The following is a 56,216-nucleotide window of genomic DNA, read 5'->3' on the forward strand; positions in this document are numbered from 1 at the left end:
AAAAAAATCAACAGATAAAATAGCAGAAAAAAATACTTCAACTCGATTCGATGCTCCTCCCCAAACTGACATACCAGCTAAACCAATTGCAACACCTAAAAACAAAAATCGATATGTTATAGGACTATTTCTAGCTATCAATAAAAAAGATAACGTTATCCAAACCCAGGTGGGTGAAGACGCAACAGATTGGCTTGAATTATCAAACACAATAAACAACAAACTTAATACAAATAGTATTATTCCAATGACTCTGTCGCTAATAATAAAATTCACCATTCTTTCCACAACTCTTTCTTTCAACTACATATCAGTAATATTTATGCAATTGCTGCATTCGATGCAGCTAAAGAACCTGCACCAGCTAGTGCGGCACCTCCTGTAAACAACCCTGCACTTTCACTTCCAACAACCACTGTAGCAGCTGTTCCTGCACCGAGGGCTGCCGCAGCTCCTCCAGTAAGAGCAACAGCGAGCACACCGATCGAAACTAGGATAATTCCTTCAACAACTTCTCCTGTATCCAGTGATGAAAAAATAGAGTGCCCACTATCCTTAAAAGTATGGATTTGGGTAGGAAGCTGACCAATAATATGCTTGCAAAGTGCATCTAATGCTGTTGGCTCCAAATGTGCATCTACATCTACAGCAAGCTCTACACCGATTTGGCCTTTAAAACCATAATGGATTTTATCGAGCAAATACTTCACAACCTCCTCTTTGGGGGTGAGCAAACCATAGATACCATTTAAGCTTACAGTCACCCCACCCTTGTCATTCAGTTTGGACTCAAAGCTATATGTCCACTGTCCAAGCTTTAGTTCTTTTGCTGATGCTAATTCCAACGCCTTTAGTGGCTGAGAGCTAACTTTGTATTCTGCACTATTACTAAAGCCATGCTCTAGCTGCTTTTCTAAACCCATGCTGAACTTCTTCTCAAAATTTTTCCCCTCAGCACTTTCTAAGGCAGTTTTCAAGTTAATACTTTTTGCAGCCCCTGATTTTTTATCAAATTTACCAATCAAAGTACCATTAGCTGTAACCTCAAAGTTAATAGTCTGGTGCTTAAAACCCTTAGCAGCAATACCTACACCTAAATTAACTCCACCACCCCATTTACTCTTTAAAAAATCAACTTTCAATGTTGCAGAGGGTGATATTTCATCAAGAGCGCTTTCAATAAGGTGGATATTCTCATTACGCCATTTAATAACCGACTGCATCATAGGAGCAGAGTAATGCTGATAAACTCGAGTATAGGCAAAATCACTGGGGCCTGAAACTAGTGTTCGGGCTAAACTGACATATTGAGCCTTATGCTCTTTGAGGTAGATCGAAGCGGCTTGCCATGCATGTGCTGCTTGTGTCACAGTAGAGTTAAAACCCTCTACAACTGAATGTGTTACTTCTTGCAATTTACCTTCGATCTTTTCCCACAAAGAGCGTGTGTCGGGGGCATCAGTCAATAGCCGAACTGCGGGAATTTTACGTTGGCCTGCAGCAATTACATGGCAAGAACCCAAATTATCGTGCCTACTCACTTTAGGGTCATGTGATTTTAAATACTCGGGTATCCAGCTCGGTATATTTTCAGGTTGGAATTTAGTTGACTGTTGCAATTTTTGATAAAAACTTGCCGCCGTAATTCCTTTGGCAACAAAGTAACAAGTGCCTACAACCTGCTTATCATGCTGCATTTTATCTTCAGGCTTAATCGGCTCCATGTTTTTATTGATAGGCACAGTTAAACCCAATTTATAACGACCACTAAACATAAACTCATCTTCACTCACCCACTCCCAACTTGGCACACCTAAAAGGTAAGCAAGTTGATACATATGGCTTCTAATTGGATCAGAAAGCTTGGTTAAATGCATTTGTGGTGAACGAGCAATCATAATGCCAGGTGCAGATGCATTAACCGATTCATCACGTACCGTTTGAGTCATTGTATTCTCCCTATATTGCTATAATTACGCTTTTAACAAAATGAACCAGAAAAGCTAATTGTATTGCTATTATCCGTTGATGTTGCTTGTTCATCTGCAATTGCTTCAGTCTCTACTTTTGTTTTCTTCGCTGCCATCACAGGTTTTTCTTCCTGTGTCGGTACATCAACCACTGATGATGTAGTGTTTTTAAATTGACCAGGTTCACCAATAAGATCACCTTCGTTCATTCCTCTGATAAAACCCAATGGAGACTGCTCACAAATCGCTTGAGCTTTAAAGTAAGCACGTGTGTTTAGACGCCCTTCTTGCTCTAACTGATTCTTGTGAAAAATAGAGTCCACGTAGACCATTACTAAATCTCGAAGTTCTTCTTCAAAGTAATCGAACAAATTAACGTTTTTAAGCTTATTCACCAGCATTTCACTGTACAATGCGGCTTTGACTACTTCTTGATTCTCATATAGAGCTTTGACTTGACTCGCTTTCCCTAAAAGCTCTTGCCATGCTGGCGACCTGGGAGGACTACTTTGATTATCCATTTATAAAAGTCCTTACAGATAATGACAAAGCATGTTGATTGATTAAGGTGATAAAAGGCATTAGTCACCATCCTTGCTTTATTTTTCAATAAGTTATAAAAATTCTGCATTTTAATTATTATCCAACCGATACTCTACCAGAAAAAGCAAGCAACAGCCATAAAAAACCAAGCCGTTTAGAAAAAGCAACTTCTTGATTTTTTTATATTTAATCAAGTGATATTAGCAAACAAAAACATTAATCATAAACAACAAACTATACTCCATATAAGTAATAGAAAGCTGCATTAGCACCTAAATGAAACGATGAAAACAACCCGTTTACAGTTATTGCTGGTAGAGGACGACTTAGCCGATCAGAAGCTGGTTTTATTAGCCTTAGCAAAAATCAACTTTCCTTATCAATTACAAATTAAAAATGATGGAGAAGAAGCTTTACAACACATTATAAATACCCAAGATAGACCGGACTACCCGGATGCAATGTTGCTTGATTTAAACTTGCCTAAACGATCTGGGCAAGATATTTTGAAACGACTGAATATCGAGGCAGGGCAAGGCAGTAACCTAAGCAAAATATATACAGTGATGTTTACTACATCTAAATTTAGTCAAGACAAGCAAAAAGCAGGGATTTTTGGCGCAGATGCTTATTTTGAAAAAACAGATCATCTGCAAGATTATATTAATTTATTAAATACAGTTTATATCGATTGCATGGCCAATAGCTAAAATTTAAACTAAAAACTAAACTAAATAAAATAATTTTAATAGATTCTGGCATATCTTATAGTATCAAAGTACGAACGCATGTGCAGTGATCTTCTGGTAAAATTACCCCACTACGCTCGTAACCATTATTTTAACCAATCATTAACGCACTAAAATAACTTGCTATAAATAAAACCTAAAAAGCAATAACACCGCGGTCAGCCGTTCCCATCAACACCACATCTGCCGCTTGTGCTGCAAAAATTCCATTACAAACCACCCCTGCAAGCTGGTTAATCTGGGATTCTAGTTTATTTGGCTCATTAATTTGCAAACCATGCACATCTAAGATGATATTGCCATTATCAGTAATCACGCCTTCTCGATAGACAGGACGACCGCCTAGCTTTACAAGTTCACGCGCAATATAAGAACGTGCCATAGGAATCACTTCAACAGGCAATGGAAAATTACCTAAAAAAGGCACCTTCTTGCTTTCATCAACGATGCAGATAAATTGCTTAGAGGCACTGGCAACGATTTTTTCCCGTGTTAATGCCGCTCCACCGCCTTTAATCATGTGTTTAAACTCAGTAACTTCATCGGCACCATCAACGTAAATATCCAGCTCTCCTGCTGTATTTAAGTCAGTAACGGGAATACCATGTGCTTTTAAACGCTTTGCACTTTCCTCAGAGCTTGCCACTGTTCCTTCGATCTGATTTTTAATCGCCGCTAATGAGTCAATAAAGAAATTTGCCGTTGATCCGGTACCAACACCAACCCACATGCCAGGTTTTACATATTCTAGGGCTTTTAAAGCGACCTGCTGTTTTAAATCATCTTGCTTCATTACTGACCTCCACTTGTTTTTACTTGAGTTAAGCCTAATCCAAAAAATAGTAACAATCCTAATAAAACACAACCGAGCATCAATAACCCTAAAGGCAGTGCATTAACATGGACAACATGCGCCGTTGCTGAACTTGATAAAAAGGCCAAGCCCACTTCACCAAAAAATAATAAACCGGCAGCAAGGCCAATATTCTCTTTAATATAGGACATCGCTTTCACTTGAGCTGGAGAAATTAATAAGCCGATACCCAGCTCATAGCAGAGCATGCCAACAATAAAACCAGATAAATTCTGAGTGAATATTAAGGCAGAAAAAATAATAATCAACACACCCAAACATTGTAAGAAAATACCTAAATAAATCGCTCGAGATTTGGATAATAATTTGACAAAATAAGGGCTACTATAACTGCCTGCCATATAGCCAAGAATAACCAGCGCAAAAATACCGCCATAAACCCCAGGTGGAATATGCCAGCTATCAATCAATACAAACGATGAGCCGGTCACAAAAACGAAAAAACCAGCAAAGCCAAACGAAGCAAGCAAATTATAACGCAAGTAATTTAAATCAGCGGCAACATGATAATAAGAGAGTAATATATCTTTAATACTAATGTTTTTCTTTTTCTCTAGGCAGGTTTCTGGCAACAAAAACAAGCTCAATATAAAGGCGAGCAAACCAAATAAGATCATAATAAAAAAGGTGACATGCCAATTAAAATAGCTCTGAATCAAACCACCTAAAATAGGCGCGACAGCGGGAGCCACTGAAACGCTTCCAGCAATTAACGCCACTGCTTTAATTTCTTGCTGACCGCGATAAGCATCTTTAGCCATCGCCCGGGATAACGCCGTGCAATAACATCCTAATAGTCCTTGGAAAAAGCGCGCAATAATCATTAATTCAATATTGGGCGCAAAAAAACAATGGTACTCGTAATTAAGTAAGCAGATAAACTGCCTAGCATCACCGGCCGGCGGCCAAAAATATCCGACAATGGTCCAGCAATAAACATCGAAAAGGCAAAACCGAGCATAAAGCTGCTTAGGGTCATTTGGGCCGCAGTGGCGCTGGTATTAAAAGAAGAGGCAATATTAGGCAGCGAGGGAATATAAAAATCGACAGATAAAGGAGCAAGCGCGGTTAACAAGGTCAATAAGATAATGAATGGATAAAAATGCTGAGCTGGCTTGAGCATTTTTGTTTTATACTCCTAGATCAATTTCAAATTAATCCTAAATTAGATTTAAATTTAAACTAGAATTTTAGAATTTAAGCTCAAATTTAAATTAATTATTAGAAGATCAAAAAAAACCGAGCTCATGGCCCGGTTTCTTTTAGATCGTTTGCTTATTCACCGTCAGAGTTATCTTCAGGCTTTTCGGCAACAGCGCGATCAACAAGCTCAACAATGGCCATAGGGGCATTGTCACCTTGACGAAAACCGCACTTTAATACACGCACATAACCACCAGGACGTGATTTGTAACGTGGACCTAGATCAGTAAATAACTTGCTTGTCGTTTCTTTATCACGTAAACGTGAGAACGCTAAACGACGGTTAGCAACGCTATCTTCTTTTGCCAATGTAATTAATGGCTCAACTACACCGCGCAACTCTTTTGCTTTAGGCAACGTTGTACGGATCACCTCATTTTGCATCAAAGATACAGCCATGTTTTTGAACATAGCTTTACGGTGTGCACTATTACGGTTGAGGTGGCGACCACTTTTGCGATGACGCATGGCTTATTTCCTTCAACTTAAACTGGATAAACAAAGCAAGACACGAGATTACTCGAGACCTTGCGGCGGCCAATTTTCAAGCGGTGTGCCCATAGCGAGGCCATGAGTAGCAAGCACTGCTTTAATTTCAGCCAACGATTTTTTACCCAAGTTTGGTGTCTTTAATAAATCTGTTTCAGCACGTTGGATTAAATCGCCAACAAAGCGGATATTCTCAGCTTTGAGACAATTCATCGAACGAACTGTTAGATCTAAGTCATCAATTGGGCGTAACAGGATTGGATCCACTTCAGCTTCTTTACGCGCAGGCTCTGCTTGCTTAGTGACATCTAACTCTACAAACGAAGAGAGTTGATCTTGCAAGATCATCGCCGCACGACGAATTGCAGCTTCAGGATCAATCGTTCCTGTGGTCTCCAAATCGATAACAAGCTTATCGAGGTCTGTGCGCTGTTCAACACGCGCGCGCTCTACTGAGTAGGCGACACGACGGATTGGACTAAATGACGCATCTAACTGCAAACGACCCACCGATTGATTCTCATCTTCGCTATCGCGCAACGTTGCCGGCTTATAGCCACAACCGGTTGCAACATGAAGACGAATCGTCAAATCAATGTCTTTAGAAAGGTTTGCAATCACATGATTCGGATTTTTTACCTCAACACGAGGATCATCCTGAATGTCAGACGCAAGCACAGGGCCGACCCCTTTTTTGTGAAGCGTAAGCGTTGCCTCAGTGCAGTCGTGGAGAATTAATGCTAATCCTTTGAGGTTGAGCAAAATCTCGATGACATCTTCTTGAACACCTTCAATAGAAGTGTATTCGTGAAGCACACCTTCAATCTCAGCCTCAACGACAGCAGCACCCTGAATCGATGATAATAAGATACGGCGTAGTGCATTCCCTAAGGTATGCCCAAAACCTCGCTCTAATGGCTCTAGAACCAAACGCGAACGGCTTCTACCGAGGTCTTGTACATCGACCAAGCGCGGCTTTAAAAATTCATTGATGTTACCCTGCATGAAACGGCCCCTTTAAATGCTATTACTTAGAGTACAGCTCGACAATCAACTGCTCGTTAATATCAGCTGATAACTCACTACGCTCTGGCATTGCTTTAAAGATACCTTCCATCTTATCAGCATCAACATCCACCCAAGCGATATCAGCACGTTGCTTCGCTAACTCAAGTGCACCTTGAATACGCAATTGCTTTTTCGCACGCTCGCGAATAGAAACAACATCATCAGGCGACACTTTGTAAGATGGGATGTTAACCACTGTACCATTGACAAGAATGGACTTATGGCTGACCAACTGACGCGCTTCGGCACGTGTTGATGCAAAACCCATACGATATACAACGTTGTCTAAACGAGATTCTAATAACTGCAACAAGTTCTCACCAGTAGAACCTTTAATACGTGCAGCTTCTTTATAATAACGGCGGAAATGCTTCTCAAGCAAACCATAAATACGGCGTACTTTTTGCTTTTCACGTAATTGCACACCATAGTCGGACAAACGACCACGACGCGCACCGTGTTGACCAGGAACAGCATCAGCCTTACATTTTGAGTCTAGTGCGCGAACACCACTCTTCAAGAAAAGATCAGTTCCTTCACGACGTGCGAGTTTGCACTTAGGTCCAATATATCTACCCATAGCTACACCCCCTACACGCGACGTTTCTTAGGCGGACGACATCCATTGTGTGGAATTGGCGTCACGTCTGTGATGTTAGTGATTTTGAAGCCTTTTGCATTTAAAGCACGGATCGCAGATTCACGACCTGGCCCTGGGCCTTTTACAAAAACTTCAACGTTTTTCATACCGAATTCGCGAGCGACTTCACCGGCACGTTCTGCGGCAACCTGTGCTGCAAATGGCGTGCTCTTACGTGAACCACGGAAGCCTGAACCTCCAGAAGTTGCCCACGCTAAGGTATTCCCTTGGCGATCTGAGATCGTTACAATCGTGTTGTTAAAAGACGCATGAACATGAGCCATTCCATCCACGACTTGCTTTTTGACACGCTTTTTAGCGCGCACTGCTGTCTTTGCCATAGTACTTTATTTCCTACTTAGTGACTGGACGACGTGGACCCTTACGCGTACGAGCATTCGTTTGCGTACGTTGGCCACGGAGAGGCAAGCTACGACGATGACGTAGGCCGCGATAGCAACCCAAGTCCATTAAGCGCTTGATGTTCATGGAAATTTCACGACGCAAATCACCTTCAGTCGTGTATTCACCCACAGCTTTACGAAGTGCTTCAACTTCATCTTCAGAAAGATTTCTGATTTTAGCTGTAGGATTCACACCCGCTGCGATACAAATTTTTTGTGCGCGTGGTCGACCAATACCAAAGATTGAAGTTAATGCAATCTCGGCATGTTTTTGTACTGGAATATTGACACCTGCTATACGGGCCATTCCAAACTCCTACCTAAGAGACTAACCAATCGCTATTCTTTAATGACAAAAAAGCTAAATACAATACTTAGCCCTTCTGCATAGTGAAAGTGTCATTATTAACCCTTCACTGAATAGCGCCTAAAACGATCCTGAAACTAAACTTAGCCTTGACGCTGTTTATGTTTAGGATCTGTACAGATAACACGTACGACGCGATCGCGGCGAATCACCTTGCAATTACGGCACATACGTTTTACAGAAGCACGAACTTTCATCGTTCATCTCTCCATTCAATTGAGCCTTACAGCTCAACAAAGTCTAGGGCGCAGGTTTAGCGCCCCTTTAAATTCGCTTTTTTCAGGAGCGAATCATATTGACGTGACATCAAATGTGCTTGTACCTGAGAAATAAAGTCCATCACTACGACCACAACGATCAATAATGACGTCCCTCCGAAATAGAACGGCACGTTCCAGGCCAGAGTGAAAAACTCAGGTAACAACGACACGGCAGCAACATAAATTGCCCCCACCAAAGTGAGTCGTGTCATCACTCCATCAATATAGCGTGCTGTTTTCTCCCCTGGGCGGATTCCTGGAATAAACGCGCCGGACTTTTTCAAGTTATCAGCGGTATCCCGAGGGTTAAACACCAAGGCAGTATAAAAGAACGCAAAAAATATAACAGCGGCACAGAATAACAGTAAATACAATGGTTGTCCAGGACTTAGCATCAAGCCTAAATCACTGAGCCATCCCATGTGCGGACCATGACCAAACCATTGGCTTAGGGTCGCAGGGAAAAGTAAGATACTGCTTGCGAAGATCGGTGGGATCACCCCTGCCATATTAATCTTCAGCGGTAAGTGAGAGCTTTGCGCGGCAAACATACGGCGGCCTTGTTGACGCTTAGCATAGTTCACGGTGATTTTGCGCTGAGCCCGCTCCATAAAGACAACAAAAGCGGTGACAGCAACCACGGCGACAGCCACTAACAACAACACAGCTAAAGGCAGATCGCCTTCACGTGATGCGGTAAATGCCTTGCCTAGCGCACTTGGCAAACCGGCGACAATACCGGCAAAAATCAGCATGGAAATACCATTACCAATACCGCGTTCGGTGATTTGCTCACCAAGCCACATGATAAACATTGTGCCTGTTACTAACGTCACAACTGAACTGACAAAGAAAATCGTCCCTGGATCTATCGCTAAACCCTGGCCGATAATGTACTTTGTAATCCCGATAGACTGCAGTAAGGCAAGCGCTAATGTTCCATAGCGAGTGTATTGGGTAATTTTACGCTGACCGGCTTCTCCACCTTCTTTCTTCAGCTCCTCCAAGGAAGGCACCACCGCAGTTAATAACTGAATGATGATCGATGCCGAGATATAAGGCATCACCCCAAGAGCAAGCACAGAAAGACGCTGCAGAGCGCCTCCTGAAAACATATTAAATAAGCCAAGGATGGTTTTTCCTTGGCTATCAAAGAACTGAGCGAGTTTATTTGGATCAATTCCCGGCACCGGGATATGAGAGCCGATGCGGTAAACCACAATGGCAATCAAGAGAAAAAATAAACGTTTACGCAGTTCAGCCAGGCCGGAGCCTGACTTATTTAATTGTGCTGGAGCGCTAAATTTAGCCATTTACGCCTCGACTTTACCACCCGCTGCTTCAATGGCAGCAAGCGCACCTTTGGTTGCACGAAGGCCGCGAACATTGACTGCTTTAGTGATTTCACCAGAAGCAATAATTTTCACATCCAAAGTACTCTTACGAACAAGGCCCGCCGCTTTCAATGCTAATAAATCAATCATATCAACATCAAGCTTAGCAAGCTCGTGCAAACGCACTTCTTCGGTCACCAAAGCTTTACGAGATGTAAAACCAAATTTTGGCAAGCGGCGTTGTAGTGGCATCTGACCACCTTCAAAACCGACTTTATGGAAACCACCAGAACGTGCTTTTTGCCCTTTATGGCCACGCCCAGAGGTTTTACCTAAACCAGAACCTGTACCGCGACCCACACGCTTAGGAGCATGTTTCGCGCCTTCAGCAGGCTTTAATGTATTCAAACGCATGATTAGTTCTCCTCAACTTTAAGCATGTAGGAAACTTTATTGATCATGCCACGATTGCAAGGTGTATCGATCACAGTCACCGTGTGGTGAGTGCGACGAAGACCTAAACCTCTTAGGCAGTCTTTATGACTTTGTAAGCGGCCGATCGAACTGCGAGTTTGTGTTACAGTTAATGTCTTACTCATCACAGTTACCCCACAATCTCACCAACAGACTTGCCACGTTTCGCAGCAATATCTTCTGGCGATGAAATGCTTTTTAGGCCGTTGATCGTTGCACGAATAACGTTGACAGGATTGGTTGAACCAATCGATTTTGCCAAAACGTTTTGCACGCCAACAACTTCAAATACTGCACGCATCGCACCACCGGCGATGATACCTGTACCGTCTGAGGCTGGTTGCATGTACACTTTCGATGCACCATGACGTGCATTGACTGCATAATGCAATGTAGTGCCTTTTAGAGGCACTTCAACCATAGATTTACGTGCCGCTTCCATCGCTTTTTGAATAGCGACTGGCACTTCACGTGCCTTACCACGACCAAAACCTACACGGCCATTACCATCACCAACGACAGTCAATGCAGAAAAACCAAATACGCGTCCGCCTTTTACAACTTTCGCAGTACGGTTAACGTCTACAAGCTTCTCTTGTAAACCATCAGCTTGTTTTTCCAATTTTGCCATGACCTAACCCTTAAAACTGTAGACCGTTTGCACGTGCAGCATCAGCTAACGCTTTCACACGACCGTGATATTTAAAACCAGAGCGGTCAAACGCGACTTGCGTAACGCCCGCAGCAACAGCACGCTCAGCAACGAGCTTACCGATTTCACCTGCTGCAGCCACATTGCCTGTTGACTTACCAGCTTCTTTGTAAGATTTCTCTACAGTCGATGCTGCTGCCAACACACGACCACTTTCTGCATCAATCACTTGAGCATAAGTGTGGCGTGGTGTGCGGTGAATGCTTAAGCGACTAATGCCTTGCTCACGAATTCGAGCACGCGCACGGCCCGCACGACGTAGACGAGATGTTTTCTTATCCATGCCGCTACCCTACTTCTTCTTAGCTTCTTTAAGGACTATCGTCTCATCCGCATAACGGACGCCCTTGCCTTTATAAGGCTCCGGTGGACGATAACCACGAATATTTGCTGCAACTTGGCCAACAACTTGCTTATCGGTACCCTTGACCAAAATTTCCGTTTGGCTTGGCGTCTCGATCGTAATTCCCTCAGGAACAGCAAAGTTCACTGGGTGAGAAAAACCGAGGGTCAAGTTCAACGTTTTACCTTGGGCCTGAGCACGATAACCGACACCAACCAATTGAAGTTTCTTTTCGAAACCTTGGCTAACACCCGTCACCATATTATTTAGCAAAGCGCGTGCAGTACCGGCTTGCGCCCAGGCACCAGGAACTTCACTTGCAGGAGCAAACGTTAATACGTTGTCTTCATGCTTAATTGCAACAAGATTATTTAATTCGCGTGCCAAAGTACCTTTAGGACCTTTAACACTGACATTTTGATTCTTCACAGTGACTTCTACACCACTTGGAATCGTAATCGGACTTTTTGCGACTCGTGACATTCTTCTAACCCCTTATGCTACGTAGGCCAGAACTTCGCCACCTTCATTGAGTGCACGAGCAGACTTAGCAGTCATAACACCTTTTGAAGTTGAGACGATCGCAATACCGTAACCACCATTGACTTGAGGTAAATCTTGAGCAGGCTTGTACGTACGTAGACCTGGACGGCTTACACGTTCGATTTGCTCGATAACCGCTTTACCTTCAAAATATTTCAATGTGATTGTGAGTTGAGGTTTAGCGCCTTCACTTACTTCGTAAGCCGAAACGAAACCTTCATCTTTCAATACTTTAGCAATAGCGACTTTCAATTTAGCAGAGCCCATAGAGACAGTCTCTTTCTCGGCCGCTTGTGCATTGCGGATACGCGTTAGCATATCAGCAACTGGATCTTGCATACTCATTTGTAACTTACTCCTAGAGCCGCAATTCTTACCAGCTTGCCTTTCGCACACCTGGAACATCACCGAACATTACGTGTTGACGCAATTTATTACGGCAAAGACCAAACTTACGATAAACAGCATGTGGACGACCTGTGATACGGCAACGACGTTGTTGGCGAACAGGGCTAGCATCACGAGGCAGTGCCTGTAATTTTACCTGTGCATCCCAACGCTCTTCGTCAGAGGCGTTCAGATCATTGATAATTGCTTTTAATGCAGCACGCTTCTCAGCATACTTCGCAACAGTGCGAGCACGCTTTTCTTCACGCTGAATCATGCAAACCTTAGCCATAACTTACACCCTTAGTTTTGTCTTAATGGGAAGTTAAACGCTTTTAACAGCGCTCGACCTTCTTCATTCGATTTAGCTGTCGTTGTGATGGTAATATCCATCCCACGTAACTTATCAACTTTATCGTAATCGATTTCAGGGAAGACGATTTGCTCTTTAATTCCCATGCTGTAGTTACCACGACCGTCAAATGACTTAGGGCTTAAGCCACGGAAATCACGAATACGAGGAATCGCAATATCCACTAGACGCTCTAAAAATTCGTACATACGCTCGCCACGCAATGTGACTTTACAGCCAATCGGCCAGCCTTCACGAACTTTAAAGCCTGCAATTGATTTACGTGCACGAGTCACAACCGGCTTCTGACCTGCAATTTTAGTCATGTCAGAAACAGCATGCTCGATGACTTTCTTATCACCAATCGCTTCACCTACACCCATGTTTAAGGTGATTTTAGTGATACGCGGAACCGCCATTACACTGCTGTAATCGAACTGTTCCTTTAGTTTTTTCACTACAGTATCAGTGTAGTGTTGTTTTAATCGGGCCATTTTTTTCTACCTAGCCTTACGCATCAACTACGTCATTATTGGACTTGAAATAACGCACTTTTTCCTGACCTTCGCCGCGGAAACCAACGCGATCCCCTTTGCCAGTCGCAGGGTTGAAAAGCATGACGTTAGAAATGTGAATTGGCATTTCTTTGTCAACGATTCCACCTTGCACACCCGCTTGTGGGTTTGCTTTGACGTGTTTTTTCGCAATATTCAAGCCTTCAACTACAACGCGATCTTCCAGAAGACGAACAACTTTGCCGCATTGGCCTTTGTTCTTTCCTGAAATCGCGATGACTTCATCGCCTTTTTTAATTTTGCGCATGAATTTAAAGCTCCTGTTTACAGTACTTCAGGTGCTAATGAGACGATTCGCATGAACTTCTCATTACGCAACTCGCGAGTTACAGGACCAAAAATACGAGTACCAATGGGTTGCTCTTGTGCATTTAACAACACAGCAGCATTGCCATCAAAACGGATGACAGAACCATCTGGACGACGTACACCTTTCTTTGTACGTACAACTACGGCACTTAATACTTGGCCTTTTTTAACTTTCCCGTGTGGGATTGCTTCTTTAACGGTTACTTTAATAATGTCACCTACGCCAGCGTAGCGACGTTTGGAACCGCCAAGCACCTTGATACACTCAACACGACGAGCGCCGCTATTATCAGCGACTTGAAGCTCAGTCTGCATCTGAATCATGGCTGTTCTCCAAAACAAAAAGATACAACAACTGCACCCCTAATAAAGGGTGCATTATAGCATCGTCTGTAAAAATAAAAAGCCCCCAGTAAACACTAGGAGACTTAGACTACTTTATGTTCTAGTTTGCACGCTCATCAACTGAGACTAGCGTCCATGTCTTCGTTTTAGAAAGAGGACGACATTCACGTACAGTGACTGTGTCTCCTTCACGACATTGGTTAGTCTCATCATGAGCATGAAGCTTAGTCGAACGACGCATTACTTTACCGTAAAGTGCGTGACGAACTTGACGCTCAACTAGTACAGTGATTGATTTATCACCTTTTGAGCTGACCACACGGCCAGTCATCATACGAACGATCTTTTTCTCGCTCATTATGCAGCACCTGCTCTTTTCTTCTCATGAAGAACGGTTTTAACTCGAGCAATATTACGACGCACGTTTTTCAACAAGTGGTTCTGAGCCAATTGGCCAGAACCGTGTTGCATGCGAAGATTGAACTGCTCACGAAGAAGCTCAAGCAACTCACTTTGGAGTTCACTTGTACATTTTTTGTTTCAATTCTTGCGCTTTCATTACATTACCGTCCGTTTCACAAACGTTGTGGAGACCGGAAGTTTTGCTGCCGCTAAGCGAAACGCTTCGCGCGCGATTTCTTCAGGTACACCTTCAATTTCGTAGAGAACACGGCCAGGCTGGATTTGGGAAACCCAAAGCTCCACACTTCCTTTACCTTTACCCATACGAACCTCAAGTGGCTTCTTAGACACTGGCTTGTCAGGAAAGATCCTGATCCAGATTTTACCACTACGTTTCACGTGACGGTTAATCGCACGACGTGCCGCTTCGATTTGGCGTGCCGTAATACGACCACGACCGGTGGCTTTTAAACCAAACTCACCAAAGCTGACGTCAGCGCCGCGAGTTGCGACACCACGATTACGCATTTTGAATTGCTTACGGAATTTTGTACGTTTCGGTTGTAACATCTGTAACTACTCCCTACTTCGCTGGCGCTGGACGTTTCTTACCAGATTTGGCCTTGCGGCCGCCTCCAGCAGGTTTTTGCCCAGGTTTTTCTGCAGAAAGTGCGGTTAAATCATCAACGCGACCTAAGATCTCGCCTTTGAAAATCCAAACTTTCACACCAATAATACCGTAAGTGGTTAATGCTTCTGCGGTACCGTAATCAACATCCGCACGGAATGTATGCAAAGGCACACTACCTTCGAGGTAGCGCTCAGTACGCGCAATCTCAGCACCGCCTAAACGACCTGAAACTTGAACACGAATTCCTTTAGCACCGATACGCATCGCATTTTGCACAGCACGTTTCATCGCACGACGGAACATCACACGACGCTCGAGCTGTTGAGCAATACTTTCAGCAACAAGTGTTGCATCAATTTCTGGCTTACGCACTTCTTCGATAGAGATATGTACAGGAATCCCCATCATTTTTGTGACTTCAGCACGTAACTTCTCTACATCTTCACCTTTTTTACCGATGACTATGCCTGGACGTGCCGTGTGAATCACGATACGCGCATTTTGCGCAGGACGTTCAATCTGAATGCGGCTAACTGCTGCATTTGCAAGCTTCTTCTTCAAGAAGTCACGAACTTGGATATCGCTATATAGCTTATCTGCATATGTCCGTGAATCTGCATACCATTTTGAAGTCCAGTCTTTAACAATACCAAGACGAATCCCGGTAGGATGAACCTTCTGACCCATCGAGCCTATCTCCTAGCAATCCGCAACCTGAACCGTAATATGGCAGGTACGTTTCACGATAATGTTAACACGGCCTTTAGCACGAGCACGCATACGCTTCAAACGTGGACCTTCGTCGACGAAAGCTTTAGAAACTTTCAACTCGTCAACATCAGCACCTTCGTTATGCTCAGCATTCGCGATTGCCGACTCGAGGACTTTTTTGACATCTTGAGCGACTTGTTTATTGCTAAACGTCAAGACATCTAAAGCACGACTTACAGGTAAGCCGCGAATCTGATCAACAACCAATCTTACTTTCTGCGGTGATACACGCGCGTATTTTAATTTAGCGACTGCTTCCATCACCTTTACCTCTTCGCTTTCTTATCAGCGGCATGACCACGGTAAGTACGCGTAGGCGCAAACTCACCTAACTTATGTCCAACCATCTGATCTGTGACATACACAGGAACGTGTTGACGACCATTGTGAATCGCAATAGTCAAACCAACCATATCCGGCAAAATCATAGAACGGCGAGACCAAGTTTTAATCGGTCGCTTACTGTTAGAAGCAACTGCTGAATCCACTTTTTTCATCAAGTGGAGATCAACAAAAGGCCCTTTTTTCAATGAACGTGGCACGAGTTACTCCTCCAACTTACTTATTACGACGACGAACAATGAACTTGTCCGTACGCTTATTACGGCGAGTCTTCTTACCTTTAGTAGGTACACCCCATGGAGTTACAGGATGACGACCACCAGACGTACGACCTTCACCACCACCGTGTGGGTGATCTACCGGGTTCATTGCCACACCGCGAACGGTTGGACGAACACCACGCCAGCGTTTAGCACCCGCTTTACCTAATGAACGTAAGCTATGCTCTGAGTTACATACTTCACCAATGGTGGCACGACACTCAACGAGCACTTTACGCATTTCACCAGAGCGAAGACGTAATGTTGCATAGCGGCCTTCACGAGCGACTAACTGCGCAGAGGTTCCTGCACTACGCGCCATTTGACCACCTTTACCAGGCTTCAACTCAATATTGTGAATCACCGAACCTAATGGGATATTGCGAATAGGTAAGCTATTACCTACTTTGATTGGTGACTCTTCACCACTCACCACAGTATCACCCGCTTTTAAACCTTTCGGCGCTAAGATATAACGACGCTCACCGTCTGCAAACAATATCAAGGCGATATGTGCACTACGGCCTGGATCGTATTCTAAACGCTCAACCTTCGCAGGAATTGCATCTTTGTTGCGCTTAAAGTCAACGATACGGATATGTTGACGATGCCCACCACCGACGTGACGAACAGTAATGCGACCGTTATTGTTACGACCACCACTCTTACTCTTCTTCACCAATAGCGGCGCATGAGGAGCACCTTTGTGCAACTCTGGGTTAACCACTTTAACAACAAAGCGACGACCTGGAGAAGTTGGTTTTGATTTAATCACTGCCATAACCTAATACTCCTCTACTTCGCGCTTAGCAAGTCTAGCTCTTGGCCATCTTGCAAAGTCACATAAGCTTTTTTCCAGTCTTTACGACGACCAGAAACCTTACCGCCACGCTGTGTTGTTTTACCTTTTACGTTGACAGTGGTTACACCGTTAACTTTAACGTCAAACAATTTTTCAACAGCTCGTTTGATCTCTAGCTTGGTTGCATCGGTTGCAACTTTAAACACAACTTGCGAAGATTCAGCCGCATTGGCTGCCTTCTCAGAGATGTGTGGCGCAAGAATGACTTTTAATAAACGTTCTTGGTTCATGCGAAAGCCTCCTCAATTTGCTTGAGTGCATCAACTGTCACAAGAACTTTATCAAATGCAACGAGGCTGACAGGATCAAGTCCTGCAACATCACGCACATCAACATTCTTTAAGTTACGCGCTGCTAGATATAACTTTTCCTCTACATCATGAGATACAATCAACGTGTCGTTTAATTGCAAATCTTTTAATAGAGTTGATAATTCTTTTGTTTTTGGCGCAGAAAGCTCTACTTTTTCTACAACGACTAAGCGCTCTTGACGAACCAGCTCAGACAATATAGAACGCATTGCACCACGGTACATCTTGCGGTTGACTTTTTGCGAGAAATCACGCGGTTTCGCTGCAAAAGTTACACCACCAGTACGCCAGATCGGGCTACGAATCGTTCCCGCACGGGCACGACCAGTTCCCTTTTGACGCCAAGGCTTCGCACCACCACCACGTACTTCAGAACGGGATTTTTTGGGCTTTTGTTCCCTGACGACCAGCTGCCATATATGCTGTGACAACTTGATGAATCAAAGCTTCATTAAACTCACGGCCAAAAGTATTTTCAGATACTTCGACATTGCCTTGAGAGCCTTGACCCGGAACACTAATTTGTAGTTCCATTCTCATTACCTCTCAATTATGCCTTAACCGCAGATTTAACGATCACATCACTTCCAGGCGCACCTGGAACACCGCCTTTCACTAAGACGAAACCACGCTCTAAATCAACGCGAACAACTTCTTGTGATTGAACAGTAACGCGCTCAGCGCCCATATGACCTGCCATTTTCTTGCCTTTAAAGACACGGCCAGGTGTTTGGTTTTGTCCGATAGACCCTGGAGCACGGTGAGAAAGTGAGTTACCGTGAGTCGCATCTTGCATAGAGAAATTGTGGCGCTTAATTACACCCGCAAAGCCTTTACCCTTTGATGTTCCGATCACGTCAACTTTTTGACCCGCTTCAAAAAGAGAGACTGTAAGCTCTTGACCTACAGAAAATTCTTCTTTGTTTGTCTCTGGAAGACGAAATTCCCAAAGACCACGACCGGCTTCTGTTTTTGCTTTTGCAAAATGCCCTGCTTGCGCCTTATTAACGCGAGAAGCACGACGAGAACCTGTCGTTACTTGGATAGCACGATAACCGTCATTCTCTAGATCTTTGACCTGAGTGATACGGTTCGGCTCGACTTGAATCACAGTCACAGGAATCGAAGCACCATCTTCAGTGAAGACGCGTGTCATCCCAGCCTTGCGACCGACTAATCCGATTGCCATTTTGTTGTTACCTCTATCACCACCCCGATTTCGATTGACCGGAGCTGATTAATTCCAACACTCGAAAAATGCCCGACCTTGCAGGTGCAAGGACGGGTCAACTCATCTCGAGAACAGGCATTCTAACCCAAACTGATTTGAACGTCTACACCTGCAGCTAAATCTAGCTTCATCAAGGCATCAACAGTCTTATCCGTTGGATCCACAATATCAACAAGACGTTTGTGAGTACGAAGTTCGTACTGGTCACGTGCATCTTTATTGACGTGAGGAGAAACCAAAACCGTAAAACGCTCTTTACGTGTCGGTAAAGGAATCGGGCCACGCACTTGCGCGCCCGTACGTTTTGCAGTTTCTACGATTTCACCAGTAGAGCGATCGATTAAACGATGATCGAACGCTTTTAAACGAATGCGGATTCTTTGATTTGCCATTCTCTATTACTCTACGACCTTAGCAACTACACCAGAACCAACAGTACGGCCACCTTCACGAATCGCGAAGCGTAAACCATCATCCATTGCGATTGGAGCAATCAATTCAACAGTGATAGAAATGTTGTCACCAGGCATGACCATTTCTACGCCTTCTGGCAAGAATACTTCACCAGTTACGTCCGTTGTACGGAAGTAGAACTGTGGACGGTATCCTTTAAAGAATGGAGTGTGACGTCCACCTTCTTCTTTGTTTAGTACATACACTTCAGCTTCGAACTTAGTGTGTGGAGTGATAGAGCCAGGCTTAGCCAATACTTGACCACGCTCAACGTCTTCACGCTTAGTACCACGTAACAATGCACCGATGTTATCACCCGCACGACCTTCATCAAGAAGCTTACGGAACATCTCAACACCTGTTACTGTTGATTTCGTTGTTTCACGAATACCAACGATCTCAACTTCATCACCCGTGTTTACGATACCTGTCTCAACACGACCTGTAACAACTGTACCACGACCTGAGATAGAGAATACGTCCTCTACAGGCATCAAGAATGGCTTGTCAGTATCACGCTCTGGCTCAGGAATATAAGTATCTAAAGCTTCAGCTAGCTTTAAGATTGCACCTTCACCAATATCAGACGTATCGCCTTCTAATGCTTTTAAAGCAGAACCAGGAATCACAGGAATATCATCACCTGGGAAGTCATATTCGCTAAGAAGTTCACGAACTTCCATCTCAACAAGCTCTAATAACTCTTCATCATCAACCATGTCAACTTTGTTCAAGAAAACGATGATGTAAGGAACACCAACCTGACGACCTAATAGGATGTGCTCACGTGTTTGTGGCATAGGACCATCAGCAGCGTTTACAACCAAGATCGCTCCGTCCATTTGCGCAGCACCGGTGATCATGTTTTTAACATAGTCAGCGTGTCCTGGGCAGTCTACGTGCGCATAGTGGCGAGTTTCAGTTTCATACTCAACGTGAGATGTAGAGATCGTGATACCACGCTCTTTTTCTTCAGGCGCATTATCGATTTCGTCGAATGCACGTGCGTTACCACCAAATTTTTCAGTTAAAACTTTAGTGATTGCAGCAGTTAAAGTTGTTTTACCGTGGTCAACGTGGCCAATTGTTCCAACGTTTACGTGTGGTTTTCCACGCTCAAAAGTTTCTTTTGCCATGAGAATAAATCCCCTCTAGTTATACAAGTTAAGATTGTCTTTCTTTAATGATCGCTTCAGCCACATTATTCGGAGCTTCCGCATATTTTTCAAACTGCATACTGTAAGATGCACGACCTTGAGATAAAGAACGCATATCAGTTGCATAGCCAAACATTTCAGCTAAAGGCACCATTGCAGTAACTACTTTACCTGCTGGGTTCTCATCCATGCTCTGAATGATACCACGACGACGATTCAAGTCACCGACAACATCACCCATGTAGTCTTCAGGTGTTACAACTTCAACTTTCATCATCGGCTCTAACAAGGCTGGATTTGCATTTAAAGCACCTTGTTTAAGTGCCATAGAACCTGCGATCTTAAATGCCATCTCACTCGAGTCAACATCGTGGAAAGATCCGTCGTATAAAGTTGCTTTCAAACCAATCAATGGATAACCGGCTAACACACCGTTTTCCATCTGCTCTTTAATGCCCTTTTCAACCGCTGGGATATATTCACGCGGAATCACACCACCAACGATTTCATTGACGAATTCGAAGCCATCAGCCGGCTCACCTTCTTCGTTCAATAAAGGTTCAAAGCGCACCCAAACATGACCGTATTGACCACGACCACCGGATTGGCGTACAAATTTACCTTCTTGCTCTTTCGATGCACGAATCGCTTCACGATAAGCCACTTGCGGTTTACCGACATTAGCTTCAACGTTGAACTCACGCTTCATACGATCAACCAAGATATCTAAGTGAAGCTCACCCATACCCGAGATAATCGTTTGACCGGTCTCTTCATCTGTTTTCACACGGAACGAAGGATCTTCTTGCGCCAATTTACCTAGAGCAATACCCATTTTTTCTTGGTCTGCTTTAGATTTTGGTTCAATCGCAATCGAGATCACAGGCTCTGGGAATTCCATACGCTCAAGCACAATCGGAGCGTCTTGCGCACAGAGAGTATCCCCTGTCGTCACATCTTTTAGACCGATTGCCGCTGCGATATCACCCGCATAGACTTGCTTGATCTCTTCACGTGAATTCGAATGCATCTGCACGATACGACCGATACGCTCACGCTTACCTTTCACCGTATTTAAAACAGAATCACCACTGTTCACCACGCCAGAGTAACAACGCATAAACGTTAAGGTACCGACGAATGGGTCCGTTGCGATTTTAAATGCTAATGCCGAGAAAGGCGCATTATCATCTGCAGGACGCTCACCTTCGCTTTCATCGTCTAAGATACCTTTAATTGCAGGCACATCGATCGGTGAAGGCAGGTATTCAATCACTGCATCCAACATTGCTTGTACACCTTTGTTCTTAAATGCAGAACCACAAAGTGATAAAACAATTTCGTTATTTAGAGTACGCTTACGCAGACCTTCTTTAACTTCATCAATAGAAAGCTCACCTTCTTCAAGGTATTTTTCCATGAGTTCTTCAGAAGATTCAGCAGCGGCTTCAACCATATGCTCATGCCATTGCTGACACTCGTCTTGCATATGCTCAGGAATATCACGTAACTCGTACGTCATCCCCTTGTCTGCTTCATTCCAGTAAATCGCCTTCATGCGCAGCAAATCAACTAGACCTTCGAACTCATCTTCAGCACCGATAGGTAACTGAATTGGCACTGGAGTCGCACCTAAGCGTGTTTTAATTTGGTCAACTACACGTAGGAAGTTAGCGCCCGCACGGTCCATCTTATTAACGAAGACAATACGTGGAACACCATATTTATTCGCCTGACGCCAAACGGTCTCAGACTGAGGCTCAACCCCTGAAGTCGCGCAGAATACAACAACCGCACCATCGAGTACACGCAACGAACGCTCAACTTCAATGGTGAAGTCAACGTGCCCTGGGGTATCAATGATGTTTACACGGTGTTGTGGGAACTGTTGGTCCATACCAGCCCAGAAACAAGTCGTTGCAGCCGAGGTAATAGTAATACCACGCTCTTGCTCTTGCTCCATCCAGTCCATAGTCGCAGCGCCATCATGCACCTCACCAATTTTGTGAGAGACGCCTGTATAAAATAATACACGTTCCGTAGTCGTAGTTTTACCTGCATCCACGTGGGCGCAGATACCAATATTACGGTAACGATCGATAGTAGTTGTACGTGCCACGATCTTTCCTCTCGATTACCAACGGTAGTGTGAGAACGCTTTGTTAGCTTCAGCCATACGGTGCGTATCTTCACGTTTTTTAACAGCAGTTCCACGACCTTCAACAGCGTCGATTAACTCACCTGCTAAACGGAGGCCCATAGACTTTTCGCTGCGCTTACGTGATGCATCGACAATCCAACGCATAGATAAGGCAGTACGACGTGCTGGGCGAACTTCGACAGGGATCTGGTAAGTCGCACCACCAACGCGGCGTGATTTTACCTCAACCGCAGGGCGAACCGCATCAAGTGCATTTTCAAACACTTCTAACGGGTTCTCACCTTTACGACGTTCGCTAATAACGTCCATGGCACCATAGACAATTTTTTCAGCGATAGATTTCTTACCGTCAACCATCAAATGGTTAACGAATTTCGCTAGCGTTTCGCTACCGAATTTAGGATCTGGCAAAATTTCACGTTTTGCCGCAACTCTTCTTCTAGGCATTGTACTATTATCCCAATTACCTGATTAAAAAATAACCGTTTTACTTTCGTTCAAACAGTCACACTCACTAAAATCTTAAAGTTCATCAAATAAACAATAAACTTAAGACTTAGGACGCTTAGTACCGTACTTAGAACGACCTTGCTTACGATCATTCACACCAGACGTATCCAGCGCACCACGAACAACGTGATAACGAACACCTGGTAAATCCTTTACACGACCACCACGGATTAATACAACGCTGTGCTCTTGTAAGTTGTGGCCTTCACCACCAATGTATGCAGATACTTCATAGCTATTCGTCAAACGTACACGAGCTACTTTACGCAAAGCCGAGTTTGGCTTCTTCGGTGTAGTCGTGTAAACACGTGTACATACGCCACGGCGTTGTGGGCATGCTTGTAACGCAGGGACGTTAGTTTTCTTCACCTGGCGTTTACGTGGTTTACGAATGAGCTGATTAACGGTTGCCATTCAATTGAACTCCCAAAATCAACCTTTTAAAATGTAATAAAATCACTCACCCGCACAAAGCGGATGGGTGATTATAAAAAAGCCTGTCTATCACTGTCAAGAACTTAGGCAGACAGACTTCGCCTGCCTACTGTAATCGAAACGCTAGCAATGATCAAGTTTTACTAAGAACCGCTGGCATCAGAGGCTTTAAAGGCTTCACTTAAAGCACTTTGCACATCATCTGCGGTCGGTTTCTTAGCTTCTTGAAGCTCTTGCACCGGTTCTGGTTGACGGTTACGACGTCGCTCATTGTGATAAGCCAATCCAGTTCCCGCAGGAATCAGTCGACCAACAATCACATTCTCTTTGAGACCACGAAGGTCATCACGTTTTCCTGTCACAGCCGCTTCTGTCAAGACACGTGTCGTCTCTTGGAAAGAGGCCGCTGAGATAAAGGATTCTGTTGAAAGTGAGGCTTTAGTGATCCCTAACAGCATCGGCGTGAAACGTGCCGGTACTTGGTCTTCAGCTAAACGCTCATTTTCTTCTAGCACTTGATAGTCTTCAACAAGTTCACCGACCAGCAATTTGGTATCGCCTGCCATCGTGACCATGACCTTACGCAACATTTGGCGCAAGATAACTTCAATGTGCTTATCATTAATTTTCACACCCTGAAGACGATAGACGTCTTGAATCTCATTGACGATATAATCCGCCAACGCTCTAACCCCTTTCAGGCGCAAGATGTCATGCGGGCTCGGCTCACCATCGACGAGAACCTCACCTTTTTCAATCTGCTCACCTTCAAAGACGTTCAGTGGACGCCATTTTGGCACCAAGATTTCAAACGCTTCACCCTCAGGCGGTGTAATCACCAAACGGCGCTTTTCTTTCGTCTCTTTACCAAAGTTAACCACTCCAGTAATCTCAGCTAAGACCGCCGCTTCTTTAGGGATTCGCGCTTCGAATAAGTCAGCTACACGCGGTAGACCCCCGGTGATATCACGCGTCTTCGAGCCTTCTTGTGGAATACGTGCGATAACATCACCCACGCCCACCTCGGCATCGTTTTCAAGGTTTAAGATCGCGCCGGTTGGCAAGTTATAACTTGCAGCAATATTGGTATTTGGAATACACAGATCATCACCATGCGCGTCGACCAAACGTACCATTGGCCGCAATTCTTTACCTGTTGCACCCGAACGTTTCGCATCTTCAACCACAATACTTGAAAGCCCGGTCATCTCATCAACCTGGCGGGACATCGACACGCCATCAACCAAGTCGATAAAACGAATACGCCCTTTCACTTCTGAGATAATCGGATGCGAGTGCGGATCCCACGTCGCCACAATCTGACCAGCATCAATCGCCGCGCCATCGGTCACAGAAAGCTCTGAACCATACGGCAGCTTATACTGCTCACGCTCACGACCGTGCTCATCGACCACGGCGATTTGGCTCGATCGTGAAATAATTACCGATTTGCCGTCAATACGGTCCACTTTCTTAATGTTGTGGAAACGAACAAAACCACTGTTTTTCACCTGGATATTATTCGCTGCAGACGCCCGCGATGCCGCACCACCAATGTGGAAGGTACGCATGGTTAACTGCGTGCCCGGCTCACCAATGGATTGCGCTGCAATCACACCAACTGCCTCACCAGCATTCACACGATGACCACGCGCCAAATCACGACCATAGCAAGTCGCACAGATACCACGACGCGTCTCACAGGTCACCGCAGAACGGACAACAACCTCATAAACACCAGCATCATCAATACGTTTAATCGAGTGCTCATCCAAGTAAGTGCCTTTTTCAAGAACCACGTCACCGGATGGCGAAATCACATCTTTCGCACAAGAACGACCAATTAAGCGATCTGCCAATGGCACAACCACATCACCACCTTCGATCAGCGGCGTCATAGTCAAGCCTTCTTCAGTCCCACAATCGACTTCAGTCACGACAACATCTTGAGCCACATCGACCAAACGCCGCGTTAAGTAACCTGAGTTCGCTGTTTTCAATGCGGTATCGGCCAAACCTTTACGCGCACCGTGCGTCGAGATAAAGTATTGAAGGACGTTCAAACCTTCACGGAAGTTAGCGATAATCGGCGTTTCAATGATCGAACCGTCCGGTTTTGCCATCAAACCACGCATACCTGCGAGCTGACGCATCTGATCTTGCGAACCACGCGCTCCTGAGTCTGCCATCATGTAAACTGAGTTAAATGAAGCTTGCTCTACAGTATTGCCTTCGGCATCAACCACCTGCTCTTTCGAGAGGTTCTCCATCATCGCTTTTTTAACAGTATCATTAGTGCGCGACCAAATATCGACGACTTTGTTATAACGCTCACCTGAGGTCACCAAGCCGGAAGCATATTGCTCAGTAATCTCACGAACCTGAGACTCTGCTTCTTCAATAATCGCCGGTTTAGACTCAGGCACCACCATGTCATCAATACCAACAGAGACACCCGAGCGCGTTGCATACCTAAATCCGGCATACATCAGCTGATCGGCAAAAATCACTGTCTCTTTTAGACCAACATTGTGATAACACTCATCGAGTAGGCCGGCGATTTGCTTTTTACCCATGGCTTTATTCACCATTTCAAACGGGATACCCGCCGGAACAATAGTAAATAACAAAGCACGACCGATCGTTGTATCGATCAAGCGAGTACGCTCAATCAATTCATTATTATCATCACGCGCAAAATCGGTAATACGGACCTTAACTTTCGCATGTAGATCTACAACTTCGGCTTGATACGCACGCTCTGCTTCTTTGATATCCGCAAAGACCATGCCCTCACCTTTGGCATTGATCTTCTCACGTGTCGTATAATAAATACCCAAAACCACGTCTTGCGATGGTGCGATCACTGGATCACCTGATGCTGGCGATAAAATATTGTTCGTCGACATCATCAAAGCACGCGCTTCAAGCTGCGCTTCAATCGTCAACGGAATGTGAACCGCCATCTGGTCACCGTCAAAGTCAGCGTTATAAGCCGCACAGACGAGCGGATGCAACTGAATCGCTTTACCTTCAATCAGTACAGGCTCAAAGGCTTGAATCCCTAAACGGTGCAATGTCGGTGCACGGTTAAGTAGAACAGGATGCTCACGAATCACTTCATCAAGAACGTCCCAAACCTCAGCAGCCTCTTTTTCAACGAGCTTTTTCGCTGCCTTAATCGTTGTCGCCAAACCACGGAACTGTAACTTACTGAAAATGAACGGCTTAAATAACTCTAAGGCCATTTTCTTTGGCAAGCCACATTGATGCAAACGCAATGTCGGACCGACCACGATGACAGAACGACCTGAATAGTCAACACGCTTACCGAGCAAGTTTTGACGGAAACGCCCCTGCTTACCCTTGATCATGTCTGCCAACGATTTTAGTGCGCGACGGTTAGAACCCGTAATCGCGCGGCCACGACGACCATTATCTAATAAAGCATCAACAGACTCTTGCAACATGCGTTTTTCATTGCGAACAATGATATCAGGCGCTGCAAGCTCTAATAAGCGCTTCAAACGGTTGTTACGGTTAATGACACGGCGATATAAGTCGTTCAAGTCAGAGGTTGCGAAACGGCCCCCATCTAGCGGCACCAATGGACGCAGATCAGGCGGCAGAACAGGCAACACATCCATCACCATCCATTCTGGCTTATTGCCAGAACCAGCAAACGCTTCTAATAGTTTCAGGCGTTTAGTGATTTTCTTAATGCGAGTTTCTGAATTAGTCGTTGGCAATTCATCACGCAATGCGGTGATTTCACTTTCAAGATTAAGCTCTTTTAAGATAATCTTGATCGCCTCAGCTCCCATACGAGCATCGAACTCATCACCATACTGCTCTAAGGCATTTAGATATTCTTCATCAGAAAGCATTTGACCTTTTTCTAAGGCCGTCATGCCCGGCTCAATAACGACAAAGGCTTCAAAATAAAGCACACGTTCGATATCACGTAAGGTCATATCAAGCAATGTGCCTATGCGTGAAGGCAATGAACGCAAGAACCAAATATGTGCAACCGGGCTTGCAAGATCGACGTGGCCCATGCGGTCACGACGAACTTTCGTTGGCGCAACTTCAACACCACACTTCTCACAAATCACACCACGGTGCTTTAAGCGCTTATATTTACCACATAAGCATTCGTAATCTTTGATCGGTCCAAAGATTTTCGCACAGAACAAACCGTCACGTTCTGGCTTAAATGTACGATAGTTAATCGTCTCAGGCTTCTTTACTTCACCATAAGACCACGAACGTATCATGTCGGGTGATGCAAGGCCGATACGGATTGCATCAAAATCTTCGAAGCGTGCACCACGCTTCACCATACCCAATAAATCTTTCAAGGCTGTTCTCCCGCGTTGAAGAACGGGGCGCGCTCAATATTAAGCGCGCCGCGATGATTACTCTTGCTCAAGCTCGATATCGATACCAAGTGAACGGATTTCTTTGACTAACACATTAAAGGACTCAGGCATGCCTGGTTCCATACGGTGATCGCCCTCAACAATGTTTTTATAGACCTTAGTTCGGCCTCCAACATCATCAGACTTCACTGTCAGCATTTCTTGTAGGGTGTAGGCTGCACCATAAGCTTCTAAGGCCCAGACCTCCATCTCACCAAAACGCTGACCACCGAATTGCGCTTTACCACCGAGTGGCTGCTGCGTCACCAAGCTGTAAGAGCCTGTTGAACGCGCATGCATCTTGTCATCAACTAAGTGATTAAGCTTCAACATGTACATATAGCCGACAGTGACCGGACGATCAAATTGAACACCAGTACGGCCATCAAACAAGATGGTTTGACCTGATTCAGGCAACCCAGCGAGTTTTAGCATGCCTTTGATCTGCTTCTCTGCTGCCCCATCAAAGACGGCTGTTGCCATCGGCACACCCTTACGCAGGTTATTCGCCAACGCTAGAATTTCTTTATCGCTTAAAGAATCTAGATCTTCTGGGTGCTCTGTATCGCCGTTATAAACTTGCCCTAAGAACTCACGCACTTTAGCAACTTCGCGCTGCTCATCGAGCATCTCACCGATACATTCGCCCAAACCTTTAGCAGCCCAACCCAAGTGAGTCTCAAGAATCTGGCCGATGTTCATCCGCGATGGCACCCCAAGCGGGTTTAAGCAGATGTCCACTGGACGACCATTCTTGTCATGCGGCATATCTTCAACAGGAACAATTTGTGAAATTACACCTTTGTTCCCGTGACGACCGGCCATCTTATCACCTGGCTGAATACGACGTTTGACGGCAATATAAGTCTTAACGATCTTCAATACACCTGGCGCCAAATCAGACCCTTGAGTGATTTTCAAGCGTTTTTCTTCAAGGCGTTGCTCAAATTCTTTACGAATATCAGCAAAGTGATCTTGAATACGCTCTAACTGATCGCCGATCTTCTCGTCTTGCAAACGAATCGTGAACAATTTTTCAGCAGGAAGATCTTGAATATCCGCTGCGGTGATCGTTGCACCGGCCTTCAAGCCAGAACCACCAATCGTTACTTGACCCACAAGCATCTTGCGCAGACGTTGCAGCACATCCGCTTCGCGAATACGCACTTCATCACGCAAGTCTTTACGGAACATTTCAAGTTCAGCTTCTTCGATCTCTTTGGCGCGATCATCTTTTTCAACACCATCACGAGTGAAGACCTGAACATCGATTACCGTACCCGACATCCCCGTAGGCATGCGCAATGAGGTATCTTTCACATCAGAGGCTTTTTCACCGAAGATCGCACGCAATAGCTTTTCTTCAGGGGTCAGTTGAGTTTCACCCTTAGGCGTCACTTTACCAACCAAAATATCACCAGCTTTCACTTCAGCACCGACGAACACAATACCGGATTCATCAAGCTTTGCCAGCGAGCTTTCAGCAACATTTGGAATATCTGGAGAAATTTCTTCAGGACCAAGCTTAGTATCACGCGCGATACAGACTAATTCTTCAACATGAATCGTCGTAAAGCGATCTTCTTCAACGACACGCTCAGAAATGAGAATCGAATCCTCAAAGTTATAACCATTCCACGGCATGAAGGCCACGTACATATTCTGACCCAGCGCCAGCTCACCGATATCTGTCGATGGCCCATCGGCGAGAACATCGCCTTTGGCAATCACATCGCCATTACGCACCAATGGGCGCTGATTAATGCACGTGTTTTGGTTAGAACGGGTATATTTAGTGAGGTTGTAAATATCAACCCCAGCCTCACCGGCTTCAGTTTCAGCATCATTGACACGAACCACAATACGTGTCGCATCTACAGAATCAATCACACCACCACGTCTAGCAACAACAGTCACTCCAGAGTCTACGGCGACTGTGCGCTCAACACCGGTTCCGACCACAGGCTTCTCTGCAATCAAAGTCGGCACCGCTTGACGTTGCATATTCGATCCCATCAAGGCACGGTTTGCATCATCGTGTTCTAAGAATGGAATCATCGAGGCGGCAACAGAGACCATCTGGCGAGGCGCAACGTCCATATAATCAACTTTATCCGCAGTCGTAAAGAAGGTTTCACCCGATTGGCGGCAATGCAGCAAACTATCTGTTAAACCGCCATCTTCAGCGACTGTTGCGTTCGCCTGAGCGATAATGTGCTCAGCTTCTTCAATGGCCGATAGAAAGTCAACTTCACCGGTGACTTTGCCATCCACAACACGACGATACGGTGTTTCTAAGAAACCGTATTTATTCGTCCGCGCATAGGTTGCCAACGAGTTAATCAAACCAATGTTTGGCCCCTCAGGCGTTTCAATCGGACACACGCGACCATAGTGAGTTGGGTGTACGTCACGCACCTCAAAGCCTGCGCGCTCACGCGTTAGACCACCTGGACCTAATGCTGAAACACGGCGCTTATGGGTAATTTCTGAAAGCGGGTTGTTTTGGTCCATAAACTGAGACAGCTGACTAGAACCAAAGAACTCTTTAATCGCAGCAGACACCGGCTTCGCATTAATTAAGTCTTGCGGCATCAGATTTTCTGATTCAGCAATGCCCAAGCGCTCACGCACAGCACGCTCAACACGCACTAAACCAACACGGAATTGGTTTTCAGCCATCTCACCAACAGAGCGTACACGACGGTTACCCAAGTGATCGATATCATCAACTTGACCTTTACCATCGCGAATTTCAATCAATGTTTTCATCACCGCCAAGATGTCCTCTTTTGAAAGAACACCTTCACCCTCGATCTCTTCACGACCAATGCGGCGATTAAATTTCATACGTCCCACCGCAGAAAGGTCATAACGATCTGCTGAGAAGAACAACGTTTTAATTAAGTTTTCAGCAGCTTCTTTAGTTGGCGGCTCACCTGGGCGCATCATTCGATACACCTCAACCAAGGCTTCCATTTGTGAAGTCGTTGGATCTGCACGCAAAGTATCAGAAATATATGGACCACGATCCATATCATTCGTATAAATCACACGTAGCTCATTAACACCTGCCTTATGAATCGCAGCGAGTAAATCAGGCGTGATTTCACTGTTTGCAGCCGCAACGATTTCACCATCGGAGCTGACCACATCATGCGACAAGGCTTTACCCAGAATATAATCCGCAGGCACAACTAATTTTTTCAAGCCGGCTTCAGAAATCTTACGCACGTGACGCGCAGTCACACGGCGACCTTCTTCAACTAAGACATTGCCTTTTTCATCTTTAATGTCAAAGGCAACGGTTTCACCGCGCAGACGCTCGGGAACAAGTTCCATTTCAACGCCTTTATCACCAAGGTAAAATGCTGTCGTTTCAAAGAAAATATCTAAAATTTCTTCAGCGTTATAGCCTAACGCACGCAATAATATAGTTGCCGGCAACTTACGACGACGGTCGATACGCACATAGAGTAAATCTTTAGGATCAAACTCAAAATCGAGCCAAGAACCACGGTAAGGAATCACACGCGCAGAAAATAATAATTTTCCAGAAGAGTGCGTTTTACCCTTATCATGATCAAAGAACACACCCGGTGAGCGGTGCAGCTGAGAGACAATCACACGCTCAGTTCCATTGATGATGAACGTACCGTTTTCGGTCATCAATGGCAGCTCGCCCATGTAAACTTCTTGCTCTTTGATATCTTTAACAACTTTGGTATCACCCGAAGCTGTTTTGTCGTAAATCACTAAACGCAATTTTACGCGTAGCGGCGCTGCATAGCTAATACCACGAATTCGACATTCTCTAACATCGAATAAGGGCTCACCCAAACGATAATCGACGTATTGCAACTCTGCACTACCAGAGAAACTTGCAATCGGCAATACCGATGAAAAGGCAGCATGCAAACCAGATTCAAGACGCTTTTCTAAATTCACGCCTCGTTGCAAAAATTGTTGATAGGAATCCTTTTGGATAGACAAAAGGTAGGGAACATCTAACACGTGAGGAAGTTTAGCAAACTCCCTACGAATTCGCTTCTTTTCAGTGTAGGAGTAGGCCATTGGGGCTCCTAAAGCTTGATCAAGTTATGAAAAGCTTCAAATGAAAGCTTTTTTACCAGAGAACACTAGATTATCTTTAAAACTGCTTACTACTGCTTTTAATAGTTTAACCGACTCAGTCAATGCGTCTACTAGTTCAAATTATTTTTTGTTAGCAAACCGCTAGTCACTTTCAGACAGACGCCAAGTCACATAATTAACAAACGTGACAGAATAACACAATTTCGGCAAAAGGCCAACGGCGAAAGGGCTGACACTTGTGCCAACCCTTCGCTTTAGCCTGTACAGTCGAACATTATTTAAGTTCGACAGTTGCACCTGCTTCTTCAAGCTGCTTCTTGATTTCTTCAGCTTCGTCTTTAGATACAGCTTCTTTAACTGCAACTGGGCAGCTTTCAACCATACCTTTCGCTTCTTTCAAGCCAAGACCTGTGATACCACGAACTGCTTTAATAGCACCAACTTTGTTGCCACCAAATTCTTTCATGATTACATCAAATTCAGTCTTCTCTTCAGCAGCAGCGCCAGCGTCAGCCGCAGGAGCAGCAGTCGCTACAGCAGCAGTTACACCGAACTTCTCTTCCATTGCTTCAATTAAGTTAACAACGTCAGAAACTTTCATTTCAGCAATTGCGTTTAAGATTTCTTCTTGAGTTACAGCCATTGTTATGACTCCCACATTAGTTTAACAAAAATAAATTAATTTATGCCGCAGCTTCGGCTTCTTTCTGGTCACGAACAGCAGCGAGTGTACGTGCAAGTTTAGCAACAGGCTCTTTCATTAAGCCCATCAACATTGCAATACCTTCATCACGTGTTGGCATCTTCGCAAGCTTATCAAGCTCAGACGCTTCCATTAAATCACCGTTAAATGCCAATGATTTAGTGTCTAGCGCTTTGTTTGTTTTTGCGAAGTCACGCACTAAACGCGCAGCCGCAGATGGGTTTTCTTCAGGTGCAAAGGCCAAGATCAAAGGACCTGTGAACTTTTCTTTCATGCACTCAAAAGACGTACCTTCTACAGCACGACGAGCTAGCGTGTTACGCACGATACGCAGATTCACACCTGCATCACGCGCTTGCTTACGTAAGCTGTTCATGTCATTAGAAGTTAAGCCATGGTACTCAGCCGCTACAGCTGATACTGAAGCCTGTGCTACTGCTGTTACCTCAGCAACAATGGCTTTCTTTTGTTCAAGATTCAGCGCCATGCTTTTCTTACCTCTAAAATCAATGCATCAATATAATCAACAACTAATCATATTAATACATCATGTTTAACCATGACAGCCGGTGAATCATTTGCTAAAGCAATCAGGTCATCACCGTCTGCGTAGGCGATTTCTCATTAAGCTTTTATTCAAAAGCACCTACGGTCTTGGACGTTTGCCCGGTTATCATTCATATAAATTCCAGATAACAGAGCAAGCGAAATGGCTACAGTGAGCCAAGTAACTTTACTTAACAGCTAAAGTCGCTTGATCAACTGCAACACCCGGCCCCATTGTTGTGGAGACCGTAACTTTCTTCATGTAAACACCTTTAGCAGATGCAGGCTTCGCCTTTTGCAACGCCACTAACAGTGTTTCTAAATTTTCTTTTAATTGGTTTGCATCAAAGCCAAGTTTGCCGATGCTCGCATGAACGATACCTGTTTTATCAGCACGGTAACGAACCTGGCCAGCTTTGGCATTTTTAACCGCTCCTGCAACATCAGGTGTTACAGTACCCACTTTCGGGTTAGGCATTAAACCACGCGGACCCAATACTTGGCCTAATTGACCAACAATACGCATTGCATCAGGAGAAGCGATAACAACATCAAAATCTAAGTTGCCTTTTTTCACTTCTTCGGCCAGATCTTCAAAACCAACAACGTCAGCACCTGCCGCTTTTGCAGCTTCTGCGTTCGCACCTTGTGCAAATACAGCAACACGAACGTCTTTACCAGTACCGTGAGGCAATACTGTCGCACCACGGACCACTTGATCTGATTTACGCGGGTCAATACCCAAGTTAACGCTTACATCAACAGATTCTTTAAATTTCACTGAAGACACTTCATTAAGAAGATTTAGTGCTTCAATGATTTCGTATTGCTTGTCCGCTTCAACTTTATCAGCAATCAGCTTTGCACGCTTTGTTAATTTCGCCATGACTACACCCCTTCTACTTCAAGACCCATACGTACTGCAGTTCCTGCAATTGTACGTACAGCCGCATCCATGTTTGATGCAGTCAAATCAGGCATTTTAATCTCAGCAATTTCTTCAAGCTGAGCACGTGTTATTTTACCGACTTTATTTAAGTTAGGCGTACCAGAACCTTTTTTCAGCTTGGCTGCTTTCTTTAACAAGTAAGACGCTGGTGGCGTTTTAGTTTCAAAAGTAAAACTACGATCACTATATACAGTAATCACAACTGGAACAGGTGCACCTGCATCCAAATTTTGTGTTTTTGCGTTGAATGCTTTACAAAATTCCATGATATTGACACCGTGCTGACCCAATGCTGGGCCCACCGGAGGACTTGGATTTGCCTTACCTGCAGCAACCTGCAACTTAATATAGGCTGAAACTTTTTTAGCCATGTTAAAACTCCACAATACGGGTACCAACGCTCTAGCCAACTAGAACTCCCCACACCCTGCACTTTTCACCATGCAGAGCCAACAAAACCCCATGACAGCTAAAAAGCTACCATAGGGCCATCATTTTCACTTTATTTTCTAGTCAATATCTTTGCTGATTTGACCAAAATCAAGTTCGACTGGCGTTGAGCGACCAAAAATAGAAATCGCCGCACGCACTTTACTCTTCTCATAATCCACTTCTTCGATCGTGCCGTTAAAGTCAGCAAACGGACCATCGATAACGCGGATAATCTCACCCGGCTCGAACAATGTTTTCGGCCGTGGCTTATTCTCGCCATCTTTCAAGCGATTTAGAATTCGATCTGCTTCTGCATCAGTAATTGGCGCTGGGCGCTCTGCCGTGCCACCGATAAAACCTAAAACACGAGGAACATTACGCACTAAGTGCCAAGCCTCTTCGTCCATTTCCATCTGCACTAATACATAACCCGGAAAAAACTTGCGCTCACTTTTGCGCTTCTGCCCAGAGCGCATCTCAACAACTTCTTCTGTAGGCACAAGAATCTCGCCAAACTTATCTTCTAAATTAGCCGCCTTCATATGCTCTTTTAGCAAGTTGACCACTCGCTTTTCATAGCCCGAATACGCTTGAACAACATACCAACGCTTTGACATCATTTTCACCTATGTAAATAGAATATGTTTAATTGCCCAGGCACTAATGGAGTCAACCCCCCACAATACAAGCGCTGCAACAACGACAAACGCACCAACAATCAGTGTCGTTTGCTGTACTTCTTTACGCGCCGGCCAAACAACTTTGCGCAACTCAATACGTGCTTCACGCAAAAAACTAACTGCTTGACGACCTTTATCTGTCAAGCTCGCAATCGCTAAGGCTGCAACAATAACAACTAATATTGCCCCTGCCCGTAATGATAATGCATAGGATGAAAAATAAAAGTTTCCTACCGCAGCCGCAACGACTAAAAGGCAAACCAATGCCCATTTCAATTTGTCAAAACGACTTTTCAGCTCAACTTTCACAGTCATAATGTGACGTACACCTAGAAAATAATGGCAGGCTAGGAGGGACTCGAACCCCCAACCTGCGGTTTTGGAGACCGCTGCTCTACCAATTGAGCCACTAGCCTACGGAAATACCGGTCAGTATTCTAACAAAATACCAGCCGCTTCACAAGCCTGCCACAAGGTGGTGCCCATAACCAGACTCGAACTGGTGACCTCTTCCTTACCAAGAAAGTGCTCTACCGCCTGAGCTATATGGGCTAAATACTTTAAACTTAAAGAGTTGGAGCGGGTAGCGGGAATCGAACCCGCATCATCAGCTTGGAAGGCTGAGGTTCTACCATTTAACTATACCCGCGTGGTGGTGAGGGAAGGATTCGAACCTTCGAAGGCTGAGCCGCCAGATTTACAGTCTGGTCCCTTTGACCGCTCGGGAACCCCACCATTTATTAAGGTTAAGCATTATAGCTTTTTACCAAACAAAGTCAATGACTTTGCCTACGTTTTCCTGTGTGAATCAGGTCAACGCAGGCAGATTATAATGACTTCAAAGAAAAAGACAAGCGTTTTTATCAACTTTATTTCTTTTCACCAAAAACGCACTGCAATAATGCCATATAATGGTTTCTTTTCAGTCAAATATTTCATAGACTAGGAAAAAATCCACGTTTCATGGAGTGAACGATGTCTCAAACCAAAGACCGCAATCAACTTGGCTTTTCCCTCATAGAGATCATGGTCGCCGTCGCCATTATCGGCATTTTGATCGCCATTGCCGTGCCCAGCTATCAAGAATATGTCTCTCGTGCTAAAAATGCCGCGCTGGATGCAACCATTGCCGCCTACAAAGCTCCTGTCGCCATCGCCATCGGCGAAAGCGGCCAAATTAATAGTGATATGAATCTGAGCACTGCAAGCATGGAAAAATATCACTTCCCAGCGGCTCCAAATGCCAGCAATCAAGTCACTCTCAGTATTTCTCCGAACCAAACTAAGCAAACCATCACCATCGAAGCTGAGGATGATAATACCGGTAAAGCACGCCAAGCCATCGGCACCTTTGCCAACGGCACCTTAACTTGGGGCGAATATAAAAACGCTTGATATAAAACTAAATGGTAATCTCCCATCAGCTTAAAGTGCTAGGTCTCGCTGAATTTGACCTTCACCAGCTAGACCTTGGGCAGCTTGATCTTGGCCCAGTCCCGCTCGACTGGGTCCGCAAGCACCGTCTATTGCCTTTTTACAGCAAAAAAACTAAACACTTAATAGCAATCAGCCAATACAGTGATCTTGCCAAACTAAAACCCCTCACCCTGCTCACAGGCCACTCCTTTCATCCAATTCTCTGTGATCAACAGGCGCTGCAATCGACCATTCAACGGATTCTTCAACAAGAAAAACCGCAATCTCGAATCACCACCGATAAAAGCGCCATCAGCAATCATGTCAATCAGCTCATCGTTCATGCCATAGAACAGCGCGCCTCAGATATTCACCTCGAACCCTATGAACAAAGTTATCGCATACGCCTACGCATCGACGGTAAGCTCATTCACAGCCACTCCCCTCCTAAAGAATCCAGCAACCAGATCATCTCACACATCAAAATCCTAGGTCGCTTAGACATTACCGAAACACGCAAGCCACAGGACGGCCGCTTTAAACTCGATATTCCCGGGCGCGGCGATACTCATTTTCGTTTAAGTTCCTGTCCCACACTCTTTGGTGAAAAACTCGTCATCCGCATTTTAGGCGGCACAGGTCCACAACCAAACATCAATAAACTCGGCTTACTCCCACATCAACTTCACGCCTTGCAGCAAGCCATCCAAAAACCACATGGCCTTATTTTAGTCACTGGCCCCACCGGCAGTGGCAAAACTTTAACGCTATACAGCATTTTACAGGCTTTAAACCATGGCAGTGAGAATATATCGACCGCAGAAGATCCGATAGAAATACTATTACCCGGCATTAACCAACTCAATATTAACCCAGCAGCAGGCTTAACTTTCCCAACAGCCTTGCGCGCCTTTTTACGTCAAGACCCTGATGTCCTCATGGTCGGTGAGATCCGTGATGAAGAAACCGCCTGTATTGCGATTCGTGCAGCACAAACGGGTCATCTTGTACTCTCCAGCTTACATAGCAGCTCTGCAACACTCGCGATAGACCGTCTTTGCAATATGGGTATTAGTCATTTTGATTTGGCAAGTTGCTTAAATTTAGTCATTGCCCAACGCTTAATTCGTACTCTTTGTTCACATTGTCAGGGTTTATCCCATCTTGATTGCCAATACTGTCACCAAGGCTTCTTAGGCCGCAGCGCCATTTTTGAGCTACTTCCCGTTAATCAATATGTTCAGCAACTCATCGAACAGCGTGCAAACAATCTAAAAATTCAAGCCTATAACCTGCAATCAGGTCAATATTCATTGGCTATGGCCGCCCAGCATAAGGTCAAATCCAAAATCACTACCATGGCAGAAATCCAGCCTTTTATTGAGCACTCCAATGAAACAGCAACAGAAAAAAAAGCTCTATCAGTGGCAAGCCATCGATGAAGCGGGCCACACACAACAAGGCATCGATCCAGCCATTAATAAGGATGAGCTTGAGCAAAATTTATTTGCACAAAAGCTAATTCCAATAAAAATCAAACGCTACCGCCCCAGCCTTTACCAACGCTATCGCTCTCGCATCAACCAAAACTTTATTACTCAATGGACACGACAACTCGCAACCTTGCTCGATGCAAAAATCCCACTTAGCGAAGGCATCGCCATCAGTGCCAAAGCAGCACCATTTTATTTACAACGCCAATTTATTTTGTCAATCCACCAAAGTATAAAACAAGGCTTCTCTTTAAGCGCAAGTCTGCAACACAGCAGCTACTTTAATCCAACCTACATCGCCATGATTAAAGCAGGGGAAACCTCAGGCCAATTAATCTCAACACTGACCACCCTTGCCGATTACCGTGAACGTAGAGCATCTCTACAAAAACGCATCAAAAACGCCTTGATCTACCCAACATTAATCTCGATATTCTCACTGACCATCACAATTGCAATGCTGCTCTTTATTGTTCCACAATTCAATCAATTTTATGCAGCGCTCAACACACCTTTGCCGGCCCTCACAGAATTTATGCTTACCATTGCAAATTTACTCAAAACAATCTCTTTAACCGAAATTATTATTTTTCTTATCGCTCTTTTTAGCCTACGCTGGCTGTATAAAAAACACCAAAAAAATGCACAAGCAGCACTAGAGCCTGCCTTACTCAAACTGCCAATCATTGGTCCATTAAAGAAAAAAAGCATATTAAATACCTTTTGCCATACACTCAGCATACTTTTTCAAAGCGACCACCACCTCCCTACCACCATAGAAATTGCCATTCAAGCAACAAACAGCTCTAAACTCATGAAACAAACAACCAGCATATGCTTTGATTTAAAACAAGGCACGAGCCTTTATCAAAGCTTAAAGAAACAATCCTTTTTCCCAGATATGGCCCTGCAAATGATTCATGCCGGCGAGCATTCAAATCAACTTCATACAATTTTAAAACAATTATCCACGCTCTATGAAAACGAGTTAAAACAAACAACCGATACGCTGATAAAACTACTCGAACCTTTAACCATCATCTTTATCGGTGGCCTCGTCGGCTTTATTGTTATCGCTTTATACTTGCCCGTATTCCAGCTCGGTAGTATTTTATGAGATCTTGTTTAGAAAGAAAGCAGCATTTCATTAAATTGACAAATAACCTATACTAACCCTCATATCAAAAATAGACACTCATTAACCATTGACTCAGTCATTTATTTTCAGCTTTATATTAAACGCTATACTGGCAGCGCCTTTAAGCCTTGCCAGTTTATTTACCTTACAGACTTTACCCGCCCCCTTATTACTCACAGAAAATCAAAAAATTTTACTGCTCGAGCTGCAAAAATAGTCAATCACAAATCAATATAAAGCTATTGCTCTGCCCATTATGCGGTCAGTCTTTTATTAAACTTGCCATCATTCTCTACTGCGTTTATTTAGGCATGGGCAGCCTTGCTATCACTCTTACAGTTCACTCTTTATATGCTAACGTGACCCAATATATTAGCTTTTTAATCTTAAGCTACTTTCTTATTTCATTGGCTTTAATCGATTATTATTACCGCTACCTTCCTGATACACTAACTCTGCCTTTAATTTGGCTTGGACTCGTTGTCAACCTATACCCCCCTTCTAGTTACAGCTCAATTACACTAGCGATACTAGGGGCTATAGCTGGTTATCTTAGCCTAAAACTCATTAACTTATTATTTTACTTAGTTCGTAAAAAGCACGGCTTAGGTGGTGGCGACATCAAACTCTTCGCAGCACTAGGAGCTTGGTTTGGACTAAACTCACTACCTTATTTATTATTTATCGCTTGCTTATTAGGGCTAGGTGCAGCCTTAATCAGCTCACTTTATCAGCATAAAAAAATTAACAGTATTGCGTTTGGCCCTTACCTAGGCCTCGCTGCGATAGGCTACTACCTCGCTCATTTTGCATAAACTTCTCCTAATTTGCACCTTGTGTCATAATTTAATAAAAATCTTAGGGTAAGTTTAATGTATATCGGCCTTTCAGGCGGCATCGGCTCAGGAAAAACCACAGTCACCGCCTGCTTTGCAAAACGTAACATCGACATTTATGATGCCGATGAAATGGCACGTCTTGCCGTCGCTCCCGGGCAACCTGCACTCACCGAGATTATTCAACACTTCGGCCACGAGGTGATTAATGAGCAGGGCACGCTCAACCGCCAAAAGCTACGCGATATTATTTTTTATGCGCCCGAGGAAAAACTCTGGTTAGAAAACTTACTTCACCCCATTATTCGCGACAAGATGTTCGACGCTGCCAAAGCCTCAACTTCACCTTACTGTTTATTTGTCGTGCCACTACTTTTTGAAACTAAAATAAAATACCCGGTCAATCGCATTTTAATTATTGATACTTCTTTAGAGCTACAATTAGAGCGCACCCAAAAACGTGATGGTCTCAGCCGCCAACAGGCAAAAAATATTATTGACCAGCAAGTTTCTCGTCGTTATCGTCGTCATCATGCCGATGATATTATCGAAAATAATGGCGATCTTAACGAATTAGATCAACAAGTCGAAAAATTACACGAATATTACCTGAAACTGAGTCAGAGTTAAGAATTTCGTGCTAATGTTGAAGTGCATGGAAGAAAAAAGGAAGACACCATGGCACAAGACATCATCTTCTATGATCACCCACTCACCGAACGGATTCGCATCCTGTTACGTTCCCATTATTTATTGCATCAATCCAAACAATGCCTACACCGACAAGATAGCTGGGGTAGCTTTTATACCTTGCAAACCTTAGCTGAATTATTACTTTTATTAGAAAGACATGATGTCAGACTTGAATTACAAAAAGAGTACGAGCGCATCAACACACAATTACGTCGTCTAAAAGGCCACGAAGAGGTCGATAGTTCAGCTCTCGATCACATGCTCAGCCAACTCGAACACCAACTCAATAGTCTTGGCAAGCACCGTGAAAAATTTGGTTATAACCTACAGCAACATTACTTATTACAAGGCTTAAAGCATAAGCAACAAGCGCGTATTTGTAACTCTTTTGAGCTGCCGATTTTACATCAATGGCTTCATCAAGATTATTCTCAACGTGAGAGTGATCTGCAGCATTGGCTTGGTGAGCTCGAACCACTTGATCAAAATATCAGCTTTCTTATGCAACTGTTTCGTGATTGCTTTCATACTGAAGTCGTCAGCTTAGAACAAGGTCATCACCAGCGCACCTTAGACCCTCAACGCTATTATCCACTCATCCGTCTCGGCATTCCAGCCGATCAAATTGCCTTTCCTGAAATTAGTGCAAACCGTCATTGCATCAATGTTCGCCTATTAGTCAGCTGCCAAGGTGAAAAACCTCTTGCACTCAAGCAGACAGTTGACGTATTTTTTATGCAATGTGGTTTATAAGCAATTAAAGGTAATTCAAAATGATGCTAATCCGTCCATGCCCAACCTGCCAACAAGAGGTCAATATCAAAAGTGCACCGGCCAGACCCTTCTGCTCTGAGCGCTGTCGCCTGATTGATTTGGGAGCTTGGGCCGAAGAAACTTATAAAATACCAACAAGCCCCACTGAAGCCACACCTTTTCAAGCACCTTCATCAGTAACAAATACAGATTCTGACTATTAATAATCAATAAAGGCCATTTACAATGCAGATCACACTTCCTCGCCGTTCTTTGTACCGTCACTACAAAGAAACCAGCTTTCAACTCCATCAACGTTTATTAAAAAAAATTTCCACAGGACACTCTACAAAAAATCGCCAAACGCTTTAAGATGATTGATGGTGATAAAGTCACCGCTAAAAAACCTGCGCATGAAGATTTACTCATCGACCACTGCCTTTATCACCATAAAATTGACGGCAAAGGCTTCATGGAAGGTTTACTAAAAGACCCTCGTTGCAAATGGACTATCGAAGAGCTAGAACTTTTGCATATCATGAAAGATAGCCAACTCGGCTTATACGCTGTCGATAGCATTCTTTCACGTGATGAGGCACTCATTAGCGACTTAAAATCAGGTGAAACTATTTGCATCACCGACCGTAAACTTACAGGAATGGATTTATCCGTTCGCACCCTGATTATTACCAGACTCTACCCGCTCAATGAATTTAACCTCACCTGCGGCTCGATCATCCCATTATTTGGCCAAGAGAGCATCCAAGCAGAACGGCTTTACCAACTCTCAGCCAATTTTTCGTATGATATTTTAAAATTGCTTGCACTGGAAGAAAACCTCAATGATATTGTAAAAGCCCAGCAAGTTTCTGACATAGACGCCATTGCTTAGCTCAATATTTTTCTTTCGATAAACGCCTGTTTGGGCTTGGGCAGAGCTTATACATCACCCAAGCAGGCCCAATAAGCAAAAAGAAGATATCCTTAAAAAAAGAGGGTTTCTGACCTTCATAAATATGGCCGATAAACTGTCCCACCCATGCGAGAATAAAAACCACAATCGACGTTTCCCACACCGGGATACTAGAATAATGCTGATATAAAGCAATCAAACTTAGCATCACCATAGAAAATACAAACATAGCAATGGCGAGTCTCACTGATAACCAGGCATAAAAAGCTAACGATAAAACCACGAATACACTGGCAAGATTAGCATAAACCACATGAGTAAAACCCACCGGCCATAATATTCCAAGCAAGCTCAACGCAATCAGCGGCACACAAATATAGTGGATTTTTTTATTGACGGGGTGCTTATGACTCAAAGCATACTCTGCAAACCACAGATCCATATTCCTTATCACCATCTTTGTTATCCTTGATCAAAACAATCTGATTAAAAATAGTTCCATAGCCATAATGGCACAAAATGATCTCGCTATGAAAATACATTTTATTCAATCAAATCCACATATAAAACGCAATTAAATCTAGCAAACTAAAGCGCTTTGCCCTACAGTAAAAACAAAAATAATTTTCATAACATATTGAATTAAGGGTTTTAAAATTTTATGTTCTATAGCGGAAGCTGCCTGTGTGAAGCGGTAAAATTCACTCTCAATGAACAGCCTGTTATGATGGGAAATTGTCACTGCAGAGATTGCCAAAGATGGACAGGCTGCGCTTATGAGCCAGCAATGGCCTTCCCAAAAACCAGCCTGAAACTTCATGGCGTGATTAGATTCCATGATAAAATATCAGACCAAGGCAATACAGTCAGCCGCGGTTTTTTGTCCAGAATGCGGTGGCGCAGTAATGAACAAAAGCACAGGTTTTAATCATTTAGTCATTATCTACGCAGGCGTGCTCAATAACCCAAATTTATATACCCCAACATTAGATTTCTATACAGACAGCGCACAAAACTGGAGTTGCATGTTAAGCGATACAAAAAAATTCCCAAAACAAATATCAAAAAATGGCTAAAAAACGATCAAAAATTCTGATTGAAAAAAAATAATCAATCAATTAAAATAAACTATCCTTGCTATGCTAATTATCTTCTAGGCTATACTCAAGACTCAAAGCACTCTTCATTGATAGAAGGATAAGCCATGCAAAGACAAAAACGCGACCCTGACTCTCGCGCATATCAACGTGGTTACCGTGCAGGACTTCTTGGCCAATCTCAAGAAGTATGCCCTTTTCATGCAGATAATAAACGTGGCCATTGGCTTACTGGCTGGCGCGAAGGGCACGATCGTCATAAACTGGGTTTTGAAGAAATCGCCAGCAGCGATTACCTCAGCTAAAAAAAGCCCAGACATGGGCTTTTAAAATTAAAATACAAAACAACCGAAAAATAATTGACTATTGGCTTAAGATGCCCTTTGAGAAAAGGGTACGATATTCTCACTTGTTTCAAATTGTTCACCAAGCTCTCGGCCCTTTGTTTCTACCCCAAATATAGACGTCACAACAAAGCCTAATACACAAAGAGCTGCAATAGTTCCAACGGTAATCCCCAAACCAAAGGCTTGAACACAAATCGGCAAGAAAAATACCCCTAAAGTTGCTCCAAGCTTACCTGAGGCTGAGGCAAAACCATGACCTGATGCACGAATTTCCGTTGGGAACAACTCAGCGGGCAGCATATAAGTGGTTGGATTTGGCCCTGCATTGACAGTTAAGTAAAAGAGGATAAAGCCGGTGAATAATAAAGGCAGGTGCATCGTTGTTGCTTCACCTGAGCTTGCCAAAATCCCAAGACCGACCGCCATACCCAAAAAACCAAATTTTTGTAAGCGCAAACGTCCCCAACGCTCGATGACGAGCATGGCAATAAAAACACCGATTAACAAGAAACAATCGAGAATAATAGCATTTTGTGTTGATGCAATATCTTGCAAAATAAAGTTTGCCGTCGGTGAAGAAGCAAATTGGGAGAAGATCATCGGCGTGTAAAAGCCTAAACCATATAGAGCCACGTCCATGATAAACCAAGATGCCGCCGTTAATATCGTGATTTTTATGTATTTTTTTCTGAAAAGCTCACGATAGCCTAGCTGAGCTGCTTTCGCTTGCTTCTTCTCTTGACGCATTTTTAGCCATTTCTCACTTTCTGGTAAACCGCGACGCAAAACAAATAAAATAACCGCTGGAATCAGCCCTAAAGCGAGCATGACACGCCACGCATTATCAGACGGGTAAAAGTTTAGGATAATGACACCTAAGACCGCCCCAAAAAGCGCACCAAAAGCCTGAAAAGCAAAACCCGCCGTCATAAAACGTCCGCGCAAGTGCTTAGGCATACTCTCAGCAATATAAGTTGAAGAGAGCGGATATTCACCACCAATCGCAATGCCCAATAGAAACCGGAAAACGATAAGTGAGGTCACTCCCCAAGACGCTGAGGATAAAACAGTAAAGACAACAAAAATAGAAATGTTAATTAGCAATAACTTACGTCGACCTAAAATATCAGTCAACCGCCCTAATACCATTGCTCCAACAATCGCACCTAGTGTTGTCGATGCGCCGATCATACCAATAACAACAGCACTCGGTTGATAAACATGAATAATCAATGGCAAAGCCACTGCAATCATAAATAAATCAAATCCATTTACAAATAGCCCCATGGAGCCCATCAACCAGCGATACCAATAACTATCACGGCTTAATCGATTGTTTAACTGCGTACTGGGAATATCTGACATGTTTAATCTCTAATTAATAACACCATAAACTGAGGATTCTAGCAAAGGAATGTTACAAAATGATGACAAATTTATAGATATCACAATGAGAAATTATAGTTATTTAAAAACAATAAATTAAAAAAATCATTGCTAATAAATTTTACTTAAAATACCTTTTATCTTCATCATGATGATCCAGCTATCAGCTAAAAATGCTAAATAAAAAATTAGCTTTTCTGTTAACGCCTTGCACGAAATCTTAAACAATGTGTTTTCGTCTCTATCTAGCAAAACATTTAAAGATAATGGTATAAAAATCCTCCCACCAATAAAACTACAAACACAACTTTTTGATTTTAAACATATAAAAAACGACCACAAAAGTGGTCGTTTTAATATTGCAAATAAAGCAAAAGTGAGTTCAGTTAAACATGGTCAACTTTATCAACTTCATATTCAACAACACCACCAGGCACATCGACCTGAACAGAGTCTCCTTCCTCTTTACCGATTAAAGCTCGTGCAATCGGCGAGGTTACAGATAATTTATTTTCTTTCAAATCAGCTTCATCTTCGCCAACAATTTGATAACGTACAGCCTCATCGGTCTCCACATTAATCAAACTCACCGTCGCACCAAAAATCACACGCCCTGTGTGTGGTAATTCTTTAATATCGATCACCTGAGCATTAGACAGTTTGCCTTCCACTTCAAGAATACGACCTTCAATAAAAGCCTGACGCTCACGTGCAGCATGATACTCAGCATTTTCCTTTAAATCACCCAACTCACGCGCATCAGCAATAGCACGGATAACATTAGGACGATCTGTGCCCTTTAACTGATCAAGTTCACGCTGCAATAAACCTGCGCCGTTTTTTGTCATTGGAATTTTATTATTCATCTATATTCTCCATACTCTCTGCTAAATAACATCAGCAGGTTTATATTCTGTTTGATTAAACTCTAAATTGAATTCTTTATCTCAAGTACATCCGACATAGTATATAGGCCTGCATTTTTTTGTCGGCTTAACCACTTGGCTGCGTGCAAAGCACCTTTGGCAAAACAGTCTCGGCTCGATGCTTTATGCGCTAACTCAATACGTTCGCCAGCCAAGCCAAATAAGATGGTGTGTTCACCAAAGATATCACCCGCTCGCACAGTTGAAAAGCCAATTTCCTGATGCGTTCTCATGCCCGTATTGCCTTCACGCCCGTAGACTGCACAATCATCTAAAGAGAGGCCCAATTCATTAGCAATTGTTTCGCCCAAGACCTTAGCGGTTCCTGAAGGCGCATCAACTTTATTGCGATGATGCGCTTCAATCACTTCTATATCCGCCTCTTGGCCAATTGCAGCCGTCGTTTGTCGCAGCAAATCAAGCAACACCTGAATCCCTAAACTCATATTCGCCGCCCACAACAAAGGCAGCTTTTTAGCGGCAAGTTGCAACTTCTCCATTTGCTCACCCGTTAAGCCTGTCGAGCCTGTTACTACAGCAACATTCGCCTGAACATAACGCTCAAGGTGAGAAACCAGCGCCTTTGCTGGAGTAAAGTCAATCACTATGTCAGCCTGGCTGAGTGCTTGATCCAGTGAAGAAGTCAAAGGAACACCTATGCATGCGCCTCCTGCAATTTCCCCCATATCTTGACCAAGCAACGGGCTCGTCTCCGTACCAATTGCTGCGACAAGATCAAGGCTTTCGTCTTTGCTCTCACGTAAACAATGAGTGATTGCGCGCCCCATGCGTCCCGAGGCCCCTACTAAAACCAAGTGCTTTTTCATAGAAGTTACATGTCCTCAAAGAACTTCTTAACACCCGACAGCCAGGATGAACTTTTAGGTGAATGATTACGTCCTGTGCTCATACTATCACCCAGCTCTTGCAATAAATCTTTTTGCTTATCATTCAGCTTAACAGGAGTTTCCACCACCACAGTACACATTAAATCACCAACAGCACCACCACGTACGGGTTTAACACCCTTGCCTTTTAATCGGAAAGTTTTGCCCGTTTGTGTTTCTGCAGGAATACGCAACTTGACTCGACCATCAAGCGTTGGCACATCAAGCTCTCCGCCTAAGGCCGCTGTGACAAAATTAATCGGTATTTCACAAGATAAATTTTGGCCGTCACGCTTAAATATTTTGTGTGATTTAATGGTGACTTGTACATAGAGATCACCTGCAGGGCCACCGTGTACACCTGCTTCACCTTCGCCATTTAAGCGAATACGATCCCCTTCGTCCACACCGGCAGGCACTTGGACAGATAATGTTTTATTTTTCTGCACACGACCTTGACCAGAACACGAACCACACGGATCACTAATCGTTGTTCCAGCACCATGGCACGCTGGGCAGGTTTGCTGTACAGAGAAAAAGCCTTGCTGCATCCGCACCTGACCATGACCACCACAGGTTGAGCAGGTTGTTGGCTTAGAACCTGAGCGTGCTCCTGAGCCATTACAGCGCTCACAGCTAACAAAGGTTGGTACTTTAATCTGAACCGTGGTGCCTTTTACTGCATCTTCCAAAGAGAGTTCTAGGTGATAACGCAAGTCAGAGCCTTGCTGCGCCGAAGAACGCTGACCACCACGCGCACGACCACCACCACCGGCCCCACCGAAAATATCGCCAAAGATATCGCCAAAGATATCTTCAAAGCCACCGGCACCACCTGCACCGCCGCCAAAGCCGCCCGCTTGCGGATCGACACCGGCATGACCGAATTGATCATAAGCCGCTCGCTTTTGGCTATCACTTAGGATTTCATAGGCTTCTTTAGCTTCTTTAAACTTCGCTTCGGTTGCAGTATCTCCTGGATTACGATCCGGGTGATATTTCATTGCCAAGCGACGATACGCTTTTTTTAGCTCAGCATCACTGGCATTGCGGGCAACTCCTAGAACTTCATAATAATCGCGCTGACTCATCATGCACCTTCATATTCTCTGACAGACAAAGCGCGGCGAGCCGCGCTTTTGTTTTATTGTTGTTCAAACGGTAAAAAACGAAGCTTATTTTTTGTCTTTTACTTCTTCGAACTCAGCATCAACGACATCATCATCTTTTTTATCGTCTTCTGCTTTAGACTCAGTTTGCTCAGCGCCTGCTGCGCCCTCTGTGGCATCAACTTCTGGACCTTGGTTTGCGTAGAGTACTTCGGCCATCTTCGCAGAGGCTTGTGTCAATGCTTCAACTTTTGCATCAATCGCTGCTTTATCATCGCCACCGACGACTTCTTTTAACTCAGCAATTGCTTTTTCAATGGCTGTTTTATCTTCCGCTGAAACTTTATCACCGGCTTCTTTCAAGCCTTTTTCAGTCGCATGAATCATCGCTTCCGCATTATTACGTGTACCAACGAGTTCTTGGAATTTCTTATCATCATCAGCGTGATCTTCAGCATCTTTGATCATTGCATCCACTTCATCATCAGACAAACCGCTCGATGCACGAATCACAATCGATTGCTCTTTACCGGTGCCCTTGTCTTTTGCTGAAACATTCAAGATACCATTGGCATCGATATCAAACGTCACTTCAACCTGTGGCATCCCGCGTGGTGCTGGTGGGATATCAGCCAAATCAAAACGGCCGAGTGATTTATTCGCTGTTGCCACTTCACGTTCACCTTGAAGGACGTGAACCGTCACTGCGGTTTGATTATCTTGTGCTGTTGAGAAAGTTTGCGATGCTTTGGTTGGGATCGTCGTGTTTTTCTCGATGAGTTTCGTCATCACACCCCCCATCGTCTCAATACCTAAAGATAATGGCGTAACATCTAATAACAGGACATCTTTGACATCACCGGCCAAAACACCGCCTTGAATCGCCGCACCGACAGCCACCGCTTCATCAGGGTTCACATCACGGCGCGGCTCTTTACCGAAGTAATCTTTAACCACTTCTTGCACTTTAGGCATACGTGTTTGACCACCGACCAAGATCACATCTGTCACATCGCTGACAGAAAGGCCGGCATCTTTCAATGCCGTACGACATGGCTCAATCGTACCTTCAACAAGATCTTCAACCAAAGATTCAAATTTTGCACGGGTAACACGAATGTTCATGTGCTTAGGACCCGTTGCATCTGCTGTGATATAAGGCAAATTCACATCTGTTTGCTGAGTAGAAGAAAGCTCGATTTTTGCTTTTTCGGCCGCCTCTTTCAAGCGCTGCAGTGCTAAAGGATCATTATTTAGATCTATACCTTGTTCTTTCTTGAATTCATCAACCAAGTAGCTGATTAAACGCAAGTCAAAGTCTTCACCACCCAAGTGAGTGTCACCATTCGTCGCTAAGACTTCAAATTGATGCTCACCATCAACTTCAGCGATTTCAATGATAGAGATATCAAACGTACCACCACCTAAGTCATATACAGCGATAACGCCATCACCACGTTTTTTGTCCATACCATAAGCGAGCGCTGCTGCTGTTGGCTCGTTGATGATACGTTTTACATCCAAACCTGCGATACGACCAGCATCTTTCGTCGCTTGACGCTGCGCATCGTTAAAGTAAGCAGGAACAGTAATCACTGCTTCTTTAACGTCTTCACCTAGATAATCTTCTGCCGTTTTCTTCATTTTTGCTAAAACTTGTGCAGAAATCTGTGGCGGCGCTAGCTTTTCCTCTTTAACATCAATCCACGCATCACCATTATCAGCCGCTGCGATTTTATACGGAAGACGCTCGATATCACGTTGAACCGTATCATCAGAAAACTTGCGACCGATCAAACGCTTAACAGCAAATAAAGTGTTATTCGGATTCGTCACCGCTTGGCGCTTGGCCGGTTGCCCAACAGTCACACCATCATCAGTGTAAGCGACGATGGATGGGGTGGTGCGATCACCTTCTGCACTTTCAACAACACGCGGTTTTTCACCATCAAGAACAGCAACACATGAGTTGGTTGTTCCTAAATCAATACCAATAATCTTAGACATTAAACTTCTCCTAAACGATCAAATTCTTTACTTTAAAACTAAAAACCAAACAACTTTAAAACTAAAAATTCTTAACTGTTTTTAAGATGAGGACGATAGCAGCCTGTTTCAAGCGCTTTCATCGACTTTTTTTTCAGGTTGTGCTTTTGCAACAATCACCCGTGCCGGACGCAATAAGCGCTCATTCAACAAATAGCCCTTTTGCATCACTGCAACGATCGAATTTGGTGCCGCTTTCGGATCTTCGATCATGCTCATCGCTTCATGCAATTCTGGATTGAAGGCTTCACCAACAGGATCAATCGCTTTGACATTAAACTTCTCTAAGCGATCATTGAGCATTTTCAGTGTTAATTCAACACCTTGGTGCATGGTGTTAAAGGCTTCACCTTCACCCTTCGCCTCTAAAGCACGCTCTAGAGTATCAACAACATCGAGCAATTCACGCGAGAACTTTTCTAAAGCAAATTGACGCGCTTGCACCGCTTCACGCTCAGCACGACGGCGAACATTCTCAGCTTCCGCTTTAGTGCGTAAGGCCGTATCCCAGTGACCTTTCACTTTAGTTTCTGCTTCTGCCAATGCTGTTTCTAACTCAGCAATACGATTTTCCAATGTGTTTTCCTCTGTTGCAACTACATTAGGGCCTTGATCAACCGAGATATTTTCTTCTGCCATATCAACTTGTTCTACCTTCTCATCTTGAATCGGTGCTTTCTCAGTCATGCAAACCCCTTTAAACCTTCTTAAAGTGAAATAAAATTGTATAGCCCACTATATAAGGACGCTGTAATTAAACTTCAAGGGTTGAATTAAAAATCTAACTCTAGCGCTGTTTGACAACATCACGCATAATTAGTGCAAATAAGAAGGAGAGTCAGCCGTGTTCTTTAAACGTATTGCGCTACTAGGTACTCACACTAATCCACAAGTCGCTGACACCCTCAATCAGCTCATCACTTGGCTTAGCCAATACAAACGTGAGCTGGTACTAGAGCAGCAAACTGCAACGTTTATTAAAAATACGACCCTCGCCAATCACCAGTTAGAAGCGCTCCATGAACACTGTGAAGTCGCCATCGTCGTCGGCGGTGATGGCAACCTCTTAGCCGCCGCTCGCCACTTTTCTATCCATAATATCCCACTTATTGGCATCAATCGTGGCTCGCTCGGCTTTCTCACCGATATCACGCCACAAAACCTCACCGATGAGTTATTACCCGTTTTAGAAAAGAAATATACCGAAGAAAAACGCTTTTTGCTCGAAGGCACACTGCGCCACCAAGTAGGTGAAAGTCGTGGCAGTAACGCCTTGAATGATATAGTTTTAAGCCCGGGTGATCTCGCACGCATGATCGAATTTGAAGTCTTTATCGACAGTCATTTTGTCTGCAACCAACGTGCTGATGGTTTAATCATCTCAACACCTACAGGCTCTACAGCGTATGCCCTCTCCGGCGGTGGCCCAATCTTACACCCAAGCATGCAATCCATCGCTCTGGTCCCCATGTTTCCGCATAATCTAACCAGTCGTCCCTTAGTTGTCCCCGATAGCAGCCATATCGTCATCAAACTAGCACCACATCTAAAAACCTATCCAACAGTAAGCTTCGACAGCCAGTTACACTTTGAAGTCCAACCCGGCGATGAAATCCACATCCAAAAGCAAACCGGGCGTTTGCGTCTACTCCATCCCAAGCATTATGATTACTATGCAGTGTTACGCAGCAAGCTGAACTGGGAACAACAGCTTTATTAAGCCCAAGAACCGCAAACATTACTTTTTAATCAAAAAAATCAATAAATTACAAAACTAGAAAATAAAAATCAAAACACTAGATATTCAAGATATAATTTATGCTCACACAACTGTCTTTACGCCATTTCGCCACCATAGAAACCGCTGAAATCAATCTCCATCAAGGTTTAACTGTTTTAACCGGGGAAACCGGTGCAGGTAAATCCATTTTGATGAATGCAACACACCTGCTCCTTGGTGGCCGCGCCAATACTCACTTTATCCGCACCGGCGCTAAACGTGCAGAAATTCAAGCCACCCTTAAACTTACTCCGAATTCTAATGCTCAAGCCTGGCTGGAGCAGCAAGAATTAGAGTTAGAGATAAATTCAGAAAATGGTGATCGTGATCAAGAATGCATCATTCGTCGCACCCTCTCTAGCGATGGCCGCTCTCAAGCCTATATCAATGGTCGGCGTATCAGCCTACAAAACCTACAAAATTTTGCCCAGCACTGCTTTCAAATTCAAGGCCAGCATGAAGCCTACAGCTTAAAAGCTGAAGCTAAACAACGTGAACTTCTCGATGCTTACGGCAATCATGCTAAATTACTAGACCAGGTTAAATCTAGTTATAGCGCCTATAAAACCATTCGCGAGCAACTGCAAACCACTCAAAAATTGCACGATGCTGAGCAAGCCGAATTTGCCCTGCTCGAGTACCAAGTCGCCGAGCTAGAAGAGCTAAATCTTGCCGATGATGAAGTCGAGCAATTAAACCACGAACACAAAACACTACACCAACATGAAAATCTCAAAACAGAGTGTTATCAAAGCCTAGAAAGCTTAAATGGTGACCGCAGCCTAATCAGCCAACTCGAATCTCTAGAATCGCGCCTAGACTATCTTGGTGAACATCACTCTAAAGGTAAAGAAGTCTGTGAATACATCAAGCAAGCTCATATTCACCTGACTGAAGCCAATAGCGAATTACAACAATTAAGCAGCCATTTTGAACCGGATGAAGAGCGCTTGCAAGAAATAGAAAAGCGCCTAGACAAAATTCATACTACTGCCAGAAAGCATAAAGTCGAAGCCCATGAGCTTTATGAAACATGGCAGGTGCTACAGGCTAAATTTCAACAAAGCCATGACCGTCAAAGCGAGTTAGGGCAACTCAAAAAAGAACTCGCCAAACAAGAAAAAAACTATCAACAAGCAGCAACACAACTTTCTCAGTCTCGAGAAAAATCAGCGCTTACGCTTGGCCAGAAAATCACCAAACTCATCCGCACCCTTGGCTTATCGCATGCTATTTTCAGCATAAGCATCAATCGTGAATCCAACATGATCAGCGAACACGGCCAAGATAAAATCACTATGCTTATCCAAACCAACCCAGGGCTTAATAAAGGCCCTTTACACAACATTGCCTCAGGGGGCGAGCTCTCACGCATTGCTCTGGCTTTACAAGTTGTTTGCGCCGAGAAAATGCAACCGGCAACACTTATTTTCGATGAGGCTGATACCGGTATTAGCGGCTCAACTGCCGAGGTCGTCGGCCAATTATTACGCACACTGGGCGAACATTGTCAGATTCTTTGTATCACTCACCTACCGCAAGTCGCCGCTCTCGGCCATCAACATATTAAAGTTAGCAAAAAAACACTGAAACAAACCACAACTACTGCATTTAAAGTTCTAAACCAACAACAGCGCATTCAAGAACTGGCCCGTATCTTAGGAGGAGTCCAGATTACTGAAACGACCCTAGCTCATGCTAAAGAGTTAATCTGTGCTTAGCCATTGAATTATAAAACGATAAATTAAAGGCAAATAGAAGAGTTTTACACATGGAAAAAATCTACAGTTGCTTTGATATAATCACGATTAACCTTTACAAGAGTTTGCTTGAAAGTGAAAATATCCCTTGCATCATTCGCAATGAATTTCCACCTGCCGCCGGTGAAGTCCCTGCTGCACAGGCTTATCCTGAGCTTTGGCTAATCAATTCAGAAGATAAAATTCAAGCAAAAAAATTATCAATCAATATCAACACGCTCAAACCACGAATAATAACCAAAGCTGGCAATGTTCAAATTGCCAAGAGATGATCAGTGCTGAATTTAATCAATGCTGGCAGTGTGGCAATCTCAAAAAAATATAACCCCCTCAAAATAAAAACCGCACTAAATCAAATGATTACAGGTGCGGTTTTTTAATAATTCTAGGGCTAGCGTATACTGTAACTCGTCTTATGACTTTAGCTTTTTAGACTGATTTTTCTGGCACTGCTTTTTATCCTGACAGGTACCATAAATAATCATGACGTGATCGGTCATATTAAAGCCTAGCTTATCGGCCGCTTCTTGCTGCTTTTGTTCGATAATTTCATCATGAAATTCTTTGACGGCACCGCATAAAGTACACACCATATGGTCATGATGTTCGCCACGATTCAACTCAAAGACGGAGTGATCGCCCTCGAAGTTATGGCGATTGATTAAACCCACTTCTTCAAACTGAGTCAGCACACGATAGACAGTCGCAAGACCGACATCATCACCAGAACTTAGCAACATGCGGTAAACATCTTCTGCACTGACATGGCGCTGCTGAGCTTTTTCTAAAATTTGCAGTATTTTTAAGCGCGGTAACGTAACACGTAAGCCCGCTTTTTTTAAGTCTTGTTGAGACAAGGGTCACCTCTAACTATTTTAAGGACTTACCAAATTAGTGATTCTTCGGTATGATAACATCTACATAGTTTAAATATGAATGTTTAATGATGCAAATTAAAAATATTAGCAAATACTTACTTGTTGTTGCTGCGGTTTCTCTGCTCTGTGCATGCAGTAATTTCCCCTGGCAAGCGAAAGTTGAACAAGGCCATTTAGTCACAGCAAAACAGCTAAAACAACTTAAGGTCGGTATGACCCAAACTCAGGTGACTTACCTCCTTGGTGCACCAGACCTCAAGGATCCATTCCATAAAGGGCGTTGGGACTATGTTTATACCGATAGCTACTCTAAAACACCGGCTAAACGCCTCACCCTCTTATTTACTGGGGATCGCCTAACGCAAATTTATGGCAATTACCCTGGATTAAAAACACCGCCAAAATAAGTTTTAAAACTTATCTAATTGAATTTTTTAATAAAAAGCCAGCAGTCATTGCACTGTTGGCTTTTCAGCTTTTCTTAATAAAAAAATGTTAGGCTGGGAAAGCGACTGATAACAATAAAATATGGATATCAAATGAAAACATGCTGGCTGATTGGCCTTGTGCTAAGCCTCAATATAACAGTAGGCTTTGCCTTACAACTTCCCTTTCCTCCACCGTTCACTAGCGCAGCACACTGTAGTATTTGGCTACAAAGCAGAATATTGTCCCCAATTAAAAAAAACTGGTTCAAAAAGTTAACATCTAATCAAGTTCAATATTCAGCAAACGATATTAAACAATTAAGCCACTTTAGCCACTGGTTTAAAAACGCGATTAATAACTCTCAAGAAAACTACGACGATGGTCTACTCACAAGCATTCAAGGTGTGTGCTATTTATTTTCATCTAAAAACAAAGCAGATATTAAGCTTGGCAAAAAAATCCTGACCAAAGAAATATCAGCATTCAATACTTACAGTGCAAGCTTACCTGACGAAATACCACTACACTGTGATATCAATAAACACTGCTCTATCGGCTCTATATCGCAATCATGGCCTTTAGGCGTATCTTCAAACTCATTACTTCCGTTTGGCACGTAGCCGCCTAGCCTCTTTAGGATCAATTAATAAAGGGCGATAAACCTCAACACGATCACCATCACGAAGACAATGACTTAAACTGACGTGACGATTCCAAACCCCACAATCAATATCCTTAACATTCAGGCTGTATTTTTCTAACAAGCCCGATTTTTCTAAAGCAATCTGTGCAGTCACTTGCTGGCCCAGCTCGCCTAAATCAAGCGTAACCAATTCCTGGTGATCTTCACTCACCCCATAAACCACTTCGATTTTCATAACTCACGCTCCCCATAAACAGCACAGGCGCGCTTTAAAAACGCATCCACCATGGAACTGACTACAGTATTAAAAATGGGACCAAAAGCCACAGCAACCAGCTTATTCGAAAATTCAAACTCAACATCTAAAAAGACCTTACAGGCATTTTCAGCAAG

At 43.9% G+C, this 56,216-nt stretch carries 70 protein-coding genes, 4 tRNA genes and 2 pseudogenes (1 of these 76 only partly in view); 17 read left to right on the plus strand and 59 right to left on the minus strand.

The genetic code is table 11. The features are described from left to right. From BGC07_RS20585 to BGC07_RS07475, 3 genes are all read right to left on the minus strand, one after another. Positions 1-288: hypothetical protein (locus BGC07_RS20585; RefSeq protein WP_158006889.1), on the minus strand; the 288-nt coding region annotated here is incomplete at its 3' end. Positions 289-320: 32 nt separating this feature from the next. After that, positions 321-1,949, minus strand: coding sequence for a hypothetical protein (locus BGC07_RS07470; RefSeq protein ID WP_069312589.1), 1,629 nt, complete (start codon positions 1,947-1,949; stop codon positions 321-323). A gap of 32 nt (positions 1,950-1,981) precedes the next feature. Next, positions 1,982-2,491 (minus strand): hypothetical protein, encoded by a 510-nt coding sequence (locus BGC07_RS07475; protein WP_069312590.1) that lies wholly within the window; start codon positions 2,489-2,491, stop codon positions 1,982-1,984. Positions 2,492-2,797: 306 nt separating this feature from the next. Here BGC07_RS07475 and BGC07_RS07480 point away from each other — a divergent pair, with 306 nt between their 5' ends. Further along, positions 2,798-3,223, plus strand: a complete 426-nt coding sequence (locus tag BGC07_RS07480) for a response regulator (RefSeq protein ID WP_069312591.1) — start codon at positions 2,798-2,800, stop codon at positions 3,221-3,223. 175 nt (positions 3,224-3,398) lie between these two features. Here BGC07_RS07480 and rpiA read toward each other — a convergent pair whose 3' ends face one another. The 46 genes and pseudogenes from rpiA to BGC07_RS07705 form a co-directional block, all read right to left on the minus strand. Next, the gene (gene rpiA, locus BGC07_RS07485; RefSeq protein ID WP_069312592.1) at positions 3,399-4,055 is read right to left on the minus strand and encodes a ribose-5-phosphate isomerase RpiA; all 657 of its coding nucleotides are present in this window, start codon (positions 4,053-4,055) and stop codon (positions 3,399-3,401) included. Next, a pseudogene (locus tag BGC07_RS07490) lies at positions 4,055-5,259 on the minus strand (multidrug effflux MFS transporter). Before BGC07_RS07490 ends, rpiA begins: the two are co-directional and overlap by 1 nt. Before the next feature lie 152 nt (positions 5,260-5,411). Next, on the minus strand, positions 5,412-5,807 hold the full coding sequence (rplQ, locus tag BGC07_RS07495) for a 50S ribosomal protein L17 (protein WP_069312593.1): 396 nt from the start codon (positions 5,805-5,807) through the stop codon (positions 5,412-5,414). Positions 5,808-5,855: 48 nt separating this feature from the next. Further along, positions 5,856-6,833, minus strand: coding sequence for a DNA-directed RNA polymerase subunit alpha (locus BGC07_RS07500; RefSeq protein ID WP_069312594.1), 978 nt, complete (start codon positions 6,831-6,833; stop codon positions 5,856-5,858). A 22-nt stretch (positions 6,834-6,855) separates the two neighbouring features. Then, complete coding sequence (gene rpsD / locus BGC07_RS07505) at positions 6,856-7,476, minus strand: 30S ribosomal protein S4 (RefSeq protein ID WP_069312595.1); 621 nt, start codon at positions 7,474-7,476, stop codon at positions 6,856-6,858. Between the two features lie 11 nt (positions 7,477-7,487). Continuing rightward, complete coding sequence (gene rpsK, locus BGC07_RS07510) at positions 7,488-7,877, minus strand: 30S ribosomal protein S11 (protein WP_016209730.1); 390 nt, start codon at positions 7,875-7,877, stop codon at positions 7,488-7,490. A 13-nt stretch (positions 7,878-7,890) separates the two neighbouring features. Further along, the gene (gene rpsM, locus BGC07_RS07515; protein ID WP_069312596.1) at positions 7,891-8,247 is read right to left on the minus strand and encodes a 30S ribosomal protein S13; all 357 of its coding nucleotides are present in this window, start codon (positions 8,245-8,247) and stop codon (positions 7,891-7,893) included. A 143-nt stretch (positions 8,248-8,390) separates the two neighbouring features. Next, positions 8,391-8,504, minus strand: a complete 114-nt coding sequence (gene rpmJ, locus BGC07_RS19380) for a 50S ribosomal protein L36 (RefSeq protein WP_016209752.1) — start codon at positions 8,502-8,504, stop codon at positions 8,391-8,393. Between the two features lie 56 nt (positions 8,505-8,560). Next, positions 8,561-9,880, minus strand: a complete 1,320-nt coding sequence (secY, locus tag BGC07_RS07520; RefSeq protein ID WP_069312597.1) for a preprotein translocase subunit SecY — start codon at positions 9,878-9,880, stop codon at positions 8,561-8,563. Next, the gene (gene rplO, locus BGC07_RS07525) at positions 9,881-10,315 is read right to left on the minus strand and encodes a 50S ribosomal protein L15 (RefSeq protein ID WP_069312598.1); all 435 of its coding nucleotides are present in this window, start codon (positions 10,313-10,315) and stop codon (positions 9,881-9,883) included. A 2-nt stretch (positions 10,316-10,317) separates the two neighbouring features. Further along, positions 10,318-10,500, minus strand: coding sequence for a 50S ribosomal protein L30 (rpmD, locus tag BGC07_RS07530; protein WP_069313831.1), 183 nt, complete (start codon positions 10,498-10,500; stop codon positions 10,318-10,320). A 5-nt stretch (positions 10,501-10,505) separates the two neighbouring features. Further along, entirely contained in the window at positions 10,506-11,006 is a 501-nt protein-coding gene (rpsE, locus tag BGC07_RS07535; protein ID WP_069312599.1) for a 30S ribosomal protein S5, read from the minus strand. 10 nt (positions 11,007-11,016) lie between these two features. Further along, complete coding sequence (rplR, locus tag BGC07_RS07540) at positions 11,017-11,370, minus strand: 50S ribosomal protein L18 (RefSeq protein WP_069312600.1); 354 nt, start codon at positions 11,368-11,370, stop codon at positions 11,017-11,019. Positions 11,371-11,379: 9 nt separating this feature from the next. Beyond that, entirely contained in the window at positions 11,380-11,913 is a 534-nt protein-coding gene (gene rplF / locus BGC07_RS07545; protein ID WP_069312601.1) for a 50S ribosomal protein L6, read from the minus strand. A 12-nt stretch (positions 11,914-11,925) separates the two neighbouring features. Then, complete coding sequence (gene rpsH / locus BGC07_RS07550) at positions 11,926-12,318, minus strand: 30S ribosomal protein S8 (protein WP_069312602.1); 393 nt, start codon at positions 12,316-12,318, stop codon at positions 11,926-11,928. 28 nt (positions 12,319-12,346) lie between these two features. Continuing rightward, on the minus strand, positions 12,347-12,652 hold the full coding sequence (gene rpsN, locus BGC07_RS07555) for a 30S ribosomal protein S14 (RefSeq protein ID WP_069312603.1): 306 nt from the start codon (positions 12,650-12,652) through the stop codon (positions 12,347-12,349). A gap of 11 nt (positions 12,653-12,663) precedes the next feature. Then, positions 12,664-13,206 carry a 50S ribosomal protein L5 gene (gene rplE, locus BGC07_RS07560; protein WP_069312604.1) on the minus strand — a complete coding sequence of 181 codons (543 nt, stop codon included), beginning with the start codon at positions 13,204-13,206 and terminating at the stop codon, positions 12,664-12,666. Between the two features lie 16 nt (positions 13,207-13,222). Beyond that, positions 13,223-13,534: a 50S ribosomal protein L24 gene (gene rplX, locus BGC07_RS07565; RefSeq protein WP_069312605.1), complete on the minus strand. Its 312-nt coding sequence runs from the start codon at positions 13,532-13,534 to the stop codon at positions 13,223-13,225. A 17-nt stretch (positions 13,535-13,551) separates the two neighbouring features. After that, positions 13,552-13,920: a 50S ribosomal protein L14 gene (rplN, locus tag BGC07_RS07570; protein ID WP_069312606.1), complete on the minus strand. Its 369-nt coding sequence runs from the start codon at positions 13,918-13,920 to the stop codon at positions 13,552-13,554. Positions 13,921-14,041: 121 nt separating this feature from the next. Beyond that, positions 14,042-14,299: a 30S ribosomal protein S17 gene (gene rpsQ, locus BGC07_RS07575; RefSeq protein WP_069312607.1), complete on the minus strand. Its 258-nt coding sequence runs from the start codon at positions 14,297-14,299 to the stop codon at positions 14,042-14,044. Continuing rightward, entirely contained in the window at positions 14,299-14,448 is a 150-nt protein-coding gene (gene rpmC / locus BGC07_RS07580; protein ID WP_069312608.1) for a 50S ribosomal protein L29, read from the minus strand. The genes rpsQ and rpmC overlap by 1 nt, the downstream gene beginning before the upstream one ends. 51 nt (positions 14,449-14,499) lie before the next feature. After that, complete coding sequence (rplP, locus tag BGC07_RS07585; protein WP_069312609.1) at positions 14,500-14,913, minus strand: 50S ribosomal protein L16; 414 nt, start codon at positions 14,911-14,913, stop codon at positions 14,500-14,502. Positions 14,914-14,926: 13 nt separating this feature from the next. Then, the gene (gene rpsC / locus BGC07_RS07590; RefSeq protein WP_069312610.1) at positions 14,927-15,661 is read right to left on the minus strand and encodes a 30S ribosomal protein S3; all 735 of its coding nucleotides are present in this window, start codon (positions 15,659-15,661) and stop codon (positions 14,927-14,929) included. A gap of 12 nt (positions 15,662-15,673) precedes the next feature. Further along, positions 15,674-16,006, minus strand: a complete 333-nt coding sequence (gene rplV / locus BGC07_RS07595) for a 50S ribosomal protein L22 (RefSeq protein WP_069313832.1) — start codon at positions 16,004-16,006, stop codon at positions 15,674-15,676. A 5-nt stretch (positions 16,007-16,011) separates the two neighbouring features. Continuing rightward, the gene (gene rpsS, locus BGC07_RS07600) at positions 16,012-16,287 is read right to left on the minus strand and encodes a 30S ribosomal protein S19 (protein WP_069312611.1); all 276 of its coding nucleotides are present in this window, start codon (positions 16,285-16,287) and stop codon (positions 16,012-16,014) included. 16 nt (positions 16,288-16,303) lie between these two features. Next, positions 16,304-17,128 carry a 50S ribosomal protein L2 gene (rplB, locus tag BGC07_RS07605; RefSeq protein ID WP_069312612.1) on the minus strand — a complete coding sequence of 275 codons (825 nt, stop codon included), beginning with the start codon at positions 17,126-17,128 and terminating at the stop codon, positions 16,304-16,306. 14 nt (positions 17,129-17,142) lie between these two features. Beyond that, positions 17,143-17,439 carry a 50S ribosomal protein L23 gene (rplW, locus tag BGC07_RS07610; RefSeq protein ID WP_069312613.1) on the minus strand — a complete coding sequence of 99 codons (297 nt, stop codon included), beginning with the start codon at positions 17,437-17,439 and terminating at the stop codon, positions 17,143-17,145. Beyond that, positions 17,436-18,054 (minus strand): annotated as a pseudogene (gene rplD, locus BGC07_RS07615) (50S ribosomal protein L4). Before rplD ends, rplW begins: the two are co-directional and overlap by 4 nt. Before the next feature lie 16 nt (positions 18,055-18,070). Next, complete coding sequence (rplC, locus tag BGC07_RS07620) at positions 18,071-18,709, minus strand: 50S ribosomal protein L3 (protein WP_069312614.1); 639 nt, start codon at positions 18,707-18,709, stop codon at positions 18,071-18,073. A 122-nt stretch (positions 18,710-18,831) separates the two neighbouring features. After that, positions 18,832-19,143 (minus strand): 30S ribosomal protein S10, encoded by a 312-nt coding sequence (rpsJ, locus tag BGC07_RS20090; protein WP_069312615.1) that lies wholly within the window; start codon positions 19,141-19,143, stop codon positions 18,832-18,834. Between the two features lie 6 nt (positions 19,144-19,149). Next, positions 19,150-20,340 carry an elongation factor Tu gene (tuf, locus tag BGC07_RS07630; RefSeq protein WP_069312616.1) on the minus strand — a complete coding sequence of 397 codons (1,191 nt, stop codon included), beginning with the start codon at positions 20,338-20,340 and terminating at the stop codon, positions 19,150-19,152. 28 nt (positions 20,341-20,368) lie between these two features. Next, positions 20,369-22,480 (minus strand): elongation factor G, encoded by a 2,112-nt coding sequence (gene fusA / locus BGC07_RS07635; RefSeq protein WP_069312617.1) that lies wholly within the window; start codon positions 22,478-22,480, stop codon positions 20,369-20,371. A 15-nt stretch (positions 22,481-22,495) separates the two neighbouring features. Next, entirely contained in the window at positions 22,496-22,969 is a 474-nt protein-coding gene (gene rpsG, locus BGC07_RS07640; RefSeq protein WP_069312618.1) for a 30S ribosomal protein S7, read from the minus strand. A 102-nt stretch (positions 22,970-23,071) separates the two neighbouring features. Beyond that, entirely contained in the window at positions 23,072-23,446 is a 375-nt protein-coding gene (gene rpsL / locus BGC07_RS07645; RefSeq protein WP_069312619.1) for a 30S ribosomal protein S12, read from the minus strand. Positions 23,447-23,610: 164 nt separating this feature from the next. Further along, positions 23,611-27,828 (minus strand): DNA-directed RNA polymerase subunit beta', encoded by a 4,218-nt coding sequence (rpoC, locus tag BGC07_RS07650; RefSeq protein WP_069312620.1) that lies wholly within the window; start codon positions 27,826-27,828, stop codon positions 23,611-23,613. A gap of 57 nt (positions 27,829-27,885) precedes the next feature. Beyond that, positions 27,886-31,962 carry a DNA-directed RNA polymerase subunit beta gene (rpoB, locus tag BGC07_RS07655; RefSeq protein ID WP_069312621.1) on the minus strand — a complete coding sequence of 1,359 codons (4,077 nt, stop codon included), beginning with the start codon at positions 31,960-31,962 and terminating at the stop codon, positions 27,886-27,888. Between the two features lie 295 nt (positions 31,963-32,257). Then, positions 32,258-32,626 carry a 50S ribosomal protein L7/L12 gene (gene rplL / locus BGC07_RS07660; RefSeq protein WP_069312622.1) on the minus strand — a complete coding sequence of 123 codons (369 nt, stop codon included), beginning with the start codon at positions 32,624-32,626 and terminating at the stop codon, positions 32,258-32,260. 40 nt (positions 32,627-32,666) lie between these two features. Beyond that, positions 32,667-33,173 (minus strand): 50S ribosomal protein L10, encoded by a 507-nt coding sequence (gene rplJ, locus BGC07_RS07665; RefSeq protein ID WP_069312623.1) that lies wholly within the window; start codon positions 33,171-33,173, stop codon positions 32,667-32,669. Positions 33,174-33,419: 246 nt separating this feature from the next. Continuing rightward, a complete protein-coding gene (rplA, locus tag BGC07_RS07670) occupies positions 33,420-34,118 on the minus strand; it encodes a 50S ribosomal protein L1 (RefSeq protein ID WP_069312624.1) in 699 nt (232 codons plus the stop codon). Positions 34,119-34,120: 2 nt separating this feature from the next. Then, positions 34,121-34,552: a 50S ribosomal protein L11 gene (gene rplK, locus BGC07_RS07675; protein ID WP_069312625.1), complete on the minus strand. Its 432-nt coding sequence runs from the start codon at positions 34,550-34,552 to the stop codon at positions 34,121-34,123. Between the two features lie 138 nt (positions 34,553-34,690). Beyond that, positions 34,691-35,230 (minus strand): transcription termination/antitermination protein NusG, encoded by a 540-nt coding sequence (gene nusG / locus BGC07_RS07680; protein ID WP_069312626.1) that lies wholly within the window; start codon positions 35,228-35,230, stop codon positions 34,691-34,693. A gap of 9 nt (positions 35,231-35,239) precedes the next feature. Then, positions 35,240-35,608 (minus strand): preprotein translocase subunit SecE, encoded by a 369-nt coding sequence (secE, locus tag BGC07_RS07685; protein WP_069312627.1) that lies wholly within the window; start codon positions 35,606-35,608, stop codon positions 35,240-35,242. Positions 35,609-35,633: 25 nt separating this feature from the next. Continuing rightward, positions 35,634-35,709, minus strand: a tRNA-Trp gene (locus BGC07_RS07690). Positions 35,710-35,769: 60 nt separating this feature from the next. Then, a tRNA-Thr gene (locus tag BGC07_RS07695) sits at positions 35,770-35,845 on the minus strand. A gap of 23 nt (positions 35,846-35,868) precedes the next feature. Beyond that, positions 35,869-35,942, minus strand: a tRNA-Gly gene (locus tag BGC07_RS07700). A gap of 1 nt (position 35,943) precedes the next feature. Next, positions 35,944-36,028: transfer RNA gene (locus BGC07_RS07705), tRNA-Tyr, on the minus strand. Between the two features lie 240 nt (positions 36,029-36,268). Here BGC07_RS07705 and BGC07_RS23635 point away from each other — a divergent pair. From BGC07_RS23635 to BGC07_RS07745, 8 genes are all read left to right on the plus strand, one after another. Continuing rightward, a complete protein-coding gene (locus BGC07_RS23635; protein ID WP_069312628.1) occupies positions 36,269-36,688 on the plus strand; it encodes a prepilin-type N-terminal cleavage/methylation domain-containing protein in 420 nt (139 codons plus the stop codon). A gap of 35 nt (positions 36,689-36,723) precedes the next feature. After that, entirely contained in the window at positions 36,724-38,151 is a 1,428-nt protein-coding gene (locus BGC07_RS07715; RefSeq protein ID WP_158006890.1) for a GspE/PulE family protein, read from the plus strand. Then, positions 38,102-39,319 carry a type II secretion system F family protein gene (locus BGC07_RS07720; RefSeq protein ID WP_069312630.1) on the plus strand — a complete coding sequence of 406 codons (1,218 nt, stop codon included), beginning with the start codon at positions 38,102-38,104 and terminating at the stop codon, positions 39,317-39,319. Before BGC07_RS07715 ends, BGC07_RS07720 begins: the two co-directional genes overlap by 50 nt. Positions 39,320-39,582: 263 nt before the next feature. Further along, positions 39,583-40,155: a prepilin peptidase gene (locus BGC07_RS07725; RefSeq protein ID WP_235603024.1), complete on the plus strand. Its 573-nt coding sequence runs from the start codon at positions 39,583-39,585 to the stop codon at positions 40,153-40,155. Between the two features lie 57 nt (positions 40,156-40,212). Beyond that, positions 40,213-40,806, plus strand: coding sequence for a dephospho-CoA kinase (gene coaE / locus BGC07_RS07730; protein ID WP_069312631.1), 594 nt, complete (start codon positions 40,213-40,215; stop codon positions 40,804-40,806). Positions 40,807-40,854: 48 nt separating this feature from the next. Beyond that, the gene (gene zapD, locus BGC07_RS07735) at positions 40,855-41,622 is read left to right on the plus strand and encodes a cell division protein ZapD (protein WP_069312632.1); all 768 of its coding nucleotides are present in this window, start codon (positions 40,855-40,857) and stop codon (positions 41,620-41,622) included. A 20-nt stretch (positions 41,623-41,642) separates the two neighbouring features. Further along, positions 41,643-41,846, plus strand: a complete 204-nt coding sequence (locus tag BGC07_RS07740; protein WP_069312633.1) for a DNA gyrase inhibitor YacG — start codon at positions 41,643-41,645, stop codon at positions 41,844-41,846. 149 nt (positions 41,847-41,995) lie between these two features. Next, positions 41,996-42,514, plus strand: a complete 519-nt coding sequence (locus BGC07_RS07745; RefSeq protein ID WP_235603025.1) for a hypothetical protein — start codon at positions 41,996-41,998, stop codon at positions 42,512-42,514. Position 42,515: 1 nt separating this feature from the next. Here the strand turns inward: BGC07_RS07745 and BGC07_RS07750 are convergent, their stop codons facing one another. Continuing rightward, positions 42,516-42,992, minus strand: coding sequence for an Mpo1 family 2-hydroxy fatty acid dioxygenase (locus BGC07_RS07750; RefSeq protein WP_139121651.1), 477 nt, complete (start codon positions 42,990-42,992; stop codon positions 42,516-42,518). 204 nt (positions 42,993-43,196) lie between these two features. Here BGC07_RS07750 and BGC07_RS23860 point away from each other — a divergent pair, with 204 nt between their 5' ends. The 3 genes from BGC07_RS23860 to rmf all read left to right on the plus strand — a co-directional run bounded on the left by BGC07_RS23860 (position 43,197) and on the right by rmf (position 43,937). After that, positions 43,197-43,463, plus strand: a complete 267-nt coding sequence (locus BGC07_RS23860) for a GFA family protein (RefSeq protein WP_077216809.1) — start codon at positions 43,197-43,199, stop codon at positions 43,461-43,463. Beyond that, a complete protein-coding gene (locus BGC07_RS19390) occupies positions 43,372-43,611 on the plus strand; it encodes a GFA family protein (RefSeq protein WP_077216810.1) in 240 nt (79 codons plus the stop codon). The genes BGC07_RS23860 and BGC07_RS19390 overlap by 92 nt, the downstream gene beginning before the upstream one ends. Before the next feature lie 128 nt (positions 43,612-43,739). Then, positions 43,740-43,937 carry a ribosome modulation factor gene (gene rmf, locus BGC07_RS07760; RefSeq protein WP_069312634.1) on the plus strand — a complete coding sequence of 66 codons (198 nt, stop codon included), beginning with the start codon at positions 43,740-43,742 and terminating at the stop codon, positions 43,935-43,937. A 66-nt stretch (positions 43,938-44,003) separates the two neighbouring features. Here rmf and BGC07_RS07765 read toward each other — a convergent pair whose 3' ends face one another. The 6 genes from BGC07_RS07765 to grpE form a co-directional block, all read right to left on the minus strand. Beyond that, positions 44,004-45,344, minus strand: a complete 1,341-nt coding sequence (locus BGC07_RS07765; RefSeq protein ID WP_069312635.1) for an MFS transporter — start codon at positions 45,342-45,344, stop codon at positions 44,004-44,006. Positions 45,345-45,751: 407 nt separating this feature from the next. Further along, positions 45,752-46,231 carry a transcription elongation factor GreA gene (gene greA / locus BGC07_RS07770; protein WP_069312636.1) on the minus strand — a complete coding sequence of 160 codons (480 nt, stop codon included), beginning with the start codon at positions 46,229-46,231 and terminating at the stop codon, positions 45,752-45,754. A gap of 62 nt (positions 46,232-46,293) precedes the next feature. Then, the gene (gene dapB / locus BGC07_RS07775; protein ID WP_069312637.1) at positions 46,294-47,118 is read right to left on the minus strand and encodes a 4-hydroxy-tetrahydrodipicolinate reductase; all 825 of its coding nucleotides are present in this window, start codon (positions 47,116-47,118) and stop codon (positions 46,294-46,296) included. Between the two features lie 5 nt (positions 47,119-47,123). Next, positions 47,124-48,269, minus strand: coding sequence for a molecular chaperone DnaJ (gene dnaJ / locus BGC07_RS07780; RefSeq protein WP_069312638.1), 1,146 nt, complete (start codon positions 48,267-48,269; stop codon positions 47,124-47,126). Between the two features lie 84 nt (positions 48,270-48,353). After that, a complete protein-coding gene (gene dnaK / locus BGC07_RS07785; RefSeq protein ID WP_069312639.1) occupies positions 48,354-50,294 on the minus strand; it encodes a molecular chaperone DnaK in 1,941 nt (646 codons plus the stop codon). Positions 50,295-50,402: 108 nt separating this feature from the next. After that, on the minus strand, positions 50,403-51,020 hold the full coding sequence (gene grpE, locus BGC07_RS07790; protein ID WP_069312640.1) for a nucleotide exchange factor GrpE: 618 nt from the start codon (positions 51,018-51,020) through the stop codon (positions 50,403-50,405). 157 nt (positions 51,021-51,177) lie between these two features. Here grpE and BGC07_RS07795 point away from each other — a divergent pair, with 157 nt between their 5' ends. The 3 genes from BGC07_RS07795 (at position 51,178) to BGC07_RS07805 (ending at position 54,145) form a co-directional block, all read left to right on the plus strand. After that, positions 51,178-52,053 carry an NAD(+) kinase gene (locus BGC07_RS07795; RefSeq protein WP_069312641.1) on the plus strand — a complete coding sequence of 292 codons (876 nt, stop codon included), beginning with the start codon at positions 51,178-51,180 and terminating at the stop codon, positions 52,051-52,053. A gap of 98 nt (positions 52,054-52,151) precedes the next feature. Beyond that, complete coding sequence (gene recN / locus BGC07_RS07800) at positions 52,152-53,834, plus strand: DNA repair protein RecN (RefSeq protein ID WP_069312642.1); 1,683 nt, start codon at positions 52,152-52,154, stop codon at positions 53,832-53,834. A 50-nt stretch (positions 53,835-53,884) separates the two neighbouring features. After that, on the plus strand, positions 53,885-54,145 hold the full coding sequence (locus BGC07_RS07805) for a putative signal transducing protein (protein WP_069312643.1): 261 nt from the start codon (positions 53,885-53,887) through the stop codon (positions 54,143-54,145). Between the two features lie 141 nt (positions 54,146-54,286). Here the strand turns inward: BGC07_RS07805 and fur are convergent, their stop codons facing one another. After that, complete coding sequence (fur, locus tag BGC07_RS07810; RefSeq protein ID WP_069312644.1) at positions 54,287-54,730, minus strand: ferric iron uptake transcriptional regulator; 444 nt, start codon at positions 54,728-54,730, stop codon at positions 54,287-54,289. A gap of 86 nt (positions 54,731-54,816) precedes the next feature. Here fur and BGC07_RS07815 point away from each other — a divergent pair, with 86 nt between their 5' ends. Both BGC07_RS07815 and BGC07_RS07820 read left to right on the plus strand, forming a co-directional pair. Further along, positions 54,817-55,158 (plus strand): outer membrane protein assembly factor BamE, encoded by a 342-nt coding sequence (locus tag BGC07_RS07815; RefSeq protein ID WP_069312645.1) that lies wholly within the window; start codon positions 54,817-54,819, stop codon positions 55,156-55,158. 132 nt (positions 55,159-55,290) lie between these two features. After that, positions 55,291-55,800, plus strand: a complete 510-nt coding sequence (locus tag BGC07_RS07820; protein WP_069312646.1) for a hypothetical protein — start codon at positions 55,291-55,293, stop codon at positions 55,798-55,800. Here BGC07_RS07820 and BGC07_RS07825 read toward each other — a convergent pair. Together BGC07_RS07825 and BGC07_RS07830 are read right to left on the minus strand one after the other, a co-directional pair. Next, positions 55,780-56,058, minus strand: coding sequence for an RnfH family protein (locus BGC07_RS07825; protein ID WP_069312647.1), 279 nt, complete (start codon positions 56,056-56,058; stop codon positions 55,780-55,782). The two genes, BGC07_RS07820 and BGC07_RS07825, sit on opposite strands and share 21 nt — an antisense overlap. Further along, positions 56,055-56,216: the end of a type II toxin-antitoxin system RatA family toxin gene (locus tag BGC07_RS07830; RefSeq protein ID WP_077216960.1), read on the minus strand. Its footprint extends 279 nt past the window's final position; 162 of the gene's 441 nt are visible here — the last part of the coding sequence; its start codon lies off the right edge, out of view; it ends in the stop codon at positions 56,055-56,057. Before BGC07_RS07830 ends, BGC07_RS07825 begins: the two co-directional genes overlap by 4 nt.

The sequence above is a fragment of the Piscirickettsia litoralis genome, assembly GCF_001720395.1.
Taxonomy (GTDB): Bacteria; Pseudomonadota; Gammaproteobacteria; order Piscirickettsiales; family Piscirickettsiaceae; genus Piscirickettsia; species Piscirickettsia litoralis.

Coding starts and splice junctions, on each gene's coding strand:
- BGC07_RS07470 (WP_069312589.1), bottom strand. CDS start 1,949: ATGACTCAAACGGTACGTGATGAATCGGTTAATGCATCTGCACCTGGC.
- BGC07_RS07475 (WP_069312590.1), bottom strand. CDS start 2,491: ATGGATAATCAAAGTAGTCCTCCCAGGTCGCCAGCATGGCAAGAGCTT.
- BGC07_RS07480 (WP_069312591.1), top strand. CDS start 2,798: ATGAAAACAACCCGTTTACAGTTATTGCTGGTAGAGGACGACTTAGCC.
- rpiA (WP_069312592.1), bottom strand. CDS start 4,055: ATGAAGCAAGATGATTTAAAACAGCAGGTCGCTTTAAAAGCCCTAGAA.
- rplQ (WP_069312593.1), bottom strand. CDS start 5,807: ATGCGTCATCGCAAAAGTGGTCGCCACCTCAACCGTAATAGTGCACAC.
- BGC07_RS07500 (WP_069312594.1), bottom strand. CDS start 6,833: ATGCAGGGTAACATCAATGAATTTTTAAAGCCGCGCTTGGTCGATGTA.
- rpsD (WP_069312595.1), bottom strand. CDS start 7,476: ATGGGTAGATATATTGGACCTAAGTGCAAACTCGCACGTCGTGAAGGA.
- rpsK (WP_016209730.1), bottom strand. CDS start 7,877: ATGGCAAAGACAGCAGTGCGCGCTAAAAAGCGTGTCAAAAAGCAAGTC.
- rpsM (WP_069312596.1), bottom strand. CDS start 8,247: ATGGCCCGTATAGCAGGTGTCAATATTCCAGTACAAAAACATGCCGAG.
- rpmJ (WP_016209752.1), bottom strand. CDS start 8,504: ATGAAAGTTCGTGCTTCTGTAAAACGTATGTGCCGTAATTGCAAGGTG.
- secY (WP_069312597.1), bottom strand. CDS start 9,880: ATGGCTAAATTTAGCGCTCCAGCACAATTAAATAAGTCAGGCTCCGGC.
- rplO (WP_069312598.1), bottom strand. CDS start 10,315: ATGCGTTTGAATACATTAAAGCCTGCTGAAGGCGCGAAACATGCTCCT.
- rpmD (WP_069313831.1), bottom strand. CDS start 10,500: ATGAGTAAGACATTAACTGTAACACAAACTCGCAGTTCGATCGGCCGC.
- rpsE (WP_069312599.1), bottom strand. CDS start 11,006: ATGGCAAAATTGGAAAAACAAGCTGATGGTTTACAAGAGAAGCTTGTA.
- rplR (WP_069312600.1), bottom strand. CDS start 11,370: ATGGATAAGAAAACATCTCGTCTACGTCGTGCGGGCCGTGCGCGTGCT.
- rplF (WP_069312601.1), bottom strand. CDS start 11,913: ATGTCACGAGTCGCAAAAAGTCCGATTACGATTCCAAGTGGTGTAGAA.
- rpsH (WP_069312602.1), bottom strand. CDS start 12,318: ATGAGTATGCAAGATCCAGTTGCTGATATGCTAACGCGTATCCGCAAT.
- rpsN (WP_069312603.1), bottom strand. CDS start 12,652: ATGGCTAAGGTTTGCATGATTCAGCGTGAAGAAAAGCGTGCTCGCACT.
- rplE (WP_069312604.1), bottom strand. CDS start 13,206: ATGGCCCGATTAAAACAACACTACACTGATACTGTAGTGAAAAAACTA.
- rplX (WP_069312605.1), bottom strand. CDS start 13,534: ATGCGCAAAATTAAAAAAGGCGATGAAGTCATCGCGATTTCAGGAAAG.
- rplN (WP_069312606.1), bottom strand. CDS start 13,920: ATGATTCAGATGCAGACTGAGCTTCAAGTCGCTGATAATAGCGGCGCT.
- rpsQ (WP_069312607.1), bottom strand. CDS start 14,299: ATGAGCGAGAAAAAGATCGTTCGTATGATGACTGGCCGTGTGGTCAGC.
- rplP (WP_069312609.1), bottom strand. CDS start 14,913: ATGTTACAACCGAAACGTACAAAATTCCGTAAGCAATTCAAAATGCGT.
- rpsC (WP_069312610.1), bottom strand. CDS start 15,661: ATGGGTCAGAAGGTTCATCCTACCGGGATTCGTCTTGGTATTGTTAAA.
- rplV (WP_069313832.1), bottom strand. CDS start 16,006: ATGGAAGCAGTCGCTAAATTAAAATACGCGCGTGTATCACCGCAGAAA.
- rplB (WP_069312612.1), bottom strand. CDS start 17,128: ATGGCAGTGATTAAATCAAAACCAACTTCTCCAGGTCGTCGCTTTGTT.
- rplW (WP_069312613.1), bottom strand. CDS start 17,439: ATGAACCAAGAACGTTTATTAAAAGTCATTCTTGCGCCACACATCTCT.
- rplC (WP_069312614.1), bottom strand. CDS start 18,709: ATGGCAATCGGATTAGTCGGTCGCAAGGCTGGGATGACACGCGTCTTC.
- rpsJ (WP_069312615.1), bottom strand. CDS start 19,143: ATGGCAAATCAAAGAATCCGCATTCGTTTAAAAGCGTTCGATCATCGT.
- tuf (WP_069312616.1), bottom strand. CDS start 20,340: ATGGCAAAAGAAACTTTTGAGCGTGGAAAACCACACGTAAACGTTGGA.
- rpsG (WP_069312618.1), bottom strand. CDS start 22,969: ATGCCTAGAAGAAGAGTTGCGGCAAAACGTGAAATTTTGCCAGATCCT.
- rpsL (WP_069312619.1), bottom strand. CDS start 23,446: ATGGCAACCGTTAATCAGCTCATTCGTAAACCACGTAAACGCCAGGTG.
- rpoB (WP_069312621.1), bottom strand. CDS start 31,962: ATGGCCTACTCCTACACTGAAAAGAAGCGAATTCGTAGGGAGTTTGCT.
- rplL (WP_069312622.1), bottom strand. CDS start 32,626: ATGGCTGTAACTCAAGAAGAAATCTTAAACGCAATTGCTGAAATGAAA.
- rplJ (WP_069312623.1), bottom strand. CDS start 33,173: ATGGCGCTGAATCTTGAACAAAAGAAAGCCATTGTTGCTGAGGTAACA.
- rplA (WP_069312624.1), bottom strand. CDS start 34,118: ATGGCGAAATTAACAAAGCGTGCAAAGCTGATTGCTGATAAAGTTGAA.
- rplK (WP_069312625.1), bottom strand. CDS start 34,552: ATGGCTAAAAAAGTTTCAGCCTATATTAAGTTGCAGGTTGCTGCAGGT.
- nusG (WP_069312626.1), bottom strand. CDS start 35,230: ATGTCAAAGCGTTGGTATGTTGTTCAAGCGTATTCGGGCTATGAAAAG.
- secE (WP_069312627.1), bottom strand. CDS start 35,608: ATGACTGTGAAAGTTGAGCTGAAAAGTCGTTTTGACAAATTGAAATGG.
- BGC07_RS23635 (WP_069312628.1), top strand. CDS start 36,269: ATGTCTCAAACCAAAGACCGCAATCAACTTGGCTTTTCCCTCATAGAG.
- BGC07_RS07720 (WP_069312630.1), top strand. CDS start 38,102: ATGAAACAGCAACAGAAAAAAAAGCTCTATCAGTGGCAAGCCATCGAT.
- coaE (WP_069312631.1), top strand. CDS start 40,213: ATGTATATCGGCCTTTCAGGCGGCATCGGCTCAGGAAAAACCACAGTC.
- zapD (WP_069312632.1), top strand. CDS start 40,855: ATGGCACAAGACATCATCTTCTATGATCACCCACTCACCGAACGGATT.
- BGC07_RS07740 (WP_069312633.1), top strand. CDS start 41,643: ATGATGCTAATCCGTCCATGCCCAACCTGCCAACAAGAGGTCAATATC.
- BGC07_RS07745 (WP_235603025.1), top strand. CDS start 41,996: ATGATTGATGGTGATAAAGTCACCGCTAAAAAACCTGCGCATGAAGAT.
- BGC07_RS07750 (WP_139121651.1), bottom strand. CDS start 42,992: ATGGTGATAAGGAATATGGATCTGTGGTTTGCAGAGTATGCTTTGAGT.
- BGC07_RS23860 (WP_077216809.1), top strand. CDS start 43,197: ATGTTCTATAGCGGAAGCTGCCTGTGTGAAGCGGTAAAATTCACTCTC.
- BGC07_RS19390 (WP_077216810.1), top strand. CDS start 43,372: ATGATAAAATATCAGACCAAGGCAATACAGTCAGCCGCGGTTTTTTGT.
- rmf (WP_069312634.1), top strand. CDS start 43,740: ATGCAAAGACAAAAACGCGACCCTGACTCTCGCGCATATCAACGTGGT.
- BGC07_RS07765 (WP_069312635.1), bottom strand. CDS start 45,344: ATGTCAGATATTCCCAGTACGCAGTTAAACAATCGATTAAGCCGTGAT.
- greA (WP_069312636.1), bottom strand. CDS start 46,231: ATGAATAATAAAATTCCAATGACAAAAAACGGCGCAGGTTTATTGCAG.
- dapB (WP_069312637.1), bottom strand. CDS start 47,118: ATGAAAAAGCACTTGGTTTTAGTAGGGGCCTCGGGACGCATGGGGCGC.
- dnaJ (WP_069312638.1), bottom strand. CDS start 48,269: ATGAGTCAGCGCGATTATTATGAAGTTCTAGGAGTTGCCCGCAATGCC.
- dnaK (WP_069312639.1), bottom strand. CDS start 50,294: ATGTCTAAGATTATTGGTATTGATTTAGGAACAACCAACTCATGTGTT.
- grpE (WP_069312640.1), bottom strand. CDS start 51,020: ATGACTGAGAAAGCACCGATTCAAGATGAGAAGGTAGAACAAGTTGAT.
- recN (WP_069312642.1), top strand. CDS start 52,152: ATGCTCACACAACTGTCTTTACGCCATTTCGCCACCATAGAAACCGCT.
- BGC07_RS07805 (WP_069312643.1), top strand. CDS start 53,885: ATGGAAAAAATCTACAGTTGCTTTGATATAATCACGATTAACCTTTAC.
- BGC07_RS07815 (WP_069312645.1), top strand. CDS start 54,817: ATGATGCAAATTAAAAATATTAGCAAATACTTACTTGTTGTTGCTGCG.
- BGC07_RS07820 (WP_069312646.1), top strand. CDS start 55,291: ATGAAAACATGCTGGCTGATTGGCCTTGTGCTAAGCCTCAATATAACA.
- BGC07_RS07825 (WP_069312647.1), bottom strand. CDS start 56,058: ATGAAAATCGAAGTGGTTTATGGGGTGAGTGAAGATCACCAGGAATTG.